This is a genomic window from bacterium (genome assembly GCA_035527515.1).
In the GTDB taxonomy this organism is placed as follows: Bacteria; B130-G9; B130-G9; order B130-G9; family B130-G9; genus B130-G9.
In genome coordinates this window covers 1-40,800 of sequence record DATLAJ010000111.1, presented here as the reverse complement: position 1 = coordinate 40,800, position 40,800 = coordinate 1, and the positions used below count along the sequence as shown (strand labels likewise).

The window sequence follows — 40,800 nt, the reverse complement described above, 5'->3', positions numbered from 1 at the left end:
GATTGTAGTTATCGGCTATTTCCTTTCGGTAGCCATAACTATATCCATGGTTCTCAAAGTCCGCCCAGTCTTCGCCCGTGAAGTCGTCCCCGGAGCCGCGTGATCCACTACCTGTAACCTCAGTGCTAAAATTCCAAACATATGTATATGTGCCGTCTTCATATTCATATACAGTTATGCTTGACCCATCCTCGGCCTCATATATTTCTCCACCGTCGACACTTTTCTCGCCCGTGCTTGTGTAAGTCTTGCCGGCCACCTTGACCTTATTGCCCTTTGCAGCACAAGGAAGGTTTCGGGGCCCTCGGTACAAAGGATGATACATTCCCATCGGGGTACCAGCGACATCGCCACCAATTGAGTCGGCGAGCAGGCCGAACGGGTCGGTGAAGTTGGCGGGGGAGTTGTGGCAGTAGGCGTAGAGGGAGGAAAGGGAGAAGATGGGGTCGCGGGAGAAGAAGCGCCCGAGGGACTGGTTGTAGTAGCGGGCACGATAGAAGGCGGAGAGCCTCCGCTCCCTTACCCTGGGCTGAGGGGAGCTCGGAACGTGCGAGCCGACCCAGTTTGTTCGCCGCTGAAAGCAGCTATCCGAGTGCCGTTGGCACCCGGTGAAGCGATACATGCAATCCACCTGGCCAGAGTGATACGTCCCGGTCGGTTGGCCAAAGGCGTCGTAGCTATACGTGGTTTTGAGGTTCTCGCTAGCGTCCATGATGTTGATTATGGAGCCGAGGCGGTCCTTCATCAGTTGGGCGTGTCGTCCCTCGTTGTCAAAGATTCCAGCAAACGCTTCGCAGCAGCACGTTGATATTCCTGGCCTACTGATGAGCCGGCCTCCAAGTATCGCTTACACTCGTCTTGGGCAAGGCCCTTGCTGATTAGCTCCTTCACAAGCCGCAGATCATACCCGCCGTATTTCAGGAAGCCCTTCGGCGCATCTGCGTCATAAGAACGCTTAAGCCACAGCAGCGCAGAGTCGACGTCTCCTTCTGCGAGAGCAATCACGCCAAGCCCAGTCGCACACTCGTTCCGTCTAACCTTCAACCAGGCATAGCCCTCGCACACAGAATACATTCGCTCGATTTTCGGCCAGGCATCTGAGTAATACTGGTATGCCTCTCGCCTGTCCCCTCTTGCCAAGCGCAGGTCTCCCAACTCCACGTCGCACTTCACGGATAGATAGAGCTCAGTGCACTCAGACCCCTCAGCATCCTCGACGTCGCACAGCGATTTGGTCGTCTCAATTGCCTGATCAGTCCTATTCTGCGCCTTCTGGAACCAACGGAGCTGATGCAGGATACTTGAGTCCTTAGGATATAGCTGGGCCGCTGCTCTCGATAGTCGAAGTCCCTGAGAAAACTCACCCTTCGGACGGAGCACGTTCGCTACGTTGTAGTACTTTAGCGCTTTTGCCGCATTGCTTTGGCTCGGCATTGCCAAGACCAACCGTATCAGCTCATCGCAAAACCAGACATCTCTAATGACATACAAAGAGATAGTAAAACACACTTCAGCGTCCTGTGGGTCCAGCTCAAAACATTTGCTCGCAGCCTGCACGGCAACAGTAAGCCAGTGCCTGCGCTGGTCGCTCTCCGCAGGATAGCGATTCGCCAAATGGCAGCAAGCACGAAACAGGTTGTAGCTGTCGAGCCAGGATGTTGACAATACCTTGCCATCTGCATACCGCTCACCGACATAGGCCACCACGTCCGCCTCCGGAAACAGGGCTGTCTCTCCTGTATCCAACATCGTTCGGTCGAAGTAGAACTCACTGGCGTGACCTAGCGCCCTTAAGTGGCTCGTGTCAACAGGCGACTCCTCCGCAGCTGCTAACGCGCAAGGTGCCACCCCTGACAAAACCACCACAACCAGGCAACTCACAACGAGCAACCCCAAAACAGACTGCCTCATAACCATTTCAGCATCATCCTCTCCTTCTTTCTAGCTTCAGCCCAATCTCACGAACATATTTAATCTACCGAACTTTCCGGAACATAGCAAACATGTTATCTGCACGGCCTTTACTAGATGGAGCCGAGCCGGTCCTTCATCAGGTAGTAGGTGTCGCTCGCTGTCCTCGATACGCCAGTCGAGCTGCCTCGCACAGTCATCGACAGCGGCTCATCCACCCACGGCCCGTGCGTGTATTCTTTATTCACCGTTGACCAGTCCGAGTTATACTCCTGAATGACGTCGTTTCTATCGTAGAAGAACTTGCGCGTGCCGGACGAGTCTGTCAAGCTGAGTCGTTTGCCGTCTGGACCGTAGGTCATTGGCGGAGAGCCTCCGCTCCCGTAACCTGCGCCGAGGCTGCGCTTTGGCCGGGAGTTGAGGCGAGCTCGGCTGACACGCGCGCTCGCCAAGCGCAACTTTTATCGCAGCTTCTCACATTTCCGATGTGCGATTCTATTCAGCAACAAGACAAACAATCCGAATACGCAACCTTTCAAGACAGTTTTCAGCACACCTTGCCAGTTCTCGACCCAAGACTTGAAAGGAAGTTGGACCTCCATCCAGAACGCGGACTCAAAGGGACTTACACCGCTGGGCCACCTCGTTCCCAAGAGGAGCACAATGAACAGCAACGAGATCGAACACAACACTGTATACCATCTTCTCTGGCCTCTTGACTGCAGGTTCATGCGCCGCTTGAGCAAGTACATGAAGCCAAACCACATCCCAAACGCGAAAATGCCAGCGTACGGGCGCCACCAAACTTCTGTCATCTGCGTTTCCATTTCAATAGGATCCTCGAGTTAACTAGGGAGCCGGGATATTCTGCGCATCAAAAGTCACAGACATCTCGGTCCCGCCACTCCCCCCCCCACCGAATGTTTCGCTGCATTTATTCTTACATCTTGTCTCTGCCCCGTTTGCCTTGTTGACTTCCGCCTTATACATGCGGTCGGCCTTCAGACGGATTCTGTCCGCCCCTCGGTGGTAGTCACCAGCTCCATAACAATCGCCCACATCAACGCCTTATTCATTTTCTTTCCTTTTCGCTCTATTGCCATCAGTTCCTAATGTCTGTGGGGCCTCAATAAAAAATGTAAAGCTAGTAAATGCCTGTACCACACTCCGCGATGTATGTCAAGTCAAAAACGTATATCAAGCGCGTTTTTTTGGCCAGCATGATATTTAGAGTCGATATCATGTCCTGACCCATCATCGGGGCCCAGAATGTAAAGGCGGAGAGCCTCTGCTCCCGACCCAGTGTCTGCGCACCCATAGCTTCTTTTACCGGCGAACGAACTCGGTCGGCTCGCACCGAAACGGAGCTCCCCTTCACAGCCCAAGCCACGCCCACCAAAGACATACGTGTGCGGTTGCCACCTCCGGTCCACAAGGTAAGGGAGCGGAGGCTCTCCGCCCGAGTGCCGTGGGCACCCAGACACTGGGTCGGGAGCGCTTGTCAGCTCAGATCGCGCATGTATTCGTGGTAGAGCTTTGCGTATTCGCCGCCCAGGGCGAGTAGCTCTTGGTGAGTGCCTCGCTCCTTAATCGTGCCGTCGCCGACGACGAGGACCAGGTCCGCGTAACGAACCGTAGAGAGGCGATGCGCGACGACGAAGGACGTGCGGTCGCGCATCAGTCTGCCCATGGCCTCCTGTAGTCTCTGCTCGATCATAGTGTCAACGGACGATGTGGCCTCGTCCAGGATGAGAATCCTGGGGTCGGCGATGAAGGCTCGGGTGAAGCAGATGAGCTGGCGCTCGCCCTGTGAGAGGCCCGCGCCTCGCTCATGGACTTGCGTTTGATAGCCGTCCGAGAGCTTCATTATGCAGTCGTGGGCGCCGAGAGCTTTCGCCGCCTCAACGACTTGCTGTTCCGAGACGTTGGGATTCGCGAACCTGAGATTCTTCATGACTGTCCCGGTAAAAAGGAAGCTCTCCTGAAGCACGATACCCATTTGCTCGTGCAGCGAATCGAGCGTGACATCCTTTACATCGTGGCCATCGATCGTGACACTACCTCGCTGCGCCTCATAGAACCTGGGTATAAGAGACACGGTGGAGCTCTTACCCCCGCCAGTCGGCCCGACGAGGGCGATTGTCTGGCCAGCCTCGGCCTTGAACGAGATGTCCTTCAGGACCCACTCGCGCTTGCCATTCACGTCGTAGCTGAAATGGACATCCTTGAACTCGACCCTGCCCTTGATTTCCGGGATCGGTTTGGCGTTGTCGCGGTCTTTGATTTCCGGCTCCGCATCAAGCAGCTGGAATATCCGCTCCGCCGCCGCCGTTGCCGCAAGGGCATTGTTGTAAAGATAGGTCAGACCCTCAAGCGGCCAGAAGAACATGCCCAGATAAAGCATAAACTCCGGAAGCACTCCGATCGTCAGGTCGCCGCGGACGACAAGGCCTGCCCCGTAAAGCAGGATAATGCCCGTAGCCGTCGCAAACATCATGTCGATGAACGGGAAGTATGTGTTCCACACCCTCGAGGCGCCCATCATGTTACGGATATATCTATCGTTAAGCCTGCGGAAGGTCAGAGCGTTTCTCCTCTCCCGCATGAACGCCTGAACAACCCGCACGCCATTGATATTCTCGGCGAGGTTCGCCGTGATGCGCGAGATGCTCTCCCTAGTCCTTCGGTAAGCGACCAGGCCATATTTGTGGAACAAGATGCTTGCGACCGCAAGTGGAGGCATTGTCACGACAATGGCAAGGAACAGTCTCGGGCTGCTGAGGCACATGAGTACTGTGACCCCGGTGAGGCGCAGGATGCAGCTGCTGAACTCCACAAGGCCCCACGTAACGATCTCTTCGAGCGATTCGATGTCCCTATCGGCCCTTGCGATTATCCTTCCCGCTTTGGTCTTGTCGAAGTATTTCATCGACAGTTCCTGAACGTGGGTGAATACAGCGTTTCGCAGGTCGTTCAGCACTCTCTGCCCTCTCGAAGAGCCAATCCTTATCTGGCACAGCGCAAGCAGCCATCTGGCAAGCGAGGTCAACGCGTAAAGCGCTGCGATCAGCCCCAGGCCAGCGATATCTCCTTTGACGATGTGGTCGTCGATGCCGATCCTGACCAGCCTTGGCCCGATCAGTGCGCAGGAAACCCACAGCAGCTCCATCACCAAGACTAGAGCGATCGCCCACTTGTATGGCGCGAGATACGTCAACATCCGTCTGATAACTTTCTTTGAGAGTGGCGCGCGGGCTAGCTCCTCTTGCAGCGCCACATCATCTATCGCTGTGGTCATCCGATCACATCCTCTGCGACCCTGTCGTTCAGGCTCTGCCCCTCGTAGATAGTTCGGTAAATGCCATCAGTCTGCAGCAGCCCCTCATGCGTCCCTGTCTGCACTATCTTGCCCTCATCGAGCACAATGATTTTGTCTGCGTGCTGCACAGTCGAGATGCGCTGAGAGATGATGAAGGTCGTCTTCTCCTTTGAAAGACGTCTAAGCGCCTCGTGTATTCCGCGTTCGGTATAGGAGTCAACGCTTGCTGTCGCGTCATCGAGCACCAACAGCCGAGGGTTGGAGACTACAGCCCTGGCTATTGAGATGCGCTGTTTCTGACCACCGCTGAGCGTGACGCCGCGCTCGCCGATTACTGTGTCATAGCCATAATCAAGACCCTCGATAAACCTATGCGCACCCGCAGCCTTCGCATATCTCACGATGTCTTCACTCGACGCCTCGGGACATCCGTAGCGAATGTTGTCTGCCACAGAGGCAGAGAAAAGAAACGTGTCCTGAAACACGATGCCAACCTGACTTCTCAACGAGTCGAGAGTCACTTCTGTTACGTCTTGACCATCGATCAGGACACGGCCCTCGTCCGGATCATGAAAGCGAGCTAGAAGTGAGATCAGCGAGCTCTTGCCGCAGCCCGTTCTGCCGACGACGGCGACGGTTTCTCCCGCCCCGACCTTGAAGCTCACCTCGCTGAGCACCTTCTGTTCTCCGAGTTTGAGCGACACATTGTCGAAGACGACGTGCCCTGGTCCCCTAGCGAGAGGTCCCGCGCCATCCGCGTCCGCTATCCCCTCGTCTTCATCCAGCAGCTTGAATATCTTCTCAGCGCTCGCTGAAGCCTGCTGCGTAAAATCAACCATACGGCCGACGGCCCTCATGCGATCCGCTATGTTATTGAGATAAAGCAGACAGGCGGCAATGGCGCCCAGAGAGACCGCTCCTTTCATGACAAGAACACCGCCGAAGAAAAGCGTCAACGGAATGCTCAATCTGAAAATGAACATGGCGAATGGAACGTTATCTCCCCAGACAGTGATCACGTTGATCATCTGTTGCATGAATACCTGAGCTCTGCTCCCGAATTTGCAGATCTCCCGTTTCTCTTGCCCGAATGCGCGGACGACCCTTGCCCCGGCGATGTTCTCTTGAAGAACGGTTGTGACCTCGTCGTACTTGTCACTGGCGTCCATGAACATTGGACGTATCTTCCCCGCGAATTTGGCCATCAGGATAACGGTCGGAATAACCATGGAAAGCGATGCGACACCCAGCCTGTAATCCCACGTCAAGATGACGATCGACGCGCCGATCATGTAGAATACAATCTCTGGGCCCATGAAGACCGTTGTCGCAAGAAACATCCTGATCTTGTCAATGTCGCGTGTGGACCTTGCGATCAGCTCGCCGGACGACGTGTTACCATGATACTCAAGCGACATCCGCTGCACCTTCTCGTACACCTTACATCTCAGGTCCGAGATGACCCCGTGAACGAGCGCGGTCTGAATCAGTCCTCGGCGGAACCGAAACAGGTCCCGCAATAGCGAGGCGCCGATGTAAAGCAGGACGTAACACAGCGTAAGCGGTATGACTTGCGCCTCATCCACCCCTGCCCGGACCATTCGAGTAACGTGGTTAATGGCCCACGCAACCACGACCGGTCTCAATAGGTCAAATCCCAGACCGCCGTAGAGCAGAACATAGAGCAGCACAGCCTTCCGCTTGTAAGGCTTAATGTGCTTCAAAAGCCGCCAGATGACCCTTAGTGACGGCTTTCTATCCTCAGCCAATTGAACATCATCTCCGTTTCCCAGTAGCGTTAAAAATGAAAAACCCTGAACTCGTGAGAGTCCAGGGTTTTAAGGAGGAGAAATTGAATTTTCTACCAATCAATAAAATCCCCGGGCCCTCCCCGGCATGCAATGTCGCTTGGAACCGGCACGTTCGCCCGATTCTGCGCATAACACCCCACGGCGCAGACGCCCGCCAAGATTGTGGGACGCTTCCTATCCACAGTAATCAGCCCTCCAAGCGCTCAATGAAGCAAAAGTATGAGATATCAAACCATCAATATAACAAGGCTTGACCCACTTTGTCAAGTATTTTTTGCGGACTTTTTTTCACCGCTAGAGAAAAGCTCGTGTCCCTCAGCTGAACCACCACCAGAAGCCCCTTACCAGGCTGTAAAGCATACGCGCTCAGGATGCACACCCGCCCCTGGCACACCGCGACCGATCCGATCTTCTGAACCTCAACCCAACATCTCAGTGACTATTGCCTCGGCCGCCGCCCGGGGGTTCTTGGCTCTAGTGATCGGTCTGCCAACGACGAGGAAGTCCGCGCCGAGCTCGACAGCCCGGGCAGGTGTGATGGTTCTCTTCTGGTCGTCCTGGCCACCGGCGGGTCTGATCCCCGGCACTAGCACCTTAAGCTCTGTCCCAAACTCCCTCTTCAATGCCTCGAGCTCGCGCCCGGAAGCAACAACGCCGTCGAGTCCTGCTTCCCTGGCAAGTCCGGCGAGGTGGATGACCTGCTCTTCAAGCGATCGCCGACATGAAAGCTCTTCGGAAAGGGCACGTTGGTCCAGGCTTGTGAGGAGCGTTACTCCCATCAGAAGCGGCCTGTGAGGCTTGTCGTCCCAGACCTCTCTCACGTTCCCCGCGGCCGCCTTCATCATCTCAAGGCCCCCAAGCGTATGCAGCGTCATGAGCCGAACGCCCATTTCGGCCAGGTTCACGGAAGCTTTTGCGATGACGGAAGGAATATCGTGAAATTTCAGGTCCAAAAACACGTTCAGTCCATTCGACACCAGCGTATCCACGATCGTGACGCCAGCGAGTGTGAAAAGTGCGCTTCCTATCTTGAATGACGAGACGATTCCCGAGAGCTCATCAACGATTGATAGAGCGTCATCCGCAGAATCTGTGTCAAGCGCCACAAAGAGTTTTGATGCGTCCATGCCTCCCCCGGCTTCAATTCATTCACTAAGCGTCATCGCCGCCGGCCGAGGCCTCAGCCAGCAGGCCGTGATGTCTCATTTTCGTCCTAAGTTGTTTTCGACTTATTTTGAGGTACTTCGCGGTGTTGGTCTGATTCCAGCCGTTGGCCTCGAGCGCTCTCAGAATAATGCCCCTTTCTACCTCTCTGAAATCAATGCCGCCAGAAGGCATGTCACGGACCAAGTCATCCGAGCCCGAGGCGGACATAATTGACTGCCTTATGTTCTCTGGGACTATCCTGTCGGATGTGCACATGACGGCCGCCCTCTCCACAGCGTTCTCGAGCTCCCTGACGTTGCCGGGCCAGTCGTAGTTCACAAGCGCCCGCATCACCGCCGGGGCAAACAACGTGATGCTCTTGGAGTTCTCGTCGGCATACTTCTTGAGGAAATGCTTGGCCAGAAGCGGTATGTCCTCCTTCCTGGACCGAAGCGGAGGAACCTTAATCGTGATCACGTTCAGCCGGTAGTATAGGTCCTCTCGAAACTTGCCCTGACGAATCAAGTCTTCGAGGTCTTTTTGGGTTGATGCCTCAACCCGTATATCGACCTGGACGTCCGTAGAGCCTCCGATGCGCTGGAAACACCGCTCCTGAAGGACTCGCAGCAACTTCGCCTGCACGGAGAGACTTACTCCAGCGATCTCATCGAGAAAAAGCGTCCCGCCGTCCGCCAACTCGAACTTACCCTTGTCCCGACGATAGGCTCCCGTATATGAGCCTTTCTCATGGCCAAACAACTCATTCTCCAACAGCGTCTCCGGAATCGCCGTGCAGTTGACAGCGACGAATGGCGCGTTCTTTCGAATGCTCGTGTAGTGAAGCGCCCGAGCGATCAGCTCTTTTCCTGTGCCGCTCTCGCCGACTATGAGCATTGTGGCGCGGCTGTCTGCAACACGGCGGATGGTGTCGAAGACATCTTGCATCTCGGGAGCAGAGCCTATCATCCCAGCAAATTCGCACTCAGAAGCAGCCTCGAGCCTCGCTGGCGAGGTCAAGTCCCGTTCAGTCAGCGCGCGCTCGACTAGAACGAACATCTCGTTGTAGTCAACCGGTTTCGTCAGGTAGTCGTAGGCGCCCTGTTTCATCGCCTCAACTGCCATCTCAATGCTGCCATAGGCCGTCATCATTATGACCGGCAACTTGGGATGGATACTCTTGACCGCCCGTAAGAGGTCCATTCCGCTCTTGCCCGGCAACACGTAGTCCGAGATAAGCACATCAACATTATCTGCTTTGAGTCTTTTCAAAGCCTCCTCCGCAGAGAGACTCGTCAAAACGGTGTGCCCACGCTGCTTGAGCCGAGCGGCAAAGACTTTCAATATGTTGGCCTCGTCGTCAACAACCAAAACTGTTGCCACTGCAAACACTCCTCCTAAAGCAAGAGGCCGACTGGATTCTCGATAGTTAGCCCACTCTGATATTGTAAAACCAAAAACTCCGCCCACCCACAAGAACAGGAGAAAAGCAAATGGCTAATCGTTCTTCGTCCAATCCCTGACTAGGTTCTCCCTGCGTATGTCCGCAAACTCGTCATCTTCGTCCTCGCAAGCCGGCGCCTTGTCTGCCTCCGCATTGCGGTTCGAGGCTGGTTGTGGCCCTGCAGGCTGGTCTCGCGGCTCATCGTGATGCTCCTTGGGCCAAAACGATTCGGGCATGGACTTGCCTTCACCCATCTGCTTCTTTCCTTTCAAGGTGGCGAACTTCTCTAGCTTGTATAGCTCGCTATCTAACGCCAGGCGGTCTTTCTCAAGTTCCTTCTGTCTGGAAGTCAGCCTGCTGACGGCCCAAAGGATGAACACGATGACAACCGCAACGATCACAACGATGATCGGCCCGAGTGCCCTCGGATTCTCTCCCATGGATTGGATCCAATACTCCATGTCCCTTACCTCCTTCGCGACTTGCGAGCTGTCCAAATCTAACAGTGAGAGTGCGCCATAATCCGTCGCAAGTCAAGAGAGAGCAGGAGATGATGAGAAACGGGGACACGGGGCAGTCTCGGGAACCGGTAGTTGAATGCCAGGGCCATCTTCGTTAGATTCGAGCTATCTTACAACATCAAATATGGGAACAGACTCAAGCAAACAGCCGCAGATTGCAGGATGAACTTGACCAATACTAAGGCTTGGAGCAACTCAAGGATATTCCTTATCCTTCTTTTCTGCGCTCTGATAGTCAGAACGATATACCTCCTGTCCTCGCCCAACATCCCACAGTATCGATACTTCAACTTCGACGAGGCGGACTACGAGCTCATCGCAAAGAACCTCTTCGAGGGGAATGGCTATTGCTACCTCAGAGGGCATCCCACAGCTTTCAGGCCCCCGCTGTACCCGCTCGTGGTCGCCTCAGTCTATAAGGCCTCGGGGACGCGGAACCATGCGGCTGTCCGATGGGTTCAGGTGCTCTTAAGCTCCGCCACTGCCGGCCTTGTTTTCCTTCTCGGCTTGCTTGTCTTCGGGCGAGGCGCGGGCGTATGGGCGGGCGCAATCTTCGCACTGTATCCAACGATGCTCTACTACGTCCCAAAGCTCATGACCGAGACGCTCTTCATCGCCCTGCTCTACGCCTCGCTTGTTACGGTGGTTCTCGCAATTAAGCGAGGCGCCGCGAATCTCTTCGCCGCAGCCGGGCTTCTCTTTGGCGTGTCCTTCCTGTGCAGGCCAGTCTTGCTCCCCTTTATCATTGGCCTGTTCGTCCCGATGATGTTCCTGTTGTCGAGGCGCAAGGTGATACACAGGACGGCCGTTTGCTCAATCGCTTTCCTCGCCGTCTTCGTGGCTGCGGTCTCGCCCTGGGTCATAAGGAACTACATCGTGTTCGACGAGTTTATCCCGACTGACACGCACCTGGGCTGGGTCCTATGGCATAACACGAAGGTCCACTTCGATTTCGACGCTGATTTCGCCAAGTCAAAGCGCGAAATTGACCAGGCGCAAGCGAAGGGGAAGCTGACGAGCGAGGGCTTCTTCGACGCTATCCAAAGGCACGCTCACTTCGGGGTTCAGGCGCAGCAGAATGGGATCAGCAAGGCCTACGGCCCGGCCCAGGTGCCGCGGACGGAGACTCAGATCAGCCGTTTCTTCGTGAGCAAGGCCGTGGAGTTCTACGGCCAGCATAAGTTCCGCTTTGTGAGGGACAGGGTTGCGAACTTCATCAACTTCTGGATGCCAATCTCGTCGATTGAGGGTAGGAAAGGCAAATACCTTTACTGCTACGGCGTCATTGCTCTCTTCGCCGCCATCGGGCTCTATCTCGCCATCAAAAAACAGAAACTGATTGCCTCGCTGCCGCTTCTTTTGATTGTGGCGAACTTCTGGATCGCCACGACGCTCATCATATACCACTCGCGCCTGAAGATGCCCGCCGACATCGTAACCATAGTCTTTGCGGGCTATTCGATGGACGCAATCCGCCGCGAAAAGGGCCTGAAATGGCTTCTGTGCATTGCCGCAATCGCGATTGGCCTGAACCTCATTGCTGGCCTCTTCTTGTTGTCGCTCAAGGAGCTGGTCAAGGCGGTGTTGTAAAACTGATTGCAGTGCCCTCTTGCGGCTGCGCCTCATTCAAAAGTCCAATCGGCGGTTGCCAGGTTGCTGACGGCGTCCTCGGTCCCCTGCGTGAAGCACATCGCAAACCAGGTGTACGTGCCGCTTGGCAGGCCATCCGGCAGCGCCATCTCGAAGAACGCATAGTCGCTGATCGAAAAGCCCTCCGACATCGGCGTCATCGAGTATCCGGGGCTCATCTCGGAGCCGAAGTCCGGCCAGAACCACAGCGAACCGTCCGGCAGCATTATCGCGATGTAGAGGTCAACGTCGATATCTCCGCCGGTGTTGGTCGCGGATATCATGGCAACGTGGGTATCGCCAGCAACGTATTGGTCGCGGTCCGTTGAGAGTGAGAGTTCGATGGGCGACACCGCTGCCTTCTGGTAAGCATAAAGCGAAGGGCCACCAAACGAGCAGAGAACACGGCCTTCGGCCCAGGGGTCAACAGCGACTTTGTAAAGACCAAGCGCATCGATGCCCGGACACTCGATCCACTCCCATTCAAGCCCGGCGATCGGGTCCAGCGCGTAAAGCCCGGCGCCAGGAAAACTGCTGCCTCGCATTCCAGTGCCGGCATATACGATTCTCGTGTCTGTGGGATCAATCGCGATGTCGTAAACGCACATGTCCGGTAGTCCTTCGGACAATGGAACGAATGTTTTGCCTCCATCCGAGGTCTTCTCAACCCTGTTATTACCTCCGTAGCTAACTCCAAGATACACGACGTCGGGGTCTGAGGGGTCTATAGTAACGCAGTTGATCCCGTAGGTGATGCTCGCAACTGTGGCCCAGCTCTGGCCGGCGTCAGTCGTTTTGTAGATATCTTTGACCGCCCAGACATCTCCGAGGGCTGCCCAAAGGACGTTTGGATCGCTCGGAGCAACTGATATTAGCCAGACCTCGTTTCCATCCAGGGCCAGACCTGAGTTCGATTCCTGCCAGCTCTCGCCGGCGTCCCGTGATACGATGACGCCTCTACTCGTGGTGGCAAGGTACAGGTTATTCCCGTTTTCAGGGTCGATCGCCAGACCCTTAGCACCGCAGCCAGGCTCAAACAAAGTTTCCCAGGTCCGGTCATTGCCCATATCGGTGGACCTGATGAGTCCCCCACCTCTCCAGGCATAGACCGTCGCGTCGTCGGTTGGGTCGAGCACGACCCATTCGGGAGATGGTTCAATGGTCGTGCCCGTCACGCCCAAAAGCTGCCAGTCTGTATCCTGCGTCTTCCTGAACAGGCCGCCCTCGGAGTTAGCGAATATCAGGCCAGGCACCCGATCGCTAACCGCCATGTTGTTGACGCCCCAGCCGGATATCCCGTAATTGGATGGGTACCACGACCCACCAGCATCATCTGTACGGTATATGCCAGCGAATGAGGCAAGCCAAGCGTCAAGCGGCGACTGGGACGAGACGACCAGGTCGCCCGTCACCCAATTGCCTATTACAACCCCGTCCTGCCGGGTCTGCCAGCTCGCGCCGGAGTCTGGACTTACCACAAGCCCGAAGCCCCCGGCAGCATATATCACGCTCGTGGCGGATGAGGCGATCGCTACTCTGTCCGTCTCCTCTTGCCAGATCGTCTCCCAGGTGGACCCACCGTCGGTTGACCTAAAGATCCCCGCCTCGCCACAGGCATAGACGTTCATGCGGTTGCGCCATTCGACCGCGACCCTCTTGATGCGAAGTTCTGGCTGGGGTAAGTCGAGCTCCACCCAACCTGATGCCAGGTCCTCCGAACGATAAAGCCCTTGGTTCTGCCCGCACGCGAAGTAATACCGGGCCTGCCCGGGAGCGCTGCACGTGAAGAAAGCAGTCGTAGTCGTTGTGGGAATGCCCTCGCCAACCTTCTGCCAATCCGTCAGGCCGTCATCCGAGGCGTAAAGCCCTTCAGATGTGCAGGCCACCAGAGACCCACCGTCCGCCGTGTGGCTTGTGAACGAAAGCCAATGTACCTTTTTGTCCGCAAATACATCGTCCGTGACCTGCTGCCAGCTTTGGCCTCCGTCGCTCGAGACAAGGGGAAAATTCACGCCGAAGCGGAACGCCGTGGCAAGCAGGCCCTGCCCAGCGCCGGCTGCAGCGACGGAGCTTACCAAGCCTTGTTTAGGGACCGGAAGCCTATACCAGCTTGCACCGCCGTCCCCGGACTTGAACAAGCCAGCGCAACCTGCGAAAAGGACGTTCGGGTCAAGCGGCGCCTGCGCCAGACAATACATCTCTCCGCCCCAGGGGCCTATCGGCTGCCAAGGTCCACTTGCGCCCGCCAGCTGGCCAAGGCCAAGAACAACCGCAAAAAGCGTAACCAATAAGATGCCAAGTCGAGTGAAGAAGCAACGTTTCATCGCTCTCTCCTCATTGTGATAAATCGATTCTTATCTTGCGCCCTCGCCGGATGATTCAGCACAAGATTAGCCCGAATCTCGCAAGTTGGACCACCGGTTCAGGCGGATTCACCAACCTGAAACTGATATACAACACGCCTTGTGGATTATCCTCTCACGCCGCCACAAATATGTCAACACCACAATTGCGACGTGTCCGCTAACCCTAATAATTCATAAATCGGGGTTTTATTTTGGGCAATTCGGGCAAATGGTGGAATCTAACACGCAGCATGAAGGAGTCGCTTGCTATACCTTTTTGTGTTTCGGGCGGGGCAAACACGGCCACTACCAGGCTGTGGCTGGCTGGGCTTCCGGCGCCTCGCTCTTATCCTCTGCCATCATGCGCCCTCTTCGTGGCTCTTGGTATCCTTTGTGGAGGCACTACCAGTCCTCGATCATCTCGCGGCGCGTCTGGGGGATAGTCTGCTCGGGGGCGCCCTTGCCGGCCTCGGCGTCGGCTATCATCTGGGCGAGCCTCTTGAGCCAGCCCGTGGGTGGCGTCTTCAGCGCTTGCTTCTCTTTCTTTAGGTATTCAAGCAGCGCCGACATCTTCGCGTCCCAGTAATCGCAGGTGGCCTGTACCCGCGCGGGGGCATCGCCGATGTATCCGGCTGGGTCCTCGAGTATCCTGAGGTTCAGCGGGCTCAACGTTCTCAAAGCTCCTTTGATCGCGTCGTCTTGGCGGGCCAGCTCGATCACGGTCTTGCCCTGTGCCCGTGCAGCTGACGCAAGGTCTTTCGCCTTCTGGTACGCATCTGGAACGCCAGCGAGCGACAGCACAATGTAAAGCGGCTCGGCAGTTATGTATCCCTTGCTCGCCTCGAGGTTCGCCGTCATCTTGGCATCGTCAACGACGAGGGTATTCAACGTGTCTCGCATTCGCAGCACGGCGTAGTCGAACGCGGCGACGAGCTCCACCGTGAACCGCCCCGACGCGGAGTTGGTGAGGTCGCGTTGGTGTTCGGACGTCTGGTCGAGGTATTGCGTGATCATTCTGGGCATGAAGGCCTTGTAGAGGCTTTTTATATTCTCGAAGCTCTTTGGGTTCGTCTTGTGAGGCATTGTGGATGAGCCGATGCCCATCTTCCCCCGTGGCTCGATCACCTCGGCTATCTCCGAGCGGTGCAAGTGGCGCATGTCGTCGGCCAGGTTGGCCAAAACGGAGAAACAGCTGGCGAGAGAATGGGCGAAATCGGTGACGAACTCGGGCTCGACGATCTGCGTCGAGGTGAACGTCTCTGATGGCAGAAGGCCAAGCCTGGTGAGAAAAAGCCGCTCGACAAGGTGTGCTGATTTCGGGAACCTGAGCGCCAGCGCGTTGTGGGCGCCGACCGCTCCGGATAGCTTCCCCCTGAGGTTCTGCCTCGCCGCCTCGATCGCCATCGCTCTCTTCGCAAAACGACTGACATAGACAGCAAGAAAAAGCCCAAACGTGATCGGCTCGGCGTGCATGCCATGAGTCCTGCCGATCTGGACCGTCTCGGCGTGCTCCCGGGCGAGGCGCGAAAGCGTTGAGATGAGCGAGGCGAGGTCGGGGATGAGGACCTCTCGTGCGAGCTCCTGATAACGCAGCGCGTTGGCCGTGTCGAGGATGTCGAATGACGTCGCAAACAGATGCACGAAGCGCCCAGCCTCGGCGGAGACCTTCTCCCTGATCGCCTCCACAAGCGCTTTTGACGTGTGATGAAGCGCCTCGTCGAGCTCGTAAACCTCGAAGGCCGTAACCTCTCGTGATGCGCGAGTTACCTCATCTGCAACGCCTCGCGAGCAAAGGCCCAGGTCGGCAAACGTCTCGACCAGCGCCGCCTCGACCCTGGCTTGGTAACAGATTGACGCCTCTTCGCAGACGAAGGGCATGAGTTTTGTGAAGAGCGATTGCTCACCGCCGTAATATCGGAAATCGAGCGGACTTACCGCGTGAAAACGATCCATTGTTCTGCTCCTTTCGGTAGATTAGTATCGGCAGTATATTCGTGTCGCGACCTTCTGGTCAACGGGATTAACATGAGCGTCTGGAGCAGACAAAAGATGCTATCGATAGATGTGCGGACGGCGACGTGACTGGGCGAGCTGATCGGGCGACCAGCTGGCCTGTGTTTGCAATCGTCGTCGTTGGCATCGCCCTTCGGCTCGCGATCTACTTGCACGGCAAAAGCCTGTGGATTGACGAGGCGATGCTGGGCGTCAACGTAGCTGAACGTTCCTATGGACAGCTTCTCGAGCGCCTCGACTGCATGCAGGTGGCGCCACCTCTGTTTCTTTTCATCAGCAGGTTCATGTATGCCTCTTGGGGGCACCTGGAATACTCGCTGAGGTTATTCCCTCTCGTCTGTGGGTCTATCGCGTTAGTGCTCATGGCACGACTTCTCCTGAAGCTCTCATCGCGCTTCTCTGCCGTGTGTGCAGTGGCAATAGCCGCTTTCGGCCTGTCTCAGGTCCAGTGGGCCACCAGTTTCAAACAATACGCGTCCGACGAGCTCTGTGCAGTATTGATACTTATTGCCGCTGTCGGCTGGGAATGCTTCTCGGCGCGGACAAGATACGCCCTCGCCGCCTTGCTCCCAGCGCTGGTGTGGGTGTCATACACGTCGGTGTTCGTCCTATCAGGCCTCGCAGCCGTGGCTCTGAGCTTCGCACTCAAAGAGCGCCGCGGGCCCAAGCGCGGCGCCCTCATTGTCCTTCTGTGCTCGATGGCAATCGCCTCCAGCTCCATTTACGCAGCCACCGTTCACAGATCGGTTAGATACGGGGCCATGATGAAGTTCTGGGCAGATGGATTTCCCCACCCGCCATACACGACCTGGCTCTTCGAGAAACTCGTGGACATCTTTGGGTCGGCGGTGGACCTCGAGCCCGTTGCACCCCTCATCCTCGGCATCTGCATTTGGGGCGCCTGGTCGCTCGCCAAATCCAAGCGCTGGCCGGTGGTGATGCTCGCAGCGGTAACGTTCTTTTCGGCGGTGGCCGCCGCCTCGCTGCGCATCTATCCCTTGGTTGGGGGCAGGCTCACTATCTACTGGGCGCCCATTGCGCTGCTATTCCTCGCCTCTGGCCTTGATGCCGCATATCGCGTGTTGAAAAGCTCTTTCGGCCACCAACTGGTGAGGGTTTTGGGCGTGGGTATGATCATCGGGGCCTTCTGCGGACTTGCCGCTGGCGCCTCGAAGCTAATTGTCAGACAGGAGATGCGCCAGGTTCTTAACGAGGTCGAGCACGGCGCCTACAACGATGCGTCCATTGCCGTCTCTGTCTATGCTAGCCCGGCGTTCCTGCTCTACGCGGGACCGAAGCTCAAGAAAAATGCGATCTGGCTCCAGAACTTGGGCCTTGATTCTCAGCAGCTCTATTGGGCCTGGCTCACCGCGGGCCAACCAGCCAGATTTTGGCTCGTTGTCTCGCACGCCGACTTCGATTTCCTTGGACCAACCTTGAGCGGGATAAGGCCTTTTTCTAAAATCAAGAAAAAAGTGAGGCTGGGCAACAGCGCAGCATTCTTGATAGAGCCTCGGCCTCAGCCGGAGTGGCCCAAACCGCGAAAGGAGCACTAAATGCCGCCAACCGAGACGAAAACGATACGTCGGCCGCGTTTGGAGAAAGCCGTTGAGCTGCTCTGGTGGGCAATTGTCGCATCGGGCATAGGCATCAGACTAGGTGCTTATTGGTACAACAGGAGCCTCCGGAATGGCCACAAAAGAACTAGCTTCCTTCCCAGCGGTCTTTTCGTGCGCATGTCCCCGACACGGCACGGCACGGATTCAGTATTGAACAATTGCGCGTGGGACGTATTCTTATTCAATTGTAAGTAACATACTCAACTGTTTGCGGCTTCGAGGTGTGGTTGTTATGCCGACATATTGTCTGTTCTGCCATCGTCCGATACGAAACGTGAATGAGATGGTTGAGGACGCTGGCTATTTATATTGCAGCGAGAATTGCCATTCCAGGGCGGTCGTGCTCTTCGCGGAGGATGTCCGGGCGTCGATCAGGCGGTCTAAACTCGAGAAGACACTCTTGGGCGCACAGGATGCGCCGCAACCGGGTTACCCGACCCTTCCAAAAGGCGACGCTTCCAGAACTACGATGGTCATAGCCGCGCTGTTCGAGCGGCGTGGCGATTTTAGAAGGGCGATGGCGTGCTGGAAGAAGATCGCACTTTTGCACAGAGGCAATCTGGCGATAAGAAAAAGGGCAATGAGGCGCATCAAAGACCTGAAGAGGAAGGGAACCACCCGGTGCTATCCAGAGGTGGGGAATAATCCCGGAAGAGTTTGACCTACATGCCGGCAACAGACACATTCACGCCGGCTTACTGCGGCATCGGAATCCGACCCTAGTGCTTCGATGCAGCAAGCCAGAGAAACACATCACTGAAAGGTTCTCTCATGTGCACCTACACCAGTTATCCGCCGGCCTCAACCTCTACTCGGAATGATACAGGGATACGGCCAAGTTCGGCCGGGCATATCGATCAGCAACGTGTTGTCATAAAGCAAGAGGTGCTCTGACCCGATGAGGCGCGTCAGTTGGTTCTGGTTTCTTCTGCTCTTTGCCGCAATAGCAGCGATAGTTCTGGTCTCGCTGTTTTATGAGAACGCGGCTGGCGAGACCGCTATCATCAAGGTTGACAACTTCCTCTTGGGAACACTGGTCGATATAAAGGCCTGGGACCAGACGCTAGACGAGCAAGCGGTGAGGGCCGCAATCCAAAGCGCGCTCGATGCCATGCGCCGAGTCGAAAGCGAGATGTCAGTCAACGTGAAAAGCAGCGTCGTGCACCGGATCAACGATTCTGCCGGTAGGTCCAAGGTCCTGGCGCCACGTTCCGTAATCTCTGTCCTCGATAGTGCGGCAAGAGTGTCTGAGCTCAGCGAAGGCGCCTTTGACGTGAGGATTGGAGCGGTCTCAGACCTATGGGATTTTGCATCTTTGGAGAATCCTGCGCCTCCTGACCCACAGGCAATCGCCAGAGAGGTCCGGCTGGTCGCTGGTGCCTCGGTCGAGTTCTCAGCTACCTCGGGAACGGTCTATCTGCCGACCGAGGGGATGAGGCTTGATCTCGGCGGGATCGCCAAGGGATATGCAATTGACGTTGCCTCCGAGGCCCTTAGAAAAGCGGGGATTCTAAACTTCATCGTGGATGCGGGTGGGGACATGTTCGTCTCTGGAACACGCCCAAACGGCCGGAAGTGGCGGATTGGCGTTCGGGACCCGAGGCGCCCGGGCGACTTGATGTGCACCCTATTGACAACTGACCGCGCGATTGTAACGTCCGGGGACTACGAGCGTTTCTTCATTTACGAGGGCAGAAGGTATCATCACATTCTCGATCCAGCGACAGGCTATCCAGCCTCCGAATGCCAGAGTGTTACCGTGATCGCCAAAGAAGCTACGGTTGCCGACGCCCTCGCCACAGCGATCTTTGTGATGGGCCCCGAGCGCGGGCTTCAGCTCGCGGACCGCCTGCAAGACATCGAATGCCTGATCGTAGGCGCTGATGGTAGCCGCTGCCTCTCCAGTCGCCTCGGGCACTATTTGCCCAGTGTAATGGGGCTCTCGCCCTGAATTCGCCAACGATAGAGGTGCGATGGTGAGCGATATGGTTGCCGAAGACGCCGCCCCCGAGCTCTCGATCATAACCGTCACCTATAATAGCAGGGACTACATCATAAGGTGCCTCCAGAACATCATTGCCGCCGCCAATGGCGTTCGCCTCGAGGTCATTCTGGTTGACAACGCCTCAACGGACGGCACAATTGCCGCGGTGAGGGAACACTTCTCTGATGCCCCCTGGCTCACAATCATCGCAAATGACAAGAACCTCGGCTTCGGGAAAGCCTGCAATCTCGGTGCAGAGCAAGCTCACGGCCGCTATATCCTCCTTCTCAACCCAGACCTCTTCCTACTGCCCGACGCAATGCGCACCTCGCTTGACGCCTTCACGCGGCTTGATCGCTGCGGCGCTGTCATGGCGCGAACGTTCTGGGACGACGAAATGCAGTTTCAGTTCTCATGCCTGAAGAGCATCGGACCCCTGGCCGCAATGGTTCAACACACGTCGCTCCGCCGCCTGCTCAGCCAGCGCACCTTCGAGAGATACTGGAAGATGGACTGGGCGATGTGGTCCGGCGATGCGCCGGTTGAGGTCTTAGGTGTTCCGGGTAGCTACCTCATGCTCTCTCGCGAGCTATTCTGGCAGCTTGGCGGCTTTGACGAGCGTTTCTTCATGTATTATGAGGACGAGGACCTCTGTCGGCGGATCAGAAAGGCCGAGCACGCAATATACTGCCTTCCAGATGCGAAGGCGATTCACTACTGCGCTCAGAGTTTGAAGACTTCCGAAAGAGCTGCTATGGGGAGAATCCAGAGAAGGAGCTTGATTGCGCTTTATGAGAAGCACTATCCGGTCATTGGACATGCCTTAGCCATCTGTATCCGGGCTAACAACTTTATGGTCTCCAACGCGAAGCGCATCCTCGGCCTGTGCCGTAGCAGCATGGTCTCGAGCGCTATTGCAATAGGCCCTCCAGACGGCATCGAGCTCGCCTGGCAAAGTGTTCCCAGGGCAGAGCACTACATCCTTGAGATCACGCCGGACCCCTGTTTCCTTCACAAGGTTGGGGCGAGGGTGGCCGACGCTAGATACTTCCTCGCTCACCGCGCCTACCGGATGCTCGCGCCGGATGTCTATTTCTGGCGCGCCGTGCCCATGGTTGGGAACGAGCGCACGGGAAAGGTCCAGGTCGGGCGTTTCAGGATCGTTGCAGACACAAGTGGCGAGGAGAGATAGTATTGCTCAACCAAGACTTTCAGCCCCCAGCGAACTTCCGGCTGTTTCATTACCAAGACCTTGAGTATCAGGACCGGATACTCTCGCTCATGAGGGCATCGTTTGGCAGACCGTTTCTCAAAGAGCACTGGGACTGGAAGTATCGTTCGCGGCCAATTAAAGGGGCCTGCAGCCTTGTCATGATCGACGGGGACAAGGTCGTGGGACACTGGGGATTCAGCCCGGTCAGATACAAGCTTGGCCCAAAGAGCTATGTAGCCTCCATCTCATTCGACATGGCCGTTGACAGGAAGGCCTTCGGCCGGAGGAGTGCCGCCCTGAAGCTGGTGCAAATTGGCAAAACAGCTTACTACGTGATCGAGGCGCAGGGGGCGGTTTTCGGGGCAGGATTTCCCAACACTAATTCGCTATTTCTCGGCATCAAGCGGCTGGGGTGGATACCTCTGGTGCATATCCTGAACCTGTCTTGCTACCTGAGGCTCAAGCCGTTTCTGCAAAGAAGGCTCTCAAACAGGTTCCTCGTCAAAGCCGCCAGTTTGCTGTGGCGAGCGCTGGTCAAGATCGGCCTGTATTCACGATTTCTGGACCTCTGGCCGTCGTGGGGCAGGAAGGTGCGCAAGGTCAACTCATTCGATGAAAGGGCTGATGCGCTGTGGCAGAACGCCTCTCAGAGAATCGGTAACGCGGTCGTGCGCGATGCGACATACCTCAACTGGCGCTACTTTAGCCCGCTGAAACCCGTTTACGATGTGTTCATAGCGGAACGCAAACGCCAACTTGTGGGATACATCGTCCTGCGGATACGAGAGGACCAAGAAAACGTGAAGGAGGCTGTCATTGCCGACATCCTCGCCAAAGACCATAGCCCCCTGATCGCATCACAACTCATACTTTCCGCCGTCCGTTTCGCCGTGAAGAACCACTGCGACGTTGTCCGTGCGTGGTGCCTCAAGCACTCTCGCTACCTGTTGTGTCTGCGAGCGGTCGGTTTCCTCAAACGCAAATCCCTGCTCCACTTTATCCTCAGACCTTGGACGCCAAATCCAAGCTTAGCGAAACAGATCATGACCCGAAGCGCCTGGCACGTGATGATGGGCGACTCCGACTCGGTATAGGTTCGAGGCCAAGAACCGGTCATTCTGGGTCAGATTACCCACTTAGTTGCCAGTTCGCGGTTGGCAGTTCGCAGTTTGGTGCGAGGCGAGACCGGTTCATTAGCCTCGTTGCAGACCGGGCGCAACTAGGCGCATTAGAGTTACCGATAGGTTATTGAGAACGCAGCTGTAGATGACTTATCATGCTCATAACGCGCTGGGATGTTTGGCCGACCCGACGTAGTTCTAGGGTTAACTGGTTGGGTCAGGCGTCGTGTCAAGTTTGAGAGAGGAGCAAGCAATGCCAACGGGCAACGGGGGTGGGAATGAGAGCTCATAAGTCCCAGCAATCGCTGTCACAAGTGGCTGATGCTTTTGTTGGCTCGGTCCACGACTTAATGCAACACGCACTAACGGAGGAAGACCTTCGAGTCGGGGTTGAGAAGATTCTAGGTCCTATTCTCGCAGGTCTGGGGATCAAGTCTGCACCAAGCTATGAGCGTTTGAGCACAGAGGCCAGAACGGTCTATCAGGGTCGTCCGGATGCGGTACATGGGCAGGTCATAATTGAGTATAAACGCCCAGGTACGTTTGCGTCCGACCCCGCTGTACAGCGTGCCCAGGACCAACTCGTCGATTATATGACCGCAGAGTCAGCGGCGTTCAAGACCGATCCGCTCGGCCTCTTGTGTCGGCTGGTTGGCGTGGGCATTGACGGCACGTCGGTCTTCTTTGTGAGGTATCGCCAAAAGGCTAATACAAAGGTGGCGACGATAGACAGGTCAGGTTTTGGTCGCCAAGGTCCCTATCCTCTTGGCCCCGATACGGCCTGCACCTTTCTGACGTATCTGCGGGCCCTATCTCGCCTCCCGCTCACAGCAGAGCATCTTGCTGACAGGTTCGGCCCAAGAAGCCAAATCGCTCAGAAAGCGGTGTCAGCGTTTGTCGATGCATTGGCGAACTGGCGCAATGAAAAGGTGAGTGTTTTGTTTAATGAGTGGAGGCGGCTGTTTGGGATAGTATATGGCGCGGAACTTGGCCCTCAAGCACTGGCGCCGATAGAGGCTGTTTCCCAGCTTTATCATGTCGATAAAGGTGCAGGCGTTCCGGATCTGTTGTTTTCAATCCACACGTACTTTGCCCTTCTAATGAAGCTGATAGCAGTCGAGCTCATCACTCTTAAGGAAAGCAGTTTCACCGCGTCGTATTCATTTCAGCTCACGCATACATCAAGCGATCAGTTAGTTGGGCAACTGACCAGCATGGAGGACGGCGGACTCTACGCAAAGCAAGGCGTCACTAATTTCCTCGAGGGCGACTTCTTCGGGTGGTATTTGGATGCCCTTTCGCCCCGCCTTGAAGAGGCAATCAGAGAAGTGGCAAGAGGCCTTTCTGAGTTCGAGCCGGCCATGACCGCCATCAATCCCGAGCCGACACGTGATCTTCTCAAGAAACTCTATCAGTATTTGGTGCCGAAAGACCTTAGACATAAACTCGGCGAATACTATACGCCAGATTGGCTTGCTGAACTGCTCTTGAACGAGACTGGGTACAAAGGGGATACGCTTCAACGCCTCCTTGACCCGGCCTGCGGTTCTGGAACGTTCATCGTTCTTGCCATTCACCGAGCGAAGGAATACGGACTACAACACAAAGAGCCTCCGCTGGAGACAGCCAAGAGAATCAGAGCGAACATCTGGGGCTTTGACCTCAACCCTCTGGCCGTTATCGCTGCCCGGACCAATTACCTCTTCGCGCTAGGTGACCTCCTGGACGTGCTTCCGGACTTGGAGATACCGATTTACCTTGCTGATTCTGTTCTGTGGCCCGAGAGAACTGGCCAGATGCAGGTGAACTTCCGAGGCGGCGAATACATAAAACTTCAAACGTCCGTTGGCGAGTTTCATGTCCCCGCTGTTTGGATAAGGGACGAGGGGTCCCTTCTGAAGAGGGCCGCGCCGCTCCTGAAAGAAATGGCGAAACAGGATTATACCGTAGGTGAGGCAATTGCCAGGCTCAAGAAGGAAGGTCTAGTCTTCCCGCCTCACGAGCAGGTTATCGGGAACTTCTTCAAGGACATTTTGGAACTCGAGAAACAGGGCAAGAACGGTATTTGGGCACTGTTCCTCAAGAACGCTTTTGCACCAATGAATGCTCCGAGGTTTGATTTCGTCGTCGGTAATCCGCCCTGGATACGGTGGGGTTACCTCTCGAGAGAATATAGGGAGGGAACCCTCAGTATGTGGAAGGAATACGGCCTTTTCTCCCTCAAAGGACATGCAGCAAGGTTAGGAGGCGGCGAGAAGGATTTCTCAATGCTTTTCTTATACACAGCCGCAGATTACTACCTCAAGAAGGGCGGTAAGCTTGGATTTCTCATTACCCAGGAGGTTTTCAAATCAAAGGGGGCGGGCGAGGGATTTCGGAGATTCAAGCTCGGCGACCGTGAGCCGCTGGGAGTTCTAAAGGGGCACGACCTCGTTTCTGTTCAGCCGTTTGAAGGGGCAGCAAACAAGACAGCCGCTATCGTTCTAAGGAAGGGTCGGGAGACCCGCTATCCGGTTCCTTACACGGTTTGGACCAGGAAGAAAGGTGTAGGCAGAATCCCGACCAACCTGAAGCTGGCAGAAGCCCGACCGCTGCTCAACAGAATCAGGCTGAGTGCTCGACCAATGGGTTCAATAAGTGGTTCTTGGCAGACAATCAGCAAGAGCCAGAAACGACTTGGCGTGATCCAGGGCGAAAATGCTTATAGGGCATTCCGGGGGGCAAGCACCGAGCCTTATGGGGTCTTCTGGGTCCTGTGCGAACACATATTCTCTAATGGCGACTTGCTCGTCCATAATATCCCAGCGAAGGGCAAACGAGAAGTTCCAAAGGTCCAAGAGAGGGTTGAAGCCGATCTCGTCTTCCCAGCTTTGCCCGGAAGAGACATCCGCCGATGGCAGGCGATCGCAAATCAGCTCATTGTGATGCCTCAAGACCCAGAGAAGAGGGAGCCTTTCCCCGAAAAACGTATGAAAGAAGAGTGGCCTAGAACGTACGGATACTTCACAAGGTTCAAAGATGTCCTGTTGTCTCGTGGGTCAAGAGTTGTGCGCGAACTTGCTGAGAGGACAGCGTTTTATGCGATGTATGGTATTGGCCCTTATACGGTCGCGCGCTACAAGACCGTCTGGAAGCGTATGGCAAATGACCTCGTGGCCGCGGTTATCAGCCAGCATAAAACCTCCTGCGGGTACAAAACGGTTATACCTACGGATACAACCTCGTTCTTTCCGACCAATAGCGAGGCGGAGGCGCACTATCTTTGCGCCATAATCAACTCAACGCCCGTGCGGGACTTCATCAAATCATACTCATCGCCCGGCAGGGGCTTCGGCGCACCCAGAGTTATGACACACGTCGGCATTCCCAAGTTCGATCCCCAAGACGCGACCCATCAGAAACTGGCCAAATTGTCAGCGTCTCTCCACGAGTTGAAATCGAAGAATGAGCTCGATGGGATTCCGGAATTGGAGAGAGAAGTGGACGACACCGTCCGCGTTCTGTTTGGCATCGAGGGCTCGTAACGGTTGCAGCAGGACCACATATTCATAAAAGGGGCGCGGGAGCACAACCTAAAGAGCATCGACGTCTCGATCCCGCGGAACAGGCTCGTAGTGATCACGGGGCTCTCGGGCTCTGGCAAGTCGTCTCTCGCGTTCGACACGCTCTATGCCGAGGGGCAAAGGCGTTACGTTGAGTCGCTCTCGGCGTACGCACGGCAGTTTCTTGAGCAGATGGACAAGCCGGACGTCGATTACATCGAGGGCCTTTCGCCAGCCATCTCGATTGAGCAGCGGCCAGTCAGCAAGAACCCTCGCTCCACAGTGGGCACCGTTACGGAGATTTACGATTATCTGAGGCTGCTTTATGCCCGCGTGGGCATCCCATATTGCTATCGGTGTGGCCGGCGAATCGAATCGCAGTCGGTGCAGCAAATAGTCGACATGGTGCTTAGTATGCCCAAAGGGGCCAAGTTCTACGTCCTTGCGCCCGTTGTGCGAGGCAGAAAAGGGGAATATACCACCTTGCTTGCTGACTTGGCGAGGCAGGGCTTCGTTCGTGTGCTGGTCGATGGAGAGATGCGGGAGCTGTCGGAGGAGATCGCACTCGAGAAGTATAAGAAGCACGACATCGACGTGGTAGTCGATAGGTTGACGGTGGCGGCCAAGAACCGGTCGAGGCTCACCGATTCTGTGGAGCTTTCGATGAAGCTCACTAAGAACCTGATCAGGATCGCGCTTCAGGACAAAGACGGTAGGCGTGGTTGGTCTGACGACCCGGATGCGCGCAGCAAACCGAAGCGCAAACGGCGAAGACCGGAGGCCAGCGCCTCTTCCAGCGAGCAGCACGCCATTGCTCGTGCGCTTGATGGCTTTGCGATTAGGACTTTCAGCAGCGAGATGGCCTGCCTCAACTGCGGCATCAGCTACCAGGAGCTTCAGCCTCGAGCCTTTTCATTCAACAGTCCTTACGGAGCATGTACCGAGTGCTCAGGGCTGGGAGTCGTGCGTTCAGCGTCGGAGGACCTGGTCGTTCCCGACCCGTCCAAATCGCTGATCGATGGGGCGATTGAGGCGTGGGCGAGCTCCGAGAACTCGATGACCGTGCATGTTTTTAGGTCGCTCGCTGAGCACTATGACTTCGATCCCAACACCCCATATCGCGAGCTGCCGCCAGAGATCAGGCATACCCTGATGCACGGCTCGGGCGGGGAACGCATTAAGCTGAGGTTTAGGGCCGGGACCCTCAGGTGGGGTAGGATCAAGAGATTCGAGGGGATTCTGAACAACCTCGATCGGCGGTATTTGCAGACGGCCTCGGAGGAGATGCGGGACTGGATCGGTCGCTATATGAGCACGGTGCCTTGTCCCGATTGTGGCGGGGCGAGGCTGCGTCCCGAGTCGCTTGCGATCAAAGTCGGTGGACTGAGCATAAATCAGGTGACCCAAAAGAGCGTTGACGCGGCGGCGGATTTTTTCAGCAGCCTCTCGTTGCCGGAGCGGGAGGAGAAGATAGCAGGCCGCATACTAAAGGAGATCGTCTCTCGACTTGGCTTTCTGAGGGAGGTTGGCCTGGGCTACATCACCCTCGACAGACCCTCATCAACCCTCTCCGGAGGCGAGTCACAGCGCATCCATCTAGCCACGCAGATCGGCTCGAGCCTCGTTGGCGTCCTTTACGTTCTGGACGAGCCCAGCGTCGGCCTGCACCAGCGAGACAATCGGCGCCTCCTTGACACGCTGTGCGAGCTCAGGGATTTAGGCAACACGGTTGTCGTTGTCGAGCACGACGAGGAGACGATAAGGACTGCCGACCACGTCATCGACCTCGGGCCGGGCGCGGGCGAGCACGGTGGCCGTTTGGTCTGCTCCGGCACGGCCGAGGAAGTCTCGCGATGCGAAAAGTCCTTGACGGGTGATTATCTCTCTGGCCGGCGCGGCATTCCTGTTCCTCAGAAGAGGAGAAAGCCCAGCGGCAAGTTCATCACGATAGTGGGTGCGCGGCGCAACAACCTGAAGAACATCAACGTCGAAATCCCGCTGGGCACGTTTTGCTGCGTGACGGGCGTGTCTGGGTCGGGCAAGAGCTCGCTGATCGATGAGACGCTATACCCGGCGCTTTCAAGGCGAATCTACCGTTCGCACGATGTGCCCGGCGAGCACGACGAGCTCCGCGGGGTAGAGAACATCGACAAGGTCATCGAGATCGACCAGTCTCCGATCGGCAGAACGCCTCGCTCAAATGCAGCGACCTATACGCAGGCTTTTGGCCACATCAGGGAGCTATTCGCCGCCACGATTGAGGCGAGAAAGCGAGGCTACAAAGCAGGAAGGTTCAGCTTTAACGTCAGGGGAGGTAGGTGCGAGACCTGTAGTGGGGGCGGGCAGATCAAGATCGAGATGCACTTCTTGCCGGACGTTTACGTCAGATGTGACGCGTGCGGCGGCAGGCGTTTCAATCGCGACACGCTCGAGGTCCGCTACAAGGGCCGCGATATCGCCGAGGTTCTAGATATGTCCGTGGATGAGGCGTTGAAGTTTTTCGAGAACATCCCGCGACTCAGGGAGAAGTTCAAAACGCTAAGCGACGTGGGGTTGGGTTACATCAGGCTCGGACAGCCTGCAACCACCCTTTCAGGGGGCGAGGCGCAGAGAATAAAGCTCGCCAGGGAGCTCTCCAAACGGGCCACCGGCCACACGCTCTACACTTTGGATGAGCCGACGACAGGGCTGCACTTCGCGGACATCCACAAACTGTTGGACGTTCTGGGCTGCCTCGTCGATGCCGGCAATACGGTTGTAATCATCGAACACAACCTGGACGTGATCAAGTCGGCCGACTACATCATCGACCTGGGCCCCGAGGGCGGTGATGACGGCGGCTACGTGGTTGCGAGCGGCACACCAGAGCAGGTCGCTCAAGACCCCAATTCATATACTGGGCGCTTCCTGCAAAAGGTGCTGTGAGGTCCTTGAGCCACAACTGGCGCGAGCCGAACCGCAGCTAGTGGCAAGCCAAGGGCGAAGCCAAGGAGAAGAATCCTGTTACTCGAATTGCTGGAATAATTGGCGGTGTGTGTGTCGCCATCGTCGCTTTGTTCTGCATTTTCATACCGGAGGAGATCGTAATCGCCTTCCCTATTGTGGGGGCATTGGCTGTTATGGGTATTGTGCTGGGCATCGTGGGCAGAAAGAAGCAGTAGGGGCCTAAAAGGCTCTTGCTCCGCAGTCCTTTGTAGTTGGGGCTAATAGCTGGGACGAGACCTGCTCTTAGTGGGGCGGCCTTCAGATTGCAGGCTCGGTAGAGAAGGAAGGCCCCGCTCGTTTTCGCCGGAGGCTTATGGGCCGCTGCGAACTCGGGCTAGCATCCAGCGTCGCAGCGTCCTCGTGTGAATCGGTAAACCTGATTTTGCTCTTGAAATGAGTTCAGGCGTTGCTATGATAAACAGAGGAGCAAATAAACAGATTGGAATAATCATACTTCGGAGAGGAAGGGTGCGAGATGATAGGTCATGGTCAGACAAGGAACGCAATCGTCACGATCCTGGCTCTTTCTTGGGTCTTGGCGCTCCTGGTTGTGACGGCCGAAGCAGGGCCCACGATTGGTATCTACACGGGTAGGGAAAGCTACGTTGCCGGCGATACGATCGAGGTGAGCCTAGCCGCTCAGAACGAGGGCGAGGGGATGCCAGTAGCCGTATATGTTGGCCTTCTGACGCCGGACGGAGGCATATACACGACGCAGTTCGATGGATGGAGCGAGGGGATTGAGCCCTGGATACCTGACATCTACGTGCCGCCTGGTTTCGCCATGGACCGGACGCCGTTCTGGTGGTTCGACCTGCCCTGCGCCATGCCCCCGATCCAGGAACCGGGTGAATACAACTTCGCAGCACTTCTAACATGGGCTGGCACCTTGGACTGGATAACCGGGCTGAGCCTCGCCCCGTTCACAGTTGGCGCCTCGGCCGGGTCGCATTGCTACGTTGACTGCGAGATTGGTGACGATTCCAACGACGGTTCCGAGGGCAGTCCCTGGAAAACCATAACGCACGCTCTGGCCTCGGTGGAGGGCTCCGAGGCCGCTCCCGTGACGATCCACGTCGCGGCCGGCACCTACGCCGCTAGCACCAGTGGCGAGACGTTCCCGCTAAACATGAAGAGCTGGGTCTCGCTGATCGGTGAGGATCCTGACACAACGGTCTTAGATGCAGAAGGCGCGTTTCACGTAATCTGCTGCGACGGTGTAGATAATCTGGCAATATGGGGCCTGACGCTGACCGGCGCTCACTGCGTGGGCGGGTATGAAAATACTCGTGGAGGCGGCATATATTGCCTAAACAGCTCTCCCACGATTGAGAACTGCATAATTACAGAAAACAGCATTGATGGCACCATGTTCATATTTGGGAGCGCAGGAATATCATGCAGGGGCGGCGCCCCAACCATCAAGGGCTGTCTAATCGCCGAGAATAGAACAAACGTAATGGGGCTTGCGGGCGGCGGAATATCCTGCAAGGAAAGCTCCGTAGAGATCCTGGACAACATCGTACAGGCGAACTGGGCGCAAGGTTATGGAGGTGGAATTGCCGTACGTCGCGGCACCGCTAGGATAGAAGGCAATACGATAGCCGACAACGAGGGGGAAGCTAATGGAGGAGGCTTGTATTGCTATGGCAGCATTACTCTGACGATTGCGGACAATGCAATCGTAGGCAATTGGGCGCGCTATACAGGTGGCGGAATGGACATCTCCAATGTAGGCAGCTCAACGGTGATCGAAGGCAACATACTCTCGGACAATTACACTGAGGGCGGTGGAGGCGGAGTTTTCTGCAACACAAATTGTGCTGCGACGATTCGCTATAATACAATCTCCGGTAATACAGCAGACAAAGACGCGGGTGGTATTGGATGCTCCGGCAGCTCCTCACCTTTAATCAAGGACAACGTGATCAAGGACAACTCGGCGCAACGATTGGGCGGAGGCATATCATGCTCTCGTGATTCCCGAGCCACAATAGAGGGGAACGAGATAGCAGGGAACTGGGCTGGGACCTCTGGAGGCGGCATCTTCTGTCGGGAGGACAAGTCGATGATTGCGCGCAACACGATTGTAGGGAATACAGCTACGGAGCATGGCGGGGGAATACTCTGCCATATGAGCTATGCAATCATTACAGAGAATCTTGTCAGTGACAACTCCGCAATTGAATCCGGTGGCGGGATTCACTGCGAACACGGTTCGGTGAGACTCGAAGGGAACGTAATCGCCGGCAACTCCGGCGTCAACGTAGGCGGTGGAATATGTTCGTACTACGGCACCCCGACTCTGAGAGGCAATACGATCCACTACAACTCAGCAGACCGATACGGCGGTGGTGCATATTTCGTCGAGAGCACGCCCACTGTAGAACACAACATGATTGGCGGAAACATCGCGGGCGTCTCAGGTGGAGGCATATACTGTGAGAAAAGCAGTCTGACCTCCCTTAACAATGCCATTGTTGAGAATCAGGCTGGCGTTCAGGGCGCAGGGATGATCGTCAAAGAAAGCACAGTCTCTCTTGGCAACTGGACGGTGTCGCGCAATTCTGCTCCCGGCGGCGGCGTGTGTTGTCTCGACAGTTCGATGACAGTGCTCAACAGCATTCTCTGGGACAACTCTTCCTTCGAGGTCATGGCCGACAACAGCTGGCTAGGCATAACTTATTCACTTGTCGAAGGCGGCTATGAAGGAGTGGGGAACATCCACGATGACCCAATGTTCGTCACGGGCCCGTTGGGCGAATACTACCTCGACCCGGACAGCCTGTGTATAGACGCCGGCAGCCAATCAGCCGATGATGCGGGCCTTTGGTATCGGACGACGCAAGCTGACGGGACGCCTGATACGGGAGCTCTAGATATGGGTTTTCACTACCCGATTCCTTGAGCGGCTGGCTCATGACCGATAGGTGCAGGTTCTGCCGTCGAATTGCATGGCAACCACTCAACGGGCTGGGTGCCATGGCCGGACGAATGCCGCTGCCCTGAGAATCCTGACAAGCGGTGCCTTTTCTATGTCTTTGAAAGAGATTATGGCTCCGGAGCGACCTGGGACCTCACAATTAAGGCAGAAGCCAAGGGCCTTGCCGGATGGCCTAGTGTGGGCCTGAAGCTCTTAGACGAGGACTACAACCTAGTAATGAGTTGCCCAGATTATGACAACGATGTCACTTGGAATGTCGGTATCCGTCAAGGCACGTACATTCTCGAGGTTATAGCGGTAAACGACAAGACGTATGAGTTTGAGCTCAGCCTGACTCGTCACTCGCGATCGGGCTAGGGGCTTATAAGCCCAGCTCCGGGCCGTTAGGGTCGGAATGCAGGCTGCGGGCCCGTCCAATCAGGTTGCCCACAATGCAGGGTCAAACGCGACGTTGGTCGCTCAAGACCCCAATTCATATACTGGGCGCTTCCTGCAAAAGGTGCTGTGAGGTCCTTGAGCCGCAACTGGCGCGAGATGCTCATCAAGGGGTAATACAAAACAAACTCTCAATAGCACCCTCCAGACAACCGACTACGGCCGTAACGATAATAGGAAACTCAGGCTAGACGAGTCTGGGGGGGCTCACCCACCAAAGAAGCCGACTTTTTGCCACGTGAATCCCGCCAATCGCGCCAGAAGTTTGCTTGCCGAAAACTCGCTCTTGCCCGCCTCATATATGCTCTGCGATCCACAGCTGGAATGAGGCGGAGACCGCATTGCCGGGAGAACATAGACTGGCGATAATGAGGCTTGCGGCCTCGGTGCCTCTCCTGCTCGCTCCCTCTCGCTCTATGAACTTCACAAGCGCCCACATCCCCGAGGGGTCGCCGAGGCTCCCCAGGCCCATCGCCGCCCACGCCGCCTCCGGGAAGGCGGGCATTTGTTGCCCTACAACCTGCTTGAGCACGGTATCTCCCTCTCTTCCGCCGAGTTCAGCCAGTACCGCGGCGGCCATCGTCTTTCTCACACCGTGCTTTCTTGCCAGCAGAATAGACAGAGTAGAGAGCGCCCTGTCATCTTTTGTGGTCTCGGCCGCCAATATCGCGTTTCGGATGTTGTAGTCCGCACCGGTCCTAAGAGCTTCCATGAGTACCACCTGCGATTCTTCGTTAGCCAGCCTGGCGAACAAGAAGGGGTCGAAGCCCTGAAACCGCAGCCAGCTTTCAACGTTCGCCCGGAGCCATTTGATCGCATCGCGATGGCCCTTTCTTGCCAGCGCAGATGCCGCACAGACCTGAAAATCAGAATGACCGGTGTCCTTCCACACATTCTTGATGGGATCAGGCACTTCCTGCCCCGGTGAAGAAGGGCCCAAAACGGTTATCGCCAAGTATTTCAGACTGGCTCTGCCCTTTCGCAACATGGCATCTGCCTCAATCAGGGCTGGCTCAGTGGGTGCAAGCCCACTCCTTACGAAATAGTAAGCCACCCTAAGCGCGGCATCTGAACGATGCCCGGCCATGATCGCGCGTGCGTCGTCAAGCCCTGCCGGGTCTCGCATCGCGCTGAGGGCAAGCGCTGTCTTGACCCTCCTGTCCCAATCGGGTGAGCGCAGTCCTTGGCGAAGGACCTCAATGCATTTCTTCTTCAGCTCGGTCGCAGCTCTGTTGACCGGCTCGTTCGCAAAATCCGTGACCGGCGCCACGTTCTCCTCGCAGCCCTGCTGGGCAAGGGCCAACAGCACGGCGATAATCATCAGGGTCGGAACCAGTCTCAATTCAGTGAACTTCATCATTCTACTCCGACGTTGCCGAAACTGTCTTAGGCTTTCTTTTGCCCAGCACCGCTTGGCTACGGCCTCTAACATTCACCATTAGGGTTTTAAGAGAGTTACGAAGCTGGGCAGGCTCCAATCCCTTGGTCAACTTGCCGTTTATCGCGAGGTGGACTGCGCCCGTCTCCTCCGAGACAACAACGGCCACGGCGTCCGTGTCCTCCGTTATACCCATCGCCGCCCTATGCCTCGAGCCATAAGATATATCCAGATCGCGAGACTTGATCAGCGGCAGGAAACTTACCGCGCTTGCTATAACCCCCTCACTGATCATCACAGCCCCATCGTGAAGAGGCGATGTTTTCTGAAAAATCGCCCGCAGCAACGGCGAGGTTACTGCGGCGCCGATTGGGACGCCGCGCTCGACATGCGACCGAAGCCCAGTGCTTCTTTCTATCACAATCAATGCGCCCGTCCTCTTCTGAGACAAGGCCGAGACAGCATTGACAATCTCCTCCACCAGCTCTGTCTGTTGCGCCTTCCAATGTCTCATCAAACCATACTTACCAAGCTGGGCGAGCGTCCGCCGAATCTCAGGCTGGAATATCACCAGAAACACGAGTAGCCCAAAACTCCAGAAATTCGAGAGAAGCATGTTCACAGTCTTAAGCTCCGCCAACCGACCAATTAGCGACGCTGCGACCATGAAAACCAGGCCCACGATCATCTGCACCGCAAAGGTGCCCTTAATCAACTTGAGTAGGAAATAGACAACCAGCGCCACGACGATGATGTCGATGACATCCGTCCAGCTGGGTCTAATGTATCCCGTGGTCTTAAAGAAATCCGATAACAGAGAGAAGATATCAACCTGCATCAGGATCGCTCCGCCACAACTGCCTCACATTAGCTAACCTGCATTTGACACAATAAAAACAATTTGACCATAACAGTTTCTTCACGATCTTACTATCGCATCTGCCACGTCGCAGACTTCTCGCATCTTGCGAACGTCATGCACTCTCACGATGTCTGCACCCCGCACAATTGCCGCCGCGACTGATGCAGCGGTCCCATAGAGCCTTTCTTGAACGGGCTTCTTTATTATCTTGCCAATGACCGATTTGCGCGATGTCCCTAGGAGAATCGGCACCCCCAGCCCGCGGAAACTGTCCAGCTGGTTGATCAGCTTCAGATTGTGCGCAAGCGTCTTCCCGAAACCGATCCCAGGATCGGCGATGATGCTCTGCCGATTGACGCCGGCCTCGACCGCCGCTGAACAGGACCACGCAAGGCATGAGTATATCTCACCTATGAGGTCGTCGTAGCGAGGCGACTTCTGCATGTCCCTGGGAGTGCCCTGAATGTGCATCACGGCAAGCCCAGCGTCGTGCTTGGCCACAACCTCAGCCATTCTCTCGTCGAAGCGAAGCCCGCTGATGTCATTTATCATGTCCGCACCGCAATCAAGCACCGCCGCAGCCACATCAGACTAGTAAGTATCGACGGACAAAATCGCCCTCAGCTCGCCCACAATCGCACTGACCACCGGCAACAGCCTCTCAAGCTCCTCCTTGGCGCCAACCGCGGCCGCGCCCGGCCTTGTCGATTCTGCTCCAATATCGATTATGTCCGCGCCCTCCTCCTGCATCCGCAGCGCCCGGTCAACAGCAGCCTTCGGGTCGAGGAATTCCCCACCGTCGGAGAACGAGTCCGGCGTTACGTTCAAAATACCCATAACGGCCGTTCGCTTCGTCAGGTCCAGATGCTTGTCTCTCGCCGTGAACAGCGAAGGCCGATTGCTCCAGTTGTTCAGCAGCCTCTCAATCTGTTTCCCAAGGGCAGGCAGCCCGAACTGCTGTCGTTTGAGCGACTCAACGAGGCGCCCAAATTGCGTCTCGCTGCCAAGCAGCAGGACGTGGGTTCTGGAATTAGAATCGGTGAGCACGTCTCTCGACTGGGCTGCATCACCACCCAGAGAGAGCATCTGTTCTTTCAGGATCATCGCCCGTGGGGCACTGAGATCGGGAATCTTGATCGCCAAGCCCAATCCTTTCGGGACCATGAGGCGGATACCATCGCTCGAGACGCCAATCGCCCGCATCTCCTCGGCGAGTGTTCCCGAGCTGGCAGGCCGAAATATATATGGACGGTTTGCGTTCGACTTATGGGCTGCGGTCAAGTGCTCTGCGTTCTCTGTTTCTGTCCAAGTATTGCACTAGTATTGCATCCAGCGAGATGTTCTTGGTGAATGGCCTCGGCTAGTCCACACAACAGCTCATACTCCCAACAGCAGGCTCCGGACAAATCGCAGAGTGAGTCTTTTGAACAAGGCGCCAGAAGTAATCACTCTTTATCAGATGAGTCATTCGCAGGCGCCGTTTCCTTCTCGGCCGGCTTCTCTGTAATCTGCCCTTTGGACTGCAGATAGTCATCGACGATCTGCCGGACCTCTCCGCCGTCAAGGACCTCCTTCTCCAACAGAGCTGCCGCGAGGGTATGGACCAATGGAGCCTTGTCGAGCAGAGTCTGCCTCGCCCTTTTGTAATTCCTCCTCACGATTCGCTCGATCTCCTGATCGATTTTGATGGCCGTGGCCTCGCTGAAGTCCTTTGGCTGCGCGAACTCCTTGCCGAGGAATATGTGCTCCTCCTTCTTGCCAAAAGTCAGTGGCCCTATCGCCTCGCTCATGCCCCACTCGCAGACCATTTTTCTGGCGAGATTGGTTGCGATCTCAAGGTCGTTCCCTGCGCCGGTGGTTATGGACTCAAGAAAGATCTCTTCGGCCACGCGACCTCCAAGCATACACGCCAGCTGGTCGTTCAGATAATCTATGTCGTAGTTGTGCCTGTCGTCGATCGGCAGCTGTTGCGTGAGGCCGAGTGCTCGCCCCCTTGGTATAATCGTAACCTTGTGGACGGGGTCTGTATGCTCCAAGAGCGCGGCCAAAAGAGCGTGGCCCGCCTCGTGATAGGCGATGTTTTTCTTCTCCTCATCCGTGATTATCAGCGACCGCCGCTCCACACCCATCAGAACCTTGTCCTTCGCGTCTTCCATGTCAACTGCACTAACCTCATCCTGATTTCGTCTCGCTGCGAGCAACGCGGCCTCGTTTACCAAATTAGCTAGGTCCGCCCCGGTAAAGCCCGGCGTCCCACGAGCAACGACGCCGAGGTCCACGTCCGCTCCAAGCTTTATCTCCTTGGTGTGAACCTTCATTATCGCCTCACGCCCCTTCCGGTCAGGGCGGTTCACAACAATCTGCCGGTCGAACCGGCCCGCCCGCTGCAGCGCCGGATCGAGAACATCCGGACGATTCGTCGCCGCGATTAGGATCACTCCGTCGCTCGACTCGAATCCATCCATTTCGACAAGCAGCTGGTTGAGCGTCTGTTCACGCTCGTCGTGCCCACCACCGATCCCCGCCCCTCGATAACGCCCAACCGCGTCGATCTCGTCAATAAAAATGATGCAGGGAGCGTGCTTCTTGCCCTGTTCAAAAAGGTCTCTAACTCGAGATGCTCCAACGCCGACGAACATCTCAACGAATTCCGAGCCACTGATGCTGAAGAATGGAACCTGCGCCTCGCCCGCAATTGCCCTGGCCAAGAGCGTCTTTCCTGTGCCGGGTGCGCCGATAAGAAGCGCACCTTTCGGAAGCTTCCCGCCGAGGCGCTGATACTTCTGCGGATCGGTCAAAAAATCGATGATCTCGTCAAGCTCCTCCTTTGCCTCATCAATGCCCGCCACGTCGTCAAACGTAACTCGCTTCGATTTGTCAGTGGTGAGTTTGGGTCTGGCCTTCCCAAAAGAAAGCACCTTGGAACCGCCGCCCTGCATCTGCCTCATCAAGAAAATCCAGATCGCCAGGAATATCCCCATCGGCAGAAGCCAGGTCAAAAGAGCGGAGAGAAGCCAAGATTGCTCCTGCCTTGGCATGACCTCGACAACCGTGTCCGTCTTGTCAAGTGCCGCATAAAGGGTCGGGTCGTCAAGAATATAGGTGTAAAACCGCTGACCGCTCCTGGTAACCCCCTCCAGCCGAGACTCGCGAATCTCCACACGCTCTATCGCACCCGCCGCCAATTCCTGCCTGAACTGGCTATAAGTCCATTTGGAATCGCTCGGCGGGGTTGTTTCAACAAACTTCGCCAACAAAGCAGCGACGATAATAATGGACGCCCAGAGCGCAAGGGTCTTAAGACGCGGGTTCAAACCACAACCTCTCTAGTTCAGAACATTCCCAAGACAGCATTTATAAATACAATACCGCCAACACCACAACGGATCAACTTGCATAGAGCTCCGAATCAATCCTAGCCATAAAAGAACTACAATCAGCCTCGCTGGCCGCAGATTGCCGCCGCGCAGACCACGTCGCCTGCTTTCGTCACACCCTTTTGCAGAGCTACCCCGATTGTTGACGGTTGACACATTTGCGAACCGGTTGCATTCTGACCGCCGGTTTGAATTTGCGGGCCTCAATTCAAGTAGAGCAGCTTAATTGGTATTACATCAAAATACACCTCCCGAGCCAACAGACATTGGCAAATACCAGCTGACGTTCGGCAAGGGGCGCGCACCGTGGGAGCTAATTGCCTCAGACCTCCCGCCCTGTAACGCAGCATGCCCCGCCGGCGTGAACGCAAAAGCCTACATTGGCCTTGCCAAGGATGGCAAGTTCGCCGAGGCGCTCGAGGTTGTGCGGGCACGTCTTCCGCTGCCCGGCGTTATCGGACGGATATGCAGCCGGCCATGCGAGCGGAATTGCACTCGGGGAAAGCTCGACGAGCCGATCGCTATCTGTGCCCTGAAGCGATTTCTGGCCGATTACGAGCTGCGCCGGGGCGGCAGAATAGTCCGGCGCATAACCCCTCGAAGGGCAGAGAGAGTGGCCATTGTCGGAGCCGGCCCCGCTGGCCTGACGGCAGCCCACGACCTGCTCTGCCGAGGGTTTGGCGTAACGGTCTTCGACGAGTTCGACAGGCCCGGCGGAATGCTGCTTGCAGCAATCCCCGAATTCAGGCTGCCTCGTGACATTTTGTCGCTTGAAATAGCCGACATACTCGGTGCAGGCGTCGAGCTCAGAGCAGGCGTCCGTGTCGGTCGGGACCTGAGCATAGGAGACCTGTTCAACCAGGGCTACAAGGCCGTCCTGATCGCGACTGGAGCGCAGAAGGGCATCCCGCTGGGCGTCGAGGGCGACGGTCTTGATGGCGTAATGGACGCTATCTCCTTCCTTGCATCGGTGAATCTTCACGGGCTAAGAAGCATCGGCAAAAAAGTGCTCGTCATAGGCGGTGGCGACTCGGCAATCGATTCGGCAAGATGTGCGCTCAGGCTTGGCGCAGATGAGGTGCGCATCGCCTACCGCCGCTCAAGAACTGAGATGCCCGCCAGAGATTACGAGATAGAGCAGGCAACCGAAGAAGGTGTCAAAATTGACTTCCTAGTTGCGCCGGCAAAGATACTGGGCGACGGCGGAAAGGTCTCTGCGATCATGCTTAGAAGGATGCGCCTCGGCGAGCCAGATTCGAGCGGTCGGAGGCGGCCCCTGCCGATCGAGGGCAGCGAGTTTGAAGTTGCTTGCGATTCGGTGATCGCGGCGCTTGGACAGCGTCCCGACCTCGGCGTGCTAGAGGGCCAAACTGGTATAGAGATCGCCAAATGGGGCACAGTGGTGGCTGATGAGCTCACTTGTGCCACATCAGCGCCAGGCATCTTCGCCGCCGGGGACATCGTCTCAGGACCCGCCACCGCGGTTGAGGCGATCGGTGCGGCACACCGAGCGGCCGAGGCTATCGAGGCATTCCTTGTGACGGGCGAGGCGAAAGTTCTTGAGACAACGAGGCGCTGTTCACCGATCAAGTTGGAAATGATTCCGGCGACTAAGGCGCCCGTTCATCGTATCGAGCCGGCTTCCGCGGATGCCGTTCAACGCGCCAGAAGCTTTGATGAAGTCGAAGCGGCGTACAGCGTGGACAAGGCGAGGGAGGAGGCGGGCAGGTGCCTCATGTGTGGCAGGTGTGCAGAATGCAAGCGTTGCGTAGGCGAGTGTGATGGCCGCTATGTGGCGGCCTTGCCGTCCGAAAAAAAGCCATCGTGGGGCGATGAGGAGCTGATCAGAATACGAAGTGACGAGCTCGAAACCCTAATCGATGAGGGTCCTTTGAAGGCGATGCTGACCCCGGAGAGCGGCGAGCCGCTTGAGGAAAGGCTCGTAACGCCAATCGTGGCGATGGCGGACGAGGAGCTCTGTATCGGATGCGATACTTGCGGGGAGGTCTGCCCATACACCGCGATCAAGACGTTCTGCCGCATTGATGGGAGAACCGTTCCCGTCCTTGACAGCGCGTTTTGCAGGGGCTGCGGCCTTTGCATAGCCAACTGTCCAACGGGAGCGCTTGACCAGATATGCTTCTCAAACGAGCTTCTGGCTCAGGCCGTGCTCGAGGCAAGAGGAACGGTCGTGTTGGGCTGCGTCTGGGCCAAGAGTAGGGCGCCAGATGCTTATCAAGTGCTCCGGGATACGTTTGAGGAAGACACCACATTCGTTGACCTTCTCTGCACGGGACGGGTCCCAGCTTGGCTCTTGCTAAAAGCCCTCGAGCGTGGCGTGAGGAGAATCGCAGTCGTGGCTTGTCCTGAGGGCAAATGCAGATATGGCTCAATCAGTAGGGTTGAGGGCACGGTTTCAGCACTTAAATCGTTGCTTGAGATGCTGGGCATAACCACCGACAGAATAAGTATAATCGAGCTCTCGGAAGGTGGGCCCCATGAGAAGGATTGAGGGCGGCTTCACAAATCGTGAGATGATGAGAACTGTCGCGCGGCTTCAGGCGAAAGGTGGCCTGAGACAGAAAAGGCTCTCGTGGCTTGATGACTCGCTGCAAACGACAGAAACGGGCGATGTTGTCTATTTCGTGGGCTGCGTCCCGTTTGCCGATGTTCTTCTGGCTGGCCAGATCGAGGACAGCGTTCTTTCCGTGCCCAGGGCGGCGATTCAGCTGCTCAATCTCGTAGGAACGAGGCCGGTCGTTCTGCCGAACGAGGTCTGTTGCGGCCTAGATGCCTATTTGAGCGGCGATACGGATACGGCAAGATCGCTTGCGAGACAGAATGCAGAAATGTTCAGAACGGTCGGCGCGAAGACGATTCTGACCAGCTGCACCGGCGGCGCCTGGATGCTGAGGAACTACTCAGCCCTTGGCCTCGACCACGGCTGCGAGGTAATGCACGTTGCCGAGTTTCTGGCCCAGAGGTTGGTCGGGGTCCGGCTGCCTTGTGGAACCGCAGTCTGGCCGTCGTCCGTGAGCGCGCCCGACGGGACGCAAGAGCGCTTCGAGCTCTTTAGGCTTGGCAAGATCGCAGGACCAGACGTGGTTGAGCTCGCAAAGAGGGATGCGGCCTGGGTAGGCTGCGAGGCCGATGGCTGGCTCCCGAGGGATGCAGACACAAGAGAACGAATTGACCAACTGATTG

General features: G+C 56.4%; 26 protein-coding genes and 1 pseudogene. 12 read left to right on the top strand and 15 right to left on the bottom strand.

What is annotated here, in order from left to right:
• The 9 genes from VM163_08580 to VM163_08540 all read right to left on the bottom strand — a co-directional run.
• The coding region (locus VM163_08580; GenBank protein HUT03929.1) for an RHS repeat-associated core domain-containing protein at positions 1 to 745 on the bottom strand (745 nt) is incomplete at its 3' end.
• A complete protein-coding gene (locus VM163_08575) occupies positions 745 to 1,917 on the bottom strand; it encodes a hypothetical protein (GenBank protein HUT03928.1) in 1,173 nt (390 codons plus the stop codon). The genes VM163_08575 and VM163_08580, both read right to left, overlap by 1 nt.
• A 107-nt stretch (positions 1,918 to 2,024) precedes the next feature.
• Positions 2,025 to 2,273: a hypothetical protein gene (locus tag VM163_08570; protein ID HUT03927.1), complete on the bottom strand. Its 249-nt coding sequence runs from the start codon at positions 2,271 to 2,273 to the stop codon at positions 2,025 to 2,027.
• Between the two features lie 782 nt (positions 2,274 to 3,055).
• Entirely contained in the window at positions 3,056 to 3,268 is a 213-nt protein-coding gene (locus tag VM163_08565) for a hypothetical protein (GenBank protein HUT03926.1), read from the bottom strand.
• A gap of 144 nt (positions 3,269 to 3,412) precedes the next feature.
• Complete coding sequence (locus tag VM163_08560) at positions 3,413 to 5,209, bottom strand: ABC transporter ATP-binding protein (protein HUT03925.1); 1,797 nt, start codon at positions 5,207 to 5,209, stop codon at positions 3,413 to 3,415.
• Entirely contained in the window at positions 5,206 to 6,999 is a 1,794-nt protein-coding gene (locus VM163_08555) for an ABC transporter ATP-binding protein (protein ID HUT03924.1), read from the bottom strand. Before VM163_08555 ends, VM163_08560 begins: the two co-directional genes overlap by 4 nt.
• 461 nt (positions 7,000 to 7,460) lie before the next feature.
• Complete coding sequence (pyrF, locus tag VM163_08550; GenBank protein ID HUT03923.1) at positions 7,461 to 8,168, bottom strand: orotidine-5'-phosphate decarboxylase; 708 nt, start codon at positions 8,166 to 8,168, stop codon at positions 7,461 to 7,463.
• Positions 8,169 to 8,193: 25 nt separating this feature from the next.
• A complete protein-coding gene (locus VM163_08545; protein HUT03922.1) occupies positions 8,194 to 9,567 on the bottom strand; it encodes a sigma-54 dependent transcriptional regulator in 1,374 nt (457 codons plus the stop codon).
• 114 nt (positions 9,568 to 9,681) lie between these two features.
• A complete protein-coding gene (locus tag VM163_08540) occupies positions 9,682 to 10,089 on the bottom strand; it encodes a hypothetical protein (protein ID HUT03921.1) in 408 nt (135 codons plus the stop codon).
• Between the two features lie 228 nt (positions 10,090 to 10,317).
• On the opposite strand from VM163_08540, the gene VM163_08535 reads away from it, so the two are divergent.
• Positions 10,318 to 11,739 carry a glycosyltransferase family 39 protein gene (locus tag VM163_08535; GenBank protein HUT03920.1) on the top strand — a complete coding sequence of 474 codons (1,422 nt, stop codon included), beginning with the start codon at positions 10,318 to 10,320 and terminating at the stop codon, positions 11,737 to 11,739.
• A gap of 32 nt (positions 11,740 to 11,771) precedes the next feature.
• Here the strand turns inward: VM163_08535 and VM163_08530 are convergent, their stop codons facing one another.
• The gene (locus tag VM163_08530; protein HUT03919.1) at positions 11,772 to 14,102 is read right to left on the bottom strand and encodes a hypothetical protein; all 2,331 of its coding nucleotides are present in this window, start codon (positions 14,100 to 14,102) and stop codon (positions 11,772 to 11,774) included.
• Between the two features lie 423 nt (positions 14,103 to 14,525).
• Positions 14,526 to 16,076 (bottom strand): lyase family protein, encoded by a 1,551-nt coding sequence (locus tag VM163_08525; protein ID HUT03918.1) that lies wholly within the window; start codon positions 16,074 to 16,076, stop codon positions 14,526 to 14,528.
• A gap of 125 nt (positions 16,077 to 16,201) precedes the next feature.
• On the opposite strand from VM163_08525, the gene VM163_08520 reads away from it, so the two are divergent.
• The 9 genes from VM163_08520 to VM163_08480 all read left to right on the top strand — a co-directional run bounded on the left by VM163_08520 (position 16,202) and on the right by VM163_08480 (position 31,901).
• Entirely contained in the window at positions 16,202 to 17,692 is a 1,491-nt protein-coding gene (locus VM163_08520; protein HUT03917.1) for a hypothetical protein, read from the top strand.
• A 295-nt stretch (positions 17,693 to 17,987) separates the two neighbouring features.
• Entirely contained in the window at positions 17,988 to 18,416 is a 429-nt protein-coding gene (locus VM163_08515; protein ID HUT03916.1) for a hypothetical protein, read from the top strand.
• A gap of 237 nt (positions 18,417 to 18,653) precedes the next feature.
• Complete coding sequence (locus VM163_08510; GenBank protein ID HUT03915.1) at positions 18,654 to 19,706, top strand: FAD:protein FMN transferase; 1,053 nt, start codon at positions 18,654 to 18,656, stop codon at positions 19,704 to 19,706.
• A gap of 22 nt (positions 19,707 to 19,728) precedes the next feature.
• Positions 19,729 to 20,931: a glycosyltransferase family 2 protein gene (locus VM163_08505; protein HUT03914.1), complete on the top strand. Its 1,203-nt coding sequence runs from the start codon at positions 19,729 to 19,731 to the stop codon at positions 20,929 to 20,931.
• 2 nt (positions 20,932 to 20,933) lie between these two features.
• On the top strand, positions 20,934 to 22,046 hold the full coding sequence (locus VM163_08500; protein HUT03913.1) for a hypothetical protein: 1,113 nt from the start codon (positions 20,934 to 20,936) through the stop codon (positions 22,044 to 22,046).
• 305 nt (positions 22,047 to 22,351) lie between these two features.
• Complete coding sequence (locus VM163_08495; protein HUT03912.1) at positions 22,352 to 25,597, top strand: N-6 DNA methylase; 3,246 nt, start codon at positions 22,352 to 22,354, stop codon at positions 25,595 to 25,597.
• A 3-nt stretch (positions 25,598 to 25,600) separates the two neighbouring features.
• Positions 25,601 to 28,540, top strand: a complete 2,940-nt coding sequence (uvrA, locus tag VM163_08490; GenBank protein ID HUT03911.1) for an excinuclease ABC subunit UvrA — start codon at positions 25,601 to 25,603, stop codon at positions 28,538 to 28,540.
• Positions 28,541 to 29,075: 535 nt separating this feature from the next.
• On the top strand, positions 29,076 to 31,508 hold the full coding sequence (locus VM163_08485) for a right-handed parallel beta-helix repeat-containing protein (protein ID HUT03910.1): 2,433 nt from the start codon (positions 29,076 to 29,078) through the stop codon (positions 31,506 to 31,508).
• A 69-nt stretch (positions 31,509 to 31,577) separates the two neighbouring features.
• On the top strand, positions 31,578 to 31,901 hold the full coding sequence (locus VM163_08480; GenBank protein ID HUT03909.1) for a hypothetical protein: 324 nt from the start codon (positions 31,578 to 31,580) through the stop codon (positions 31,899 to 31,901).
• Between the two features lie 373 nt (positions 31,902 to 32,274).
• On the opposite strand, the gene VM163_08475 is transcribed toward VM163_08480, so the two are convergent.
• The 4 genes and pseudogenes from VM163_08475 to ftsH all read right to left on the bottom strand — a co-directional run bounded on the left by VM163_08475 (position 32,275) and on the right by ftsH (position 37,533).
• Positions 32,275 to 33,339, bottom strand: a complete 1,065-nt coding sequence (locus VM163_08475; GenBank protein ID HUT03908.1) for a hypothetical protein — start codon at positions 33,337 to 33,339, stop codon at positions 32,275 to 32,277.
• A gap of 1 nt (position 33,340) precedes the next feature.
• Positions 33,341 to 34,195 (bottom strand): diadenylate cyclase CdaA, encoded by an 855-nt coding sequence (cdaA, locus tag VM163_08470; protein HUT03907.1) that lies wholly within the window; start codon positions 34,193 to 34,195, stop codon positions 33,341 to 33,343.
• Between the two features lie 81 nt (positions 34,196 to 34,276).
• Positions 34,277 to 35,056 (bottom strand): annotated as a pseudogene (folP, locus tag VM163_08465) (dihydropteroate synthase).
• A 608-nt stretch (positions 35,057 to 35,664) separates the two neighbouring features.
• Positions 35,665 to 37,533 (bottom strand): ATP-dependent zinc metalloprotease FtsH, encoded by a 1,869-nt coding sequence (gene ftsH / locus VM163_08460; protein ID HUT03906.1) that lies wholly within the window; start codon positions 37,531 to 37,533, stop codon positions 35,665 to 35,667.
• A gap of 289 nt (positions 37,534 to 37,822) precedes the next feature.
• Here ftsH and VM163_08455 point away from each other — a divergent pair, with 289 nt between their 5' ends.
• Together VM163_08455 and VM163_08450 are read left to right on the top strand one after the other, a co-directional pair.
• Entirely contained in the window at positions 37,823 to 40,108 is a 2,286-nt protein-coding gene (locus tag VM163_08455; protein ID HUT03905.1) for an FAD-dependent oxidoreductase, read from the top strand.
• A partial coding sequence (locus VM163_08450; protein HUT03904.1) for a (Fe-S)-binding protein occupies positions 40,095 to 40,800 on the top strand: 706 nt, incomplete at its 3' end. The genes VM163_08455 and VM163_08450, both read left to right, overlap by 14 nt.

Bases quoted from the DNA above. Each gene is read 5' to 3' on its own strand.
- VM163_08575 (HUT03928.1), bottom strand. From the start codon at position 1,917: ATGGTTATGAGGCAGTCTGTTTTGGGGTTGCTCGTTGTGAGTTGCCTG.
- VM163_08570 (HUT03927.1), bottom strand. From the start codon at position 2,273: ATGACCTACGGTCCAGACGGCAAACGACTCAGCTTGACAGACTCGTCC.
- VM163_08560 (HUT03925.1), bottom strand. From the start codon at position 5,209: ATGACCACAGCGATAGATGATGTGGCGCTGCAAGAGGAGCTAGCCCGC.
- pyrF (HUT03923.1), bottom strand. From the start codon at position 8,168: ATGGACGCATCAAAACTCTTTGTGGCGCTTGACACAGATTCTGCGGAT.
- VM163_08540 (HUT03921.1), bottom strand. From the start codon at position 10,089: ATGGAGTATTGGATCCAATCCATGGGAGAGAATCCGAGGGCACTCGGG.
- VM163_08530 (HUT03919.1), bottom strand. From the start codon at position 14,102: ATGAAACGTTGCTTCTTCACTCGACTTGGCATCTTATTGGTTACGCTT.
- VM163_08525 (HUT03918.1), bottom strand. From the start codon at position 16,076: ATGGATCGTTTTCACGCGGTAAGTCCGCTCGATTTCCGATATTACGGC.
- VM163_08515 (HUT03916.1), top strand. From the start codon at position 17,988: ATGCCGACATATTGTCTGTTCTGCCATCGTCCGATACGAAACGTGAAT.
- VM163_08510 (HUT03915.1), top strand. From the start codon at position 18,654: ATGAGGCGCGTCAGTTGGTTCTGGTTTCTTCTGCTCTTTGCCGCAATA.
- VM163_08505 (HUT03914.1), top strand. From the start codon at position 19,729: ATGGTGAGCGATATGGTTGCCGAAGACGCCGCCCCCGAGCTCTCGATC.
- VM163_08495 (HUT03912.1), top strand. From the start codon at position 22,352: ATGAGAGCTCATAAGTCCCAGCAATCGCTGTCACAAGTGGCTGATGCT.
- VM163_08485 (HUT03910.1), top strand. From the start codon at position 29,076: ATGATAGGTCATGGTCAGACAAGGAACGCAATCGTCACGATCCTGGCT.
- VM163_08475 (HUT03908.1), bottom strand. From the start codon at position 33,339: ATGATGAAGTTCACTGAATTGAGACTGGTTCCGACCCTGATGATTATC.
- cdaA (HUT03907.1), bottom strand. From the start codon at position 34,195: ATGCAGGTTGATATCTTCTCTCTGTTATCGGATTTCTTTAAGACCACG.